Origin of the sequence: Burkholderia sp. COPS, from assembly GCF_019425585.1 — a bacterium.
In the GTDB taxonomy this organism is placed as follows: domain Bacteria; phylum Pseudomonadota; class Gammaproteobacteria; order Burkholderiales; family Burkholderiaceae; genus Burkholderia; species Burkholderia cepacia.
In genome coordinates this window covers 55,677-111,133 of the sequence record NZ_WIXR01000004.1, presented here as the reverse complement: position 1 = coordinate 111,133, position 55,457 = coordinate 55,677, and the positions used below count along the sequence as shown (strand labels likewise).

At 67.0% G+C, this 55,457-nt stretch carries 55 protein-coding genes and 2 pseudogenes (2 of these 57 cut by a window edge); 31 read left to right on the top strand and 26 right to left on the bottom strand.

What is annotated here, in order from left to right:
• Both FOZ70_RS03240 and FOZ70_RS03235 read right to left on the bottom strand, forming a co-directional pair.
• Window positions 1-537, bottom strand: the 5' portion of a protein-coding gene (locus FOZ70_RS03240; protein WP_219704960.1) for a ClcB-like voltage-gated chloride channel protein. It extends 1,197 nt beyond the left edge of the window; 537 of the gene's 1,734 nt are visible here — the first part of the coding sequence; its start codon is at window positions 535-537; its stop codon lies beyond the left edge, outside the window.
• Window positions 538-640: 103 nt separating this feature from the next.
• Window positions 641-1,708: a YeiH family protein gene (locus FOZ70_RS03235; RefSeq protein ID WP_048022797.1), complete on the bottom strand. Its 1,068-nt coding sequence runs from the start codon at window positions 1,706-1,708 to the stop codon at window positions 641-643.
• Between the two features lie 112 nt (window positions 1,709-1,820).
• Between FOZ70_RS03235 and FOZ70_RS03230 the strand changes: the two genes are divergently transcribed.
• From FOZ70_RS03230 to FOZ70_RS03195, 8 genes are all read left to right on the top strand, one after another.
• Window positions 1,821-2,714 carry a LysR family transcriptional regulator gene (locus FOZ70_RS03230; RefSeq protein WP_021160912.1) on the top strand — a complete coding sequence of 298 codons (894 nt, stop codon included), beginning with the start codon at window positions 1,821-1,823 and terminating at the stop codon, window positions 2,712-2,714.
• Window positions 2,715-2,887: 173 nt separating this feature from the next.
• A complete protein-coding gene (locus FOZ70_RS03225; protein ID WP_219704939.1) occupies window positions 2,888-3,652 on the top strand; it encodes a sugar phosphate isomerase/epimerase in 765 nt (254 codons plus the stop codon).
• Between the two features lie 28 nt (window positions 3,653-3,680).
• Window positions 3,681-4,673, top strand: coding sequence for a sugar kinase (locus FOZ70_RS03220; RefSeq protein ID WP_059488420.1), 993 nt, complete (start codon window positions 3,681-3,683; stop codon window positions 4,671-4,673).
• A 347-nt stretch (window positions 4,674-5,020) separates the two neighbouring features.
• The gene (locus FOZ70_RS03215; RefSeq protein ID WP_021160915.1) at window positions 5,021-6,301 is read left to right on the top strand and encodes an MFS transporter; all 1,281 of its coding nucleotides are present in this window, start codon (window positions 5,021-5,023) and stop codon (window positions 6,299-6,301) included.
• A gap of 5 nt (window positions 6,302-6,306) precedes the next feature.
• The gene (locus FOZ70_RS03210) at window positions 6,307-7,272 is read left to right on the top strand and encodes an NAD(P)-dependent oxidoreductase (protein ID WP_111999319.1); all 966 of its coding nucleotides are present in this window, start codon (window positions 6,307-6,309) and stop codon (window positions 7,270-7,272) included.
• Window positions 7,273-7,745: 473 nt separating this feature from the next.
• Window positions 7,746-8,789, top strand: coding sequence for a LacI family DNA-binding transcriptional regulator (locus FOZ70_RS03205; protein ID WP_219704938.1), 1,044 nt, complete (start codon window positions 7,746-7,748; stop codon window positions 8,787-8,789).
• Between the two features lie 54 nt (window positions 8,790-8,843).
• Window positions 8,844-9,632: a YhfC family glutamic-type intramembrane protease gene (locus FOZ70_RS03200; RefSeq protein ID WP_219704937.1), complete on the top strand. Its 789-nt coding sequence runs from the start codon at window positions 8,844-8,846 to the stop codon at window positions 9,630-9,632.
• A 13-nt stretch (window positions 9,633-9,645) separates the two neighbouring features.
• Complete coding sequence (locus tag FOZ70_RS03195) at window positions 9,646-10,008, top strand: DUF3022 domain-containing protein (protein WP_048022794.1); 363 nt, start codon at window positions 9,646-9,648, stop codon at window positions 10,006-10,008.
• 33 nt (window positions 10,009-10,041) lie between these two features.
• On the opposite strand, the gene FOZ70_RS03190 is transcribed toward FOZ70_RS03195, so the two are convergent.
• Both FOZ70_RS03190 and FOZ70_RS03185 read right to left on the bottom strand, forming a co-directional pair.
• A complete protein-coding gene (locus tag FOZ70_RS03190; RefSeq protein ID WP_021160921.1) occupies window positions 10,042-10,473 on the bottom strand; it encodes a PGDYG domain-containing protein in 432 nt (143 codons plus the stop codon).
• A gap of 142 nt (window positions 10,474-10,615) precedes the next feature.
• Entirely contained in the window at window positions 10,616-11,167 is a 552-nt protein-coding gene (locus FOZ70_RS03185; protein ID WP_021160922.1) for a Spy/CpxP family protein refolding chaperone, read from the bottom strand.
• A gap of 255 nt (window positions 11,168-11,422) precedes the next feature.
• On the opposite strand from FOZ70_RS03185, the gene FOZ70_RS03180 reads away from it, so the two are divergent.
• The gene (locus tag FOZ70_RS03180) at window positions 11,423-11,887 is read left to right on the top strand and encodes an Lrp/AsnC family transcriptional regulator (protein ID WP_006481526.1); all 465 of its coding nucleotides are present in this window, start codon (window positions 11,423-11,425) and stop codon (window positions 11,885-11,887) included.
• 308 nt (window positions 11,888-12,195) lie between these two features.
• On the opposite strand, the pseudogene FOZ70_RS37935 reads toward FOZ70_RS03180, so the two are convergent.
• Window positions 12,196-12,469: pseudogene (locus FOZ70_RS37935) on the bottom strand (hypothetical protein); the annotation flags it as partial.
• 202 nt (window positions 12,470-12,671) lie between these two features.
• On the opposite strand from FOZ70_RS37935, the gene FOZ70_RS03170 reads away from it, so the two are divergent.
• Window positions 12,672-13,772, top strand: a complete 1,101-nt coding sequence (locus tag FOZ70_RS03170; protein ID WP_021160924.1) for a saccharopine dehydrogenase C-terminal domain-containing protein — start codon at window positions 12,672-12,674, stop codon at window positions 13,770-13,772.
• 96 nt (window positions 13,773-13,868) lie between these two features.
• On the opposite strand, the gene FOZ70_RS03165 is transcribed toward FOZ70_RS03170, so the two are convergent.
• The gene (locus tag FOZ70_RS03165) at window positions 13,869-14,486 is read right to left on the bottom strand and encodes an ATP-binding protein (RefSeq protein WP_219704936.1); all 618 of its coding nucleotides are present in this window, start codon (window positions 14,484-14,486) and stop codon (window positions 13,869-13,871) included.
• Window positions 14,483-14,629: a cytochrome bd-I oxidase subunit CydX gene (gene cydX / locus FOZ70_RS03160; protein ID WP_048022786.1), complete on the bottom strand. Its 147-nt coding sequence runs from the start codon at window positions 14,627-14,629 to the stop codon at window positions 14,483-14,485. The genes FOZ70_RS03165 and cydX overlap by 4 nt, the downstream gene beginning before the upstream one ends.
• 155 nt (window positions 14,630-14,784) lie before the next feature.
• Between cydX and corA the strand changes: the two genes are divergently transcribed.
• Complete coding sequence (gene corA, locus FOZ70_RS03155; protein WP_021160927.1) at window positions 14,785-15,762, top strand: magnesium/cobalt transporter CorA; 978 nt, start codon at window positions 14,785-14,787, stop codon at window positions 15,760-15,762.
• A gap of 13 nt (window positions 15,763-15,775) precedes the next feature.
• Here corA and FOZ70_RS03150 read toward each other — a convergent pair whose 3' ends face one another.
• Both FOZ70_RS03150 and FOZ70_RS03145 read right to left on the bottom strand, forming a co-directional pair.
• The gene (locus FOZ70_RS03150; RefSeq protein WP_021160928.1) at window positions 15,776-16,063 is read right to left on the bottom strand and encodes a YciI-like protein; all 288 of its coding nucleotides are present in this window, start codon (window positions 16,061-16,063) and stop codon (window positions 15,776-15,778) included.
• Window positions 16,064-16,383: 320 nt separating this feature from the next.
• A complete protein-coding gene (locus FOZ70_RS03145; RefSeq protein WP_155629111.1) occupies window positions 16,384-16,872 on the bottom strand; it encodes an adenosine-specific kinase in 489 nt (162 codons plus the stop codon).
• A gap of 138 nt (window positions 16,873-17,010) precedes the next feature.
• On the opposite strand from FOZ70_RS03145, the gene FOZ70_RS03140 reads away from it, so the two are divergent.
• On the top strand, window positions 17,011-18,009 hold the full coding sequence (locus tag FOZ70_RS03140) for a cysteine synthase A (protein ID WP_219704935.1): 999 nt from the start codon (window positions 17,011-17,013) through the stop codon (window positions 18,007-18,009).
• A 100-nt stretch (window positions 18,010-18,109) separates the two neighbouring features.
• Complete coding sequence (locus FOZ70_RS03135; protein ID WP_027787328.1) at window positions 18,110-18,595, top strand: YbaK/EbsC family protein; 486 nt, start codon at window positions 18,110-18,112, stop codon at window positions 18,593-18,595.
• Between the two features lie 595 nt (window positions 18,596-19,190).
• Here FOZ70_RS03135 and FOZ70_RS03130 read toward each other — a convergent pair.
• The gene (locus FOZ70_RS03130) at window positions 19,191-19,433 is read right to left on the bottom strand and encodes a hypothetical protein (RefSeq protein ID WP_219704934.1); all 243 of its coding nucleotides are present in this window, start codon (window positions 19,431-19,433) and stop codon (window positions 19,191-19,193) included.
• Between FOZ70_RS03130 and FOZ70_RS03125 the strand changes: the two genes are divergently transcribed.
• The 15 genes from FOZ70_RS03125 to FOZ70_RS03055 all read left to right on the top strand — a co-directional run bounded on the left by FOZ70_RS03125 (window position 19,432) and on the right by FOZ70_RS03055 (window position 40,241).
• Window positions 19,432-20,130, top strand: a complete 699-nt coding sequence (locus FOZ70_RS03125; RefSeq protein WP_124588560.1) for an energy transducer TonB — start codon at window positions 19,432-19,434, stop codon at window positions 20,128-20,130. The two genes, FOZ70_RS03130 and FOZ70_RS03125, sit on opposite strands and share 2 nt — an antisense overlap.
• 86 nt (window positions 20,131-20,216) lie before the next feature.
• Window positions 20,217-21,131, top strand: coding sequence for a MotA/TolQ/ExbB proton channel family protein (locus FOZ70_RS03120; protein WP_021160934.1), 915 nt, complete (start codon window positions 20,217-20,219; stop codon window positions 21,129-21,131).
• Window positions 21,132-21,151: 20 nt separating this feature from the next.
• On the top strand, window positions 21,152-21,574 hold the full coding sequence (locus tag FOZ70_RS03115) for a biopolymer transporter ExbD (RefSeq protein ID WP_219704933.1): 423 nt from the start codon (window positions 21,152-21,154) through the stop codon (window positions 21,572-21,574).
• A gap of 323 nt (window positions 21,575-21,897) precedes the next feature.
• A complete protein-coding gene (locus FOZ70_RS03110) occupies window positions 21,898-22,329 on the top strand; it encodes a biopolymer transporter ExbD (RefSeq protein WP_048022780.1) in 432 nt (143 codons plus the stop codon).
• A 16-nt stretch (window positions 22,330-22,345) separates the two neighbouring features.
• Window positions 22,346-23,536 (top strand): tetratricopeptide repeat protein, encoded by a 1,191-nt coding sequence (locus tag FOZ70_RS03105; protein WP_219704932.1) that lies wholly within the window; start codon window positions 22,346-22,348, stop codon window positions 23,534-23,536.
• A 316-nt stretch (window positions 23,537-23,852) separates the two neighbouring features.
• A complete protein-coding gene (locus tag FOZ70_RS03100; protein WP_042975880.1) occupies window positions 23,853-24,428 on the top strand; it encodes a cupin domain-containing protein in 576 nt (191 codons plus the stop codon).
• Window positions 24,429-24,744: 316 nt separating this feature from the next.
• Window positions 24,745-27,540, top strand: a complete 2,796-nt coding sequence (locus tag FOZ70_RS03095) for a TonB-dependent receptor (protein WP_060056568.1) — start codon at window positions 24,745-24,747, stop codon at window positions 27,538-27,540.
• A 239-nt stretch (window positions 27,541-27,779) separates the two neighbouring features.
• Window positions 27,780-29,702 (top strand): extracellular solute-binding protein, encoded by a 1,923-nt coding sequence (locus tag FOZ70_RS03090; RefSeq protein WP_219704931.1) that lies wholly within the window; start codon window positions 27,780-27,782, stop codon window positions 29,700-29,702.
• A 12-nt stretch (window positions 29,703-29,714) separates the two neighbouring features.
• A complete protein-coding gene (locus tag FOZ70_RS03085; protein ID WP_059495886.1) occupies window positions 29,715-30,767 on the top strand; it encodes an ABC transporter permease subunit in 1,053 nt (350 codons plus the stop codon).
• Window positions 30,721-31,833 (top strand): ABC transporter permease, encoded by a 1,113-nt coding sequence (locus FOZ70_RS03080; RefSeq protein ID WP_175851306.1) that lies wholly within the window; start codon window positions 30,721-30,723, stop codon window positions 31,831-31,833. Before FOZ70_RS03085 ends, FOZ70_RS03080 begins: the two co-directional genes overlap by 47 nt.
• Window positions 31,833-33,482, top strand: a complete 1,650-nt coding sequence (locus FOZ70_RS03075) for a dipeptide ABC transporter ATP-binding protein (protein ID WP_124624505.1) — start codon at window positions 31,833-31,835, stop codon at window positions 33,480-33,482. The genes FOZ70_RS03080 and FOZ70_RS03075 overlap by 1 nt, the downstream gene beginning before the upstream one ends.
• Window positions 33,475-34,926, top strand: a complete 1,452-nt coding sequence (locus tag FOZ70_RS03070; protein ID WP_219704930.1) for a TldD/PmbA family protein — start codon at window positions 33,475-33,477, stop codon at window positions 34,924-34,926. Before FOZ70_RS03075 ends, FOZ70_RS03070 begins: the two co-directional genes overlap by 8 nt.
• Window positions 34,926-36,287 (top strand): metallopeptidase TldD-related protein, encoded by a 1,362-nt coding sequence (locus FOZ70_RS03065; RefSeq protein ID WP_219704929.1) that lies wholly within the window; start codon window positions 34,926-34,928, stop codon window positions 36,285-36,287. The genes FOZ70_RS03070 and FOZ70_RS03065 overlap by 1 nt, the downstream gene beginning before the upstream one ends.
• A gap of 21 nt (window positions 36,288-36,308) precedes the next feature.
• Window positions 36,309-39,470, top strand: a complete 3,162-nt coding sequence (locus tag FOZ70_RS03060) for a multidrug efflux RND transporter permease subunit (protein WP_219704928.1) — start codon at window positions 36,309-36,311, stop codon at window positions 39,468-39,470.
• Window positions 39,471-39,593: 123 nt separating this feature from the next.
• Window positions 39,594-40,241, top strand: a complete 648-nt coding sequence (locus FOZ70_RS03055) for a glutathione S-transferase family protein (RefSeq protein WP_219704927.1) — start codon at window positions 39,594-39,596, stop codon at window positions 40,239-40,241.
• A 108-nt stretch (window positions 40,242-40,349) separates the two neighbouring features.
• On the opposite strand, the gene FOZ70_RS03050 is transcribed toward FOZ70_RS03055, so the two are convergent.
• The 14 genes from FOZ70_RS03050 to FOZ70_RS02985 all read right to left on the bottom strand — a co-directional run bounded on the left by FOZ70_RS03050 (window position 40,350) and on the right by FOZ70_RS02985 (window position 51,327).
• Window positions 40,350-41,258, bottom strand: coding sequence for a PHB depolymerase family esterase (locus tag FOZ70_RS03050; protein ID WP_346656382.1), 909 nt, complete (start codon window positions 41,256-41,258; stop codon window positions 40,350-40,352).
• A 206-nt stretch (window positions 41,259-41,464) separates the two neighbouring features.
• On the bottom strand, window positions 41,465-41,719 hold the full coding sequence (locus tag FOZ70_RS03045; RefSeq protein WP_124923572.1) for a GlsB/YeaQ/YmgE family stress response membrane protein: 255 nt from the start codon (window positions 41,717-41,719) through the stop codon (window positions 41,465-41,467).
• A gap of 231 nt (window positions 41,720-41,950) precedes the next feature.
• Window positions 41,951-42,262, bottom strand: coding sequence for a hypothetical protein (locus FOZ70_RS03040; protein WP_048022765.1), 312 nt, complete (start codon window positions 42,260-42,262; stop codon window positions 41,951-41,953).
• Window positions 42,262-42,633 (bottom strand): hypothetical protein, encoded by a 372-nt coding sequence (locus FOZ70_RS03035; protein ID WP_048022763.1) that lies wholly within the window; start codon window positions 42,631-42,633, stop codon window positions 42,262-42,264. Before FOZ70_RS03035 ends, FOZ70_RS03040 begins: the two co-directional genes overlap by 1 nt.
• 52 nt (window positions 42,634-42,685) lie before the next feature.
• Window positions 42,686-42,934: a CsbD family protein gene (locus FOZ70_RS03030; protein WP_021160952.1), complete on the bottom strand. Its 249-nt coding sequence runs from the start codon at window positions 42,932-42,934 to the stop codon at window positions 42,686-42,688.
• A 360-nt stretch (window positions 42,935-43,294) separates the two neighbouring features.
• A complete protein-coding gene (locus FOZ70_RS03025) occupies window positions 43,295-43,828 on the bottom strand; it encodes a chalcone isomerase family protein (RefSeq protein ID WP_219704923.1) in 534 nt (177 codons plus the stop codon).
• 1 nt (window position 43,829) lies between these two features.
• Entirely contained in the window at window positions 43,830-45,047 is a 1,218-nt protein-coding gene (locus tag FOZ70_RS03020; RefSeq protein ID WP_219704922.1) for a cyclopropane-fatty-acyl-phospholipid synthase family protein, read from the bottom strand.
• A complete protein-coding gene (locus FOZ70_RS03015; protein WP_219704921.1) occupies window positions 45,044-45,898 on the bottom strand; it encodes a DUF1365 domain-containing protein in 855 nt (284 codons plus the stop codon). The genes FOZ70_RS03020 and FOZ70_RS03015 overlap by 4 nt, the downstream gene beginning before the upstream one ends.
• Complete coding sequence (locus tag FOZ70_RS03010) at window positions 45,895-47,202, bottom strand: FAD-dependent oxidoreductase (protein ID WP_219704919.1); 1,308 nt, start codon at window positions 47,200-47,202, stop codon at window positions 45,895-45,897. The genes FOZ70_RS03015 and FOZ70_RS03010 overlap by 4 nt, the downstream gene beginning before the upstream one ends.
• Before the next feature lie 91 nt (window positions 47,203-47,293).
• The gene (locus FOZ70_RS03005) at window positions 47,294-47,905 is read right to left on the bottom strand and encodes a lipocalin family protein (RefSeq protein WP_059495909.1); all 612 of its coding nucleotides are present in this window, start codon (window positions 47,903-47,905) and stop codon (window positions 47,294-47,296) included.
• 8 nt (window positions 47,906-47,913) lie between these two features.
• On the bottom strand, window positions 47,914-49,014 hold the full coding sequence (locus FOZ70_RS03000) for a class I SAM-dependent methyltransferase (RefSeq protein WP_060155124.1): 1,101 nt from the start codon (window positions 49,012-49,014) through the stop codon (window positions 47,914-47,916).
• Window positions 49,011-49,844 carry a DUF1295 domain-containing protein gene (locus FOZ70_RS02995; protein ID WP_104767911.1) on the bottom strand — a complete coding sequence of 278 codons (834 nt, stop codon included), beginning with the start codon at window positions 49,842-49,844 and terminating at the stop codon, window positions 49,011-49,013. The genes FOZ70_RS03000 and FOZ70_RS02995 overlap by 4 nt, the downstream gene beginning before the upstream one ends.
• A 155-nt stretch (window positions 49,845-49,999) precedes the next feature.
• Complete coding sequence (locus FOZ70_RS02990; RefSeq protein WP_048022756.1) at window positions 50,000-50,734, bottom strand: anti-sigma factor; 735 nt, start codon at window positions 50,732-50,734, stop codon at window positions 50,000-50,002.
• Window positions 50,731-51,327: a sigma-70 family RNA polymerase sigma factor gene (locus tag FOZ70_RS02985; RefSeq protein WP_042975896.1), complete on the bottom strand. Its 597-nt coding sequence runs from the start codon at window positions 51,325-51,327 to the stop codon at window positions 50,731-50,733. The genes FOZ70_RS02990 and FOZ70_RS02985 overlap by 4 nt, the downstream gene beginning before the upstream one ends.
• A 283-nt stretch (window positions 51,328-51,610) precedes the next feature.
• Between FOZ70_RS02985 and FOZ70_RS02980 the strand changes: the two genes are divergently transcribed.
• Window positions 51,611-52,138 (top strand): lipocalin family protein, encoded by a 528-nt coding sequence (locus FOZ70_RS02980; protein WP_165581777.1) that lies wholly within the window; start codon window positions 51,611-51,613, stop codon window positions 52,136-52,138.
• Between the two features lie 169 nt (window positions 52,139-52,307).
• Here the strand turns inward: FOZ70_RS02980 and FOZ70_RS02975 are convergent, their stop codons facing one another.
• Both FOZ70_RS02975 and FOZ70_RS02970 read right to left on the bottom strand, forming a co-directional pair.
• On the bottom strand, window positions 52,308-52,967 hold the full coding sequence (locus FOZ70_RS02975; RefSeq protein ID WP_021160963.1) for a carbonic anhydrase: 660 nt from the start codon (window positions 52,965-52,967) through the stop codon (window positions 52,308-52,310).
• Window positions 52,968-53,187: 220 nt separating this feature from the next.
• Window positions 53,188-53,658, bottom strand: a pseudogene (locus FOZ70_RS02970) (tyrosine-type recombinase/integrase); the annotation flags it as partial.
• Between the two features lie 118 nt (window positions 53,659-53,776).
• On the opposite strand from FOZ70_RS02970, the gene FOZ70_RS02965 reads away from it, so the two are divergent.
• Window positions 53,777-54,154 carry a hypothetical protein gene (locus FOZ70_RS02965; RefSeq protein WP_244113270.1) on the top strand — a complete coding sequence of 126 codons (378 nt, stop codon included), beginning with the start codon at window positions 53,777-53,779 and terminating at the stop codon, window positions 54,152-54,154.
• A gap of 809 nt (window positions 54,155-54,963) precedes the next feature.
• Window positions 54,964-55,457 carry the 5' portion of a hypothetical protein gene (locus FOZ70_RS02960; protein ID WP_124467374.1) on the top strand. Its footprint extends 169 nt past the window's final position, so the window shows 494 of its 663 coding nt (coding positions 1-494); it begins with the start codon at window positions 54,964-54,966; its stop codon lies beyond the right edge, outside the window.

Below are 55,457 nucleotides of genomic sequence, written 5' to 3'. Positions count from 1 at the left end.
GTAGGCGGACGTGATGCCGGCGGCGGCCCCGCAGGCGACCAGCAGGCGCAGGCGCGGCGGGTCGAAATGCACGAAGCGGCCGACGAGCGACGCGGCGAGCGCCGCGAGCTGCACCATCGGGCCTTCGCGGCCGATCGAGCCGCCGGTGCCGATCGTCAGCAGCGACGACACGCTGCGCCACAGGCTCTGCCGTACCGGCACGACGCCGTTGCCGAGCGCGACCGATTCCATGTAGTCGGTATTGCCCGTCTTCTTGTCGCCGCGCGTCGCGAGCAGCAGCACGCAGCCGGCGAGGAAGCCGCCCGCGGCCGGCATCCAGAACCGCACGTACCACGGCAGGCGTTTCGCCATCTGCACGAAGCTGCCGCTTTGCCCGGAGATCAGGTGCTGCATCAGGTCGATGCCTTCGCGGAACGCCATCGTGGCAAAGGCGCCGCCGACGCCGACGATGGCCGACCAGATCAGCATCGTATGGGCGTCCGACAGGCGGAACAGCTTTTGGGCGCGAGTGCGCAGCTTCAGCAGGAACGAGAGCACGGCTGAAAGAGGGCGAAGGAAAACGACGCGAAGCATAGCACTGCGCCGCGCCCGCGGGACCATCCCGGCGGGCGCGGCGCGCGACGTGTCACGGGCGGGCAACTCAGCCAAGCCAGTGCTGCACGGCCCACGTGATCCCGTAGCCGCCGGCGATCAGCCACACGTACAGGATCAGGCCGGTCATCAGCGCGCGCGGGCCGGCGGCGCGGATCTGCGCGACGCGGGTTTCGATGCCGAGCGCGGTCATGGCCATCGTCAGCGCGAAGGTGTCGAGCACGTTCAGCGTGTGCGTGACGTCCGTCGGCAGCACGTTCAGCGAATTGACGATCACGAAGCCGAGGAAACCGAGCGCGAACCAGGGTACCGCCACCTTGCGCTTGCCTTGCGCGCCGCCGGCCGTTGCGCGGGCCGAGCGGGCGAGCCACCAGCCGAGCACCAGCAGCACCGGCACCAGCAGCATCACGCGCGTCATCTTGACGATCGTCGCGATGTGCGCGACCTGCGGGCTGATGTCGCTCGCCGCGCCGACCACCTGCGCGACCTCGTGGATCGTGCCGCCGAAGAACAGGCCCAGGCCGGCCGGGTCGAGGTTCAGCAGACCGGCGTGATAGGCGATCGGGTACAGGAACATCGACAGCGTGCCGAACAGCACGACGCTGCCCACGGCCATCGCGCTCTGGTGCGGCTTCGACTGCAGCGTCGACTCGAACGCGAGTACGGCGGCCGCGCCGCAGATCGCGCTGCCGGCGGCGGTCAGCAGCGCGGAATCGCGGTCGAGCTTCATCAGCTTCATGCCCGCCCAGGTGCCGATCGCGAGCGTGCTGACGACGACGAGGACCGACACCGTCAGGCCCGGCAGCCCGACCTGCGCGATTTCCTGCAGGCTCACGCGCAACCCGAAGAACGCGACCGCGATGCGCAGCAGCTTGCGCGCGGAGAAATTGACGCCGGCCGCCCAGCTGGCCGGCATGCCGTCGCGCAGCGCGTTGCCGTACAGCGCACCGGCGACGATGCCGACGATCAGCGGCGACAGGCCGAGCCCCGCGATCGCGGGAAGCTGGGACAGGCTCGTGACGGCGGCGGCGAACAGCGCGACGAACAGCACGCCGTTCAACTGGCCGCGCATCGACGGCGCGGCATGGTTGAGATGGGGAGTCGGGGCAGTGGACATGGAAGCACCGTGATGGAGCGTGTTGCGATGGTGTAATCCTAATTTCGTTATATCGATATGAAAAATTGTGATTTGTGACGTAAACTATCCGGAAAGCCGATAATTTGTCCCCATGACCCCGGATCAACTGATAACGTTCGCCGCCGTCGCCGAACACCTGAACATCAGCCACGCCGCCGTGGCGCTGCATCTGTCGCAGCCGGCCGTGTCGGGCCAGTTGCGGCTGCTGCAGGACGAATTCGGCGAGCCGCTGTACCAGCGCGAAGGGCGCGGCATCCGCCTGACGCCGGTCGGCGAACAGCTCGCGCAGTACGCGAAGGCGCAACGCGACACATTCGCGCAGGCGCGCGCGTTTCGCGACGCGGTGCGCGGCCTGGAAGCCGGCACGCTGCGCATCGGCGCGAGCACGACACCCGCGAGCTACCTGTTGCCTTACCTGATCGCGGCGTTCCAGCCGCGCGCCCCGCGCGTGGCGATCCACACGATGAGCGGCAATACGGCCGACGTGGTCGCGGCGCTGCCGTCGCTCGACATCGCGATGATCGAAGGGCCGCCCGGCGAGGCGCTGCCGCCGGGCACCGCGGTGCACGCGTGGCGCGAGGACGAGATCGTCGCGATCGTGCCGACCGGGCATCCGCTGGCCGCGCCCGAATACGCGCCGGGCGTCACGCTCGACGCGCTGGCGGCCCATCCGCTCGTCCTGCGCGAGGCGGGCTCCGCCGTGCGGCAACTCGTCGAGCGCGCGTTCGCGCAAGGCGCGGCGCCGATGCGGGTCGCATTCGAGATCGCGGGTGTCGAGGCCGTGAAGGAAGCCGTGCGTGCCGGGATGGGCGTCGGGTTCGTGTCCGCGATGTCGCTGCGTCACGACGATGCCGCGCTCGTCCTGCGCTCGCTCGCGCCCGCGCCGCTCACGCGTCATTTCTCCATCCTCGTGCCGCACGGCGGCGCGCCGTCCCGGGTCGCCGCACAATTCCTCGACATGAGCCTCGCGCACGATATCGCCTGAACCTCGCCCGAACGGCCGAAGCCGGCCCGGGCATGCATGATGCGTGCCGTCGGACCGTGCGTCCGCGCGATGCCCCAACTTAGGGATTTCCTCTATGGCGTGGGTTCGAGGCGAAGCGCACCATCCGTCTCAAGCAGATGGAACCGGTTCCATTCCGGGGAAAAGAGGGCTAAATGATAGACATCGTGATCGTGGCGAGCGCATTCGGGATGGACCGCGTGCGTCAGGAGGGCCACGGCGCATTCGTCGCGACCGCGGCGGCATCGGGTGCGACCGGTTTCGAGGTGCGGCGCGAACTGTTCGCGTCGGAAGCGGACGTCGCACCCGGCGCGCTCGCCGCGCTGGGTGCGCTACTGGCCGGCCACGGGCTGTGGTCGGTCTATTCGACGCCGGCCAACCTGTACACGGAAACGGGCGCGCTCGATGCGGACGCATTGCGCGGCGCGCTCGCGGAAGCCGACGCGCTCGGCGCGCGCTTCGTGAAATTCCAGCTCGGCGGCTTCGCCGGCGACGCGCACGCGGCCGACATCGTCGCGCTGTCGCGCGGCGCGAAGGCCCGCGTGGTGGTCGAGAACGGCCAGCTTCCGGTCGGCGGCGCGCTCGCGCAGTTCCGCGGGCTGTTCGATGCATTGGCCGCCGCGGGCATGCCCGATGCGCTCGGGATGACGTTCGACATCGGCAACTGGCAGTGGCCCGGCGAGGCGCCGCTTGATTGCGCGCAAGTGCTCGCATCCCATGTGGAATACATTCACTGCAAGGCCGTCGAGGGCGAGGGCGCGCGCCGTTTCGCCGCCGCGCCGGCGCCGAACGACCCGCTCGTGACCGGCGTGCTCGCGGTGCTGCCGCAGCAGGCGCCGCGCGGCATCGAGTTTCCGTTCGACGCGACCGACCTGGCGGGCGATGCGTGCCGGCGTGTCGCGTGGCTCGCAACCGCGTGACGGCGGAAGGATCCTGGAGAGTTCATTCATGAAAGCACCACTCGATGTCGTGACCTACGGCGAAGCGATGGCGATGTTCGTCGCGACCGAGCCCGGTCATCTCGCGCATGCGGCGCAATTCGCGAAGCGGATCGCGGGCGCCGACCTGAACGTCGCGATCGGCCTGTCGCGGCTCGGCTTCCGGGTCGGCTGGATGAGCCGCGTCGGCCGCGATTCGTTCGGCGGCTACGTGCTCGACACGCTGGCGCGCGAGGGCATCGACGCATCGTGCGTGACCGTCGATCCGCGCTACCCGACCGGCTTTCAGCTCAAGTCGCGCAACGACGACGGCAGCGACCCGACTGTCGAGTATTTCCGCAAGGGCTCGGCCGCGAGCCACCTGTCGTGCGACGACTACGTGGCCGACTACGTGCTCGGCGCGCGCCACCTGCACCTGACGGGCGTCGCGCCGGCGATCTCCGCGACGTCGTGCGAGCTCGCGTTCAAGCTGGCGCGCGAAATGCGCGCGGCCGGCAAGACGATCTCGTTCGACCCGAACCTGCGCCCGACGCTGTGGCCGTCCGCCGACGTGATGGCGAAGACGCTGAATGCACTCGCGTCGCTCGCCGACTGGGTGCTGCCGGGCATCGCCGAGGGGCGGCAACTGACCGGGCACGACACGCCGGCCGATATCGCGGGCTTCTATCTCGCGCAAGGCGCGCGCGGTGTGGTGATCAAGCTCGGTGCCGAAGGTGCGTATTACCGGACGGCTGACGGCCGTGACGGAACGGTGGCGGGCGAGCGTGTGCGGAACGTCGTCGACACGGTCGGCGCCGGTGACGGCTTCGCGGTCGGCGTGGTCAGCGCGCTGCTGGAAGGGAAGACGATCGAACAGGCCGTGGCGCGCGGCAACCGCATCGGTGCGCTCGCGATCCAGGTGATCGGCGACTCGGAAGGGCTGCCGACCCGTGCCGCGCTCGATCGATTCGAAAACGTCACCAATCACGCCGATCGCTTAGAGGAAACCTTCACCGCGCAATGAGAGGCCGGACACGGCACAATCCGCGGACTCATTTAGTCGTGCATGTATGGGATCGGAGTAAGCGTTAAAGCACTAACTCTGGTCGACCGCGAAGCATGGGATCGGAGTAAGGGCTGAAGCGCGAACTCTGATCGATCGCGAAGCATGGGATCGGAGTAAGCGCTAAGGCGCTAACTCCGATCGACCGCGAAGCATGGGATCAGAGTAAGCGCTAAAGCACTAACTCTGATCGACCGCGAAGCATGGGATCGGAGTAAGCGCTAAAGCGCTAACTCCGATCGACCGCGAAGCATGGGACCAGAGTAAGTGCTAAAGCACTAACTCTGGTCGACACAGGAGACATTCTGATGGCCAATACACTCGCTGCCCGCCGCTGGTGGACGATCATGCCGATCGTCTTCATCACCTACAGCCTCGCCTACCTCGACCGCGCGAACTACGGGTTCGCCGCCGCAGCCGGCATCAACCAGGACCTCGGGATCAGCAAAGGCCTGTCGTCGCTGATCGGCGCGCTGTTCTTCCTCGGCTACTTCTTCTTCCAGATCCCCGGCGCAATCTATGCGGAACGCCGCAGCGTGAAGAAGCTCGTGTTCGTCAGCCTCATCCTGTGGGGCGCCTGCGCGGCGCTCACGGGCGTCGTCAGCAACATCCCGTCGCTGATGGCGATCCGCTTCGTGCTCGGCGTCGTCGAGGCGGCCGTGATGCCGGCGATGCTGATCTACATCAGCAACTGGTTCACGAAGAACGAACGCTCGCGCGCGAACACGTTCCTGATCCTCGGTAACCCGGTCACCGTGCTGTGGATGTCGATCGTCTCGGGTTATCTCGTGCACGAATTCGGCTGGCGCCACATGTTCATCGCCGAAGGCGTGCCGGCCGTCCTCTGGGCCGTGTGCTGGTGGTTCCTCGTGCAGGACAAGCCGGCCGATTCGCCGTGGCTCAACGCACAGGAAAAACGCGACCTCGACGCCGCGCTCGCGGCCGAGCAGGCGGCCATCAAGCCCGTGCGCAACTATGGCGAGGCATTCCGCTCGCCGGCCGTGATCAAGCTGTGCGCACAGTACTTCTGCTGGAGCATCGGCGTGTACGGCTTCGTGCTGTGGCTGCCGTCGATCGTCAAGAACGGCTCCGACCTCGGGATGGTCGCGACCGGCTGGCTGTCCGCGCTGCCGTACCTCGCCGCGACGATCGCGATGCTCGCCGCGTCGTGGGCGTCCGACAAGGTCGGTTCGCGCCGTGGCTTCGTATGGCCGTTCCTGCTGATCGGCGCGGCCGCGTTCGCCGCATCGTACGCACTCGGCTCGTCGCATTTCTGGATCTCGTATGCGCTGCTGGTCGTGGCGGGCGCCGCCATGTACGCGCCGTACGGCCCGTTCTTCGCGATCGTGCCGGAACTGCTGCCGAAGAACGTCGCCGGCGGCGCGATGGCGCTGATCAACAGCATGGGCGCGCTCGGCTCGTTCGTCGGCTCGTACTTCGTCGGCTACCTGAACGGTGCGACCGGCTCGCCCGTCGCGTCGTACGCGTTCATGAGCGCCGCGCTCGTCGCCGCGGTGATCCTCACGCTGTCCGTCAAACCCCAGGCGCCCGATACGCATCCGCTCGCGGCGCCGCTGCAAGGAAAATGAATCAGATGAAGCCCCGTATCGTCGCGTACAAGCCGCTGCCCGATGACGTCCTCGCGTACCTGCGCGAGCATGCGGACGTCGTGCAGGCCGGCGGTGCCGCAGCCCTCGCCGATGCGCTCGGCGACGCGGACGGCGCGATCGGCGCGAGCCTGAAGGTCACGCCGGACATGCTCGACCGCGCACCGCGGCTGAAGGCGTGGTCGACGATCTCGGTCGGCTACGACAACTTCGACGTCGCGGATCTCACGCGGCGCGGGATCGTGCTCGCGCATACGCCGGACGTGCTGACCGAATCGACCGCCGATACGGTGTTCTCGCTGATCCTCGCGTCCGCGCGACGCGTGGTCGAGCTGGCCGAGTGGGTGAAGGCAGGCCACTGGCATCGCAGCATCGGCCCCGACCTGTACGGCACCGACGTGCAGGGCAAGACGCTCGGCATCGTCGGGCTCGGGCGGATCGGCGGCGCGGTCGCGCGCCGCGCGGCGCTCGGCTTCCGGATGCAGGTGCTGTACGCGAACCGTTCCGCGCACGCGGAAGCCGAAACGCAGTACGGCGCACGGCGCGTGACGCTCGACGAACTGCTCGCACAAGCGGATTTCGTGTGCCTGCAGGTGCCGCTGTCGCCCGAAACGCACCACCTGATCGGCGCGGCCGAATTCGCGAAGATGAAGCGCGGCGCGATCCTGATCAACGCATCGCGCGGGCCGGTGGTCGACGAAGCCGCGCTGATCGATGCACTGCGCGCGGGTACGATCCGCGGCGCGGGGCTCGACGTGTTCGAGAAGGAACCGCTGGCCGCGGATTCGCCGCTGCTGCAGATGAAGAATGTCGTCGCGCTGCCGCATATCGGCTCGGCGACGCACGAGACGCGCCACGCGATGGCGCGCTGCGCCGCGGAAAACCTGGTCGGCGCGCTGGCCGGCACGCTGCGCACGAATCTCGTCAATCCGGATGCGCTCGCGCGCGCCTGAGCCGCGGCGGGTAACGGGCCACCACGAGCAGGTGCCCGCCCGGCGGGCGGGCGCCTTCGTTAGAGTCGATGGTCTTGGTGCCGGAGGGCTGGCTGCGTTATGATCCCCGCGCGTCGTATCGACGGCACGGCAGCGCTGCCGGCGGCGTCCAGCGACGGGTATCCGCTCCAGGTCCGGTGCGGCCGGCTGCTTGTGAACGTGACCGGGGCGGGTGCCGACGCGCCGGCGCGGATCGACCGCGAAGCGTGGGATCCGTGTAAGCGGTGAAGGGCGGACGCGGATCGACCGCGAAGCGCGGGATCCGTGTAAGCGGTGAAGGGCGGACGCGGATCGACCGCGAAGCATGGGATCCGCGTAAGCGCTGAAGCGCTAACGCGGATCGACAGGAGATTCCACCGGGTGGCTTACGTTTCCAACAACAAAGATCCGTCTGCTCACGAAGCGGCGCGGATCGAACGTCGCGAGGCACGACAGTGACCGATTCGCAACCAACCACAACGCGTCCGGCGACGATCAGCGATGTCGCGCGCGAAGCCGGCACCGGCAAAACCAGCGTGTCGCGCTACCTGAACGGCGAGACGCACGTGCTGTCCACCGATCTGCGCCAGCGGATCGAAGCGGCAATCGCGCGGCTCAACTACCGGCCGAACCAGATGGCGCGCGGGCTCAAGCGCGGCCGCAACCGGCTGCTCGGCATGCTCGCAGCCGACCTGACCAATCCCTATACCGTCGAAGTGCTGCAAGGCGTCGAGGCTGCCTGCCAGGCGCTCGGTTACATGCCGCTGATCTGTCACGCGGCGAACGAAGTCGAGATGGAACGCCGCTTCCTGCAGCTGCTCACGACCTACCGCGTCGAAGGGCTGATCGTCAACGCGCTCGGCGCCGATGAGGACGTGCTGCGCCCGCTGCGCGGGGCCGGTATCCCGGCGGTGCTCGTCGACCGGACCGTCGAGGGCTTCGAGGCCGACCTGATCGGCCTCGACAACGGCGACGCGATCGAGACGGCACTCGCGCACCTGGTCGAACACGGTTTCGACGCGATCCATTTCGTCGTGCAGCCGTTCGAGCGTGTCAGCTCGCGGCGCCTGCGCGAGGCCGCATTCCGCGCGGCACTCGGCGCGCGCGGGCTGACGGTGCCGTCGACCGTCGTGCTCGACCTGAACGAGCCCGATGCGACCGCGACGGCGCTCGCCGACATCGATGCCCGCATCGACGACGCGGCACGGCGCGGCGTGCGCGCGGCGCTGTTCGCCGCGAACGCGCCGGTCGCGCTTGCAATCGCGCGCCACCTGCGCGCGCGTTTCGGCGCCGCGTGGCAACAGAAGGCGACGCTGCTGTCGATCGACGATCCGGAATGGGCCGAGCTGATCGGTATCACGACGATCCGGCAGCCGACCTACGAAATCGGCTACAAGGCCGTCGAATTCGTGCACGAGCGGATCGACGGCGCAGCGGGCGACGTACGCGTCTCGCTGTTGCCCGGCGAGCTGGTTGTGCGCGCGTCGACCGCAAGCTGAGTATCATTCGGGGCACGCAGCGCGTCAGGTGCGCTGCCCCGAACAAGGAAATACATGACTGTCGCCCCCGTCACGCTGGCGGTGCTGATCGCCGCCACGCTGATCATCGCGCTCCTGCCGCTCGTCCTCTTCCGTATCCTGCGCAAGCCGCTTGCGCTGAACCGCCGCGACACGATTGTCGGCGTGGCCGTCTTCACGCTGTTCGCGATGATCCTCGAGCGCGCATTCCACGGGCTCGTGCTGAGCCGGACGCCGCCCGACGGCTGGCTCACGCAGCCGCTCGCGTTCGTCGCGTACAGCGCGCTTGCGACCGCCGTGTTCGAGGAAGCCGGTCGTTATCTCGGGATGCGTTTCCTGAACCGCCGCTACGGCGCGTCGGCCGGCGACAGCCGCGGAATCGGCTACGGGATCGGCCACGGCGGCGCCGAAGCGTGGTTCGTCGGCGTACTCGTGTGGGGCCAGTGGTCGTATCTCGCGTGGCTCGCGAGCCGCGGCCAGCTGGAGACCCAGCTCGCCGACCTGCCGGGCGATACCGTCGTGCGGCTGCACGTGATGCTCGCGACGCTGTCGGCACAGTCGATCCTGCTGTTGCTGCTCGAACGCTGCGCGGCGTTCGTGCTGCAGCTTGCGCTGTCGGTGCTGGTCTGGCGCGGCGTGCGCGCCGGCCGCGCGGGCGTGTTGCCGCTCGCGATCGTGCTGCATGCGCTGGCAGCCGCGCCGGCGCTGCTGTATCAGGTGCGCGTGCTGCCGGCCGGCTGGGTCGAGGGCGCGTATTTCGTGCTGGCCGCGCTTCTGGTCGTCGTGCTGGTGAAGACCTGCCGGCCGTCGCAATCGGCAGCCTGACGGGAGAGACGGGATGGACGACTATCTGATCGAATGCCAGAGCGCGGAATTCGACGCGCTCGCACGCGTGATCTGCGATCTCTTTCCGGAGCAGACGCGGTTCGCCGAAAGCAGCGACGCGCGCGGGCGGTTCCTGTCGGTGCACTGGCTCGCGATGCGTTTCGGCGCGACGCCGAAGCGGATGACGCTCGATATCCGCATCGTGCCGGCGGCATTCGCGCGCTATCTGGCGCTCAAGCCGATGCAGCGCGCGCGCAGCCATGCGGTGCTGCATGCGTATACGGAAGCGATGCTCGGGTCGCTCGAGGAGCGCCACGCGGCCGGCGAGGCCGTCGAGCGGGACGCCGAACTCGAGCTCGATGAAGACTTTGCATGATCGTTCGCGCCGGCGCGATGCCGGCGCGCCGCGTCACGCGTCGCGGTAGACCTGCGCGAAGCGCTGCGCCTGCACGACACCGTAGTCGCCGGGCGCGTATTGCATCACCCAGTCGCCTGCGACGCCGCGCAGCGTGTCGCCGTTTTCCGAGCGGGCGATCGTGAACGGCTCGTCCATCCGGCGGGCGAGCACGACGGCCGGCCGGTTCCGGTAGGCACCCGGCGCGCCGTGTGCGAGTGCCGGATCGGCGGGCAGGTATTTGGCGTCGAAGCGCGCGCGCGACACGACCCAGCGGTCGCCGGTGGAGCCCGTGATCAGCGCGTCGCCCGCCACATAGCGGTTCGGGCCTTCGAGGCTCATCAGTTCGCCGTCGGCGTCCGCGAAGGAAACGGCGACGGTTTCGTCCTTGACGACGCGACGGGCCTGCGGATCGGTACGCAGGTCGATGTGCTTGAGTTCGAGCATGGCGGGGAAGTGCGGGAAAAGCCGGGAGCTTATCCCGAATCCGGCGCGCCGTGTGACGCGCCGGTCGCCTGTAGCGGTGCCGTTCGGCCCGGACGGGCCGTATACGGTGCCGGCGGTGCCGGCGGCGCCGGCAGGGCGGGCGTCAGGGCTGCGCGGGGGCGCTGGCGGCCGGCGCGGCCGCCGCCTTGCCTTCCTTGCCCTTCGTCTTGCCCTTGCCACGATGCTCGCCGCCGTGGTGCAGCCAGCTGCGGAACGTCGTGTCGGCCAGTGCCTTCTGGTCGGCCGGGAAACTCTCGTAGAGAGGTGCGAAGGCGTCGGCGAGCTTCTTCGCGCCGTCCGCGTTCGCCTGCGACAGTTCCGCATACTGCTTCATGTCGTCGAGTGCGGAGACGTCGTGCCTGGCCATCCGTTCACGATAGAGACGGCCCATCGTGTCGCCGTTGCCGCGCATCGTGTCGGCGAACGTCTTCCACTGCGGCTCCTGCGCCGACGTGATCTTCAGCTGGTCGTGCAGGTACTTGATGCGTTGCTCGACGCGGGCTTCATGGCGCGCCTCGCGCTGCTCGGCGCTCGGGGCCGAAGCCGCGGCCGCGGCCGTCGTGGCCTGAGCGGGCGCTTGCGGCTGCGCCGGGGTTTGCGCGAACGCGCTGGCTGCAACGGCGAGCGTAGCGAGGGTGAGCGAAATTTTCTTCATGGTTGGCTCTCCGGGGTGGTGTCTGGCGAGCGGGCGCGGCGGCAATTGCCGCAAGCGCGCATCTCGCGTCGCCTGCTATTAGTAGCACGTTGAGTGCGGCGCAGCAGTGAATGCGACACTTGCTTACATCCGATACGAATCGAAATTGAAAGGTTCGAATCGGTTCCGGGCGATGCCGTTTGGGCAGGCCGGCGTTCGGCGCTATCATCGCGTCACCTTCCACTTTGCCGGCGCGTCGTGCCCCGGCCCAGCCTCATGCGTCCACCCCGTCTCGACCAACTCGACGATCTCGACCGGCAACTCGTCGCGCTGCTGCAGGCCGATGCGCGCGCCAGCGTCGCGGATCTCGCGCGCCAGCTCGACGTCGCGCGCACGACGGTCGTCGCACGCATCGCGCGGCTCGAACGGACCAACGTGATCGCCGGCTACAGCGTCCGGCTCGGGCAGGACGTACTCGACGCGAGCATTTACGCGTATGTCGGCATCATCCTCACGCCGAAGTTCGGCAAGGACGTGTTGCGCAAGCTCGACCGGATGCCCGAGGTGCAACTGCTGTGCGCGGTGAGCGGCGAGTACGACTACGTCGCATGGCTGCGCGCCGATTCTCCCGAACGGCTCAACGACCTGCTCGACCAGATCGGCACGCTCGAAGGCGTCGAGCGCACGACGACGTCGATCATCCTGTCGCGCAAGATCGATCGCGGGACGATCGGCGGCTGACGTTCAGGCGCGGCGTTCATTGCGCCGCGCTTGTTGTGCTGCCGTCTCGGCCCGACTGCCGGGCTGCGTCGTGCCAGGCGCCCCGCAAGCGGAATCCGCACCGGGATGTGCCCACCCGCACGACTGCGCTTCGTTTGCATGGGCGAACGTGATGTCGACGCTCAGCTGGTTCGCGACGGGCAGCACGATCGCGGTCGGGAACGGCGGGATCGTCCATGCCGCTGCGAAACCGGGCACCGCATCGTTGCGCGCTTGCGAGAGCAGATCGCCGACCGGCGCGACGACCAACACGGCGCGCTCGCTCGGAAGCTGACGTTCATTCCGACGATGAGCAGGTCGGTGATCCCGCGTACCGACGATGTTGACCAGCACCACCGTTGCCTGGCAGATCCACGGCACATCGCAGTGCGTACGCAACTGCATCCACGGCGCCATCGCGAGCCGCGACGCCATCGCGATGCGCGTCACGATCCGGCCGAGCCCCACGTTGACTGCGAGAAAGTCCGCGCCGGTTTCGCCGACCGTGGTCGACATGATCTTGCCGATCCGGAGCGACAGCGCGAAGTCGGGCACCTTGTTCAGCCAGTGCGGCGTGCGTTCGGCAGGCCCGTAGCGGGTGAAAAACCTGCATTTCGACGTTTCGACGAAATACGCCGTCGTAACGTCGAAATTATCGGTCGTTTCGCATCATTCTTCGTCTTGGAACTGATTTTGCGCGTCCCTAAACTGTGTTCATGGCTCAACGCCGTCCACTACATCAAACCCATCATCAGGAGATAAGCGCATGAAAATCGCCATCGTCGGCGCAGGTCTGATCGGCCACACCATTGCTCACATGCTGCGTGAAACGGGCGACTACGAAGTCGTCGCGTTCGACCGCGATGCGGATGCGCTCGCGAAGCTGTCGCGCGAAGGCATCGCGACGCAACGGGTCGATTCGGCCGACGCCAACGCGATTCGCGAAGCAGTGAAGGGTTTCGATGCGCTCGTCAATGCGCTGCCTTATTACCTCGCTGTCAACGTTGCCGCCGCCGCGAAGGCTGCCGGCGTTCACTACTTCGACCTGACCGAAGACGTGCGCGCGACCCACGCGATCCGCGAGCTGGCCGAAGGCTCCGACCGTGCGTTCATGCCGCAGTGCGGCCTCGCACCGGGCTTCATCGGTCTCGCCGCGCATGAACTGGTGAACGGCTTCACCGAAGTGCGCGACGTGAAGATGCGCGTCGGCGCGTTGCCCGAGTATCCGACCAACGCGCTGAAGTACAACCTGACGTGGAGCGTCGACGGCCTCATCAACGAATACTGCCAGCCGTGCGAAGCGATCCGCGACGGCCGCAAGCAGTGGGTGCAGCCGCTCGAAGGCCTCGAGCACTTCTCGCTGGACGGTACCGAATACGAAGCGTTCAACACGTCGGGCGGCCTCGGCACGCTGTGCGAAACGCTGTCGGGCAAGGTCGAGACGCTCGACTACAAGTCGGTGCGCTACCCGGGCCATCGCGATCTCGTGCAGTTCCTGCTCGAGGACCTGCGCCTGTCGACCGATCGCGACACGCTGAAGTCGATCATGCGCCGCGCGGTGCCGTCGACGAAGCAGGACGTCGTGCTGGTGTTCATCACCGTGACGGGCGTGAAGGACGGCCAGCTGGTGCAGGACGTGTTCACGCGCAAGATCTTCGCGAAGGACGTGTGCGGGATGCACATGAGCGCGATCCAGATCACGACGGCCGGCGCGATGTGCGCGGTGCTGGATCTGTTCCGCGAGAAGAAGCTGCCGCAAAGCGGTTTCATCCCGCAGGAAAAGGTGTCGCTGAAGGCGTTCCTGTCGAACCGCTTCGGCAAGCTGTACGAAGGCGGCACGATGGAGCGCGTGCACGCGGTGGCCTGACCGTCCGCCAGCCTCAGGCACGAGGGCCGTACGACGCCGGGAGCGCAGCAGCGCTTCCGGCGTTGTTTTTTTTGCGGGAACGAAAAGGAGGGGCGATCAGGCCGGCAGCGGCGGGACGATCGTCGCCGCGGGCGGGGGCGGCGCGATGCGGTACAGCAGCGTATCGATGTCGGCGTCGGAGGGCGCGGTGTTGTCGAACATCACGATGCCGTCGCATTCGTGGCCGGTCGGCACGAAGCGGCGCTGCCGGTATTCGTCCCAGTGCGCGAGCTTGTAGGCATCGTTCGGGTTGCCGCGTGCGACGATCCGCTGGTGCGCGACGTCTTCCGACGTGTAGACCCAGACGACCGTCAGCGTGACGTCGGGGGCGATGCCGAGCCATGCGCGGTCGAGAATGCGGCGATCGCGCACTTCGCGCGACAGCGGGCCGACGACGAGCACGCCGATGCCCAGCGCGAGGTTTTCACGGGCCGTGTCGAGCAGGCCCTGGTATTCGGGATCGCGCAGGTGCTTCAGGTAGAGCGGGCTGTCGCGGTCGTTCGGATCCTCGGTGAGCGCACCCATCGCGGCCGAGCTGTAGCGGCCGTACAGCGTGTCCTTGTCGAGCAGGCAGAAGGCCTCGCCGGTCGCGCGCATCAGCGGCCCGATGAGCCGCTTCGCGAGCGTGGTCTTGCCGGTGCCGGCGTGACCGCAGAAGAACACCAGGTGCGTCACGAAACCTTGCCTCCCGGCCGCGGGCTCGGCGTACCGTTGCGCTTGTCGCCGCGCGAGAACACTTCCGCCTCCAGCCACATCGCGTTGATGATGCCGAAGCCGAGCGCCACGCCGATGCCGAGTATCCACGAGAAATACCACATGGGTCTGTCTCCTTGACGGTTGGGCCGCAGTGTCCTGGTGCGCGTGCTGCGGCGCACGCAGCCCGATCATGACCAATATCGTCGTGCCGCGCAAGCCGGGCCGCCCGCGCAGCAAACCGGTAAACTGATGCGCAAACCGCAACATCAGAGGCACCATGCTGATCAACTGTGCTGCATACCAGGACGGCCGCAAGCTGGCCGACATCGATATCGACGCCATCAGCGACTACGTGTCGAAGCCCGAATGCTTCGTGTGGGTCGCGCTGAAGGATCCGACGCCCGAGGAAATCGACCTGATGGGCGAGGAGTTCGGGCTGCACGAGCTCGCACTCGAGGATGCCCGCAAGGGGCACCAGCGGCCGAAGATCGAGGAGTACGGCGATTCGCTGTTCGCGGTGCTGCATACGGTCGAGCTCGATGGCGACGGCGAATTCAAGGTGGGCGAGCTGAACGTGTTCGTCGGCCCGAACTACGTGCTGTCGATCCGCAACCACACCGAGCAGGACTTCCGCGACGTGCGCAAGCGCTGCGAGCACGAGCCGCATCTGCTGCGGGAAGGCTCGGCGTTCGTGTTCTACGCGCTGATGGACCAGGTCGTCGACCGCTATTTCCCGATCCTCGAAACGCTCGGCACCGAGCTCGAGGAACTCGAGGATCGGATCTTCGCGAAGGCGACGCCCGCGTCGTCGCGCGCGATCATCGAGGATCTCTATTCGCTGAAGCGCCGGCTCGTGATGCTGTACCAGCACACGGCGCCGCTGATCGAGCCGCTCGCGAAACTCACCGGCGGACGCGTGCCGCAGGTCTGCAGCGGGATGGCGGCTTATTTCCGCGACGTGTACGACCATCTGCAGCGGATCGTGAAGACGATCGAAGGGCGCCGCGAGATGGTCGTCACGGCGATCCAGGTCAACCTCGGGATGATCTCGCTGGCCGAGAACGAAGTGACGAAGCGGCTCGGTTCGTTCGCCGCGCTGTTCGCGATACCGACGATGATCGCCGGCATCTACGGGATGAACTTCGCGAACATGCCCGAACTGCACCTGAAATACGGTTTCTACGGCTGCATCGCGGTGATGGTCGTCGCCGACTTCGCGCTGTGGTGGCGATTCAAGCGGGCAGGGTGGCTGTAGTCCCGCGTTGCACCTAGCGCGGCGCGTGCTTGCCGATCACGACGCGCCACGGACGCACACGCCACGATTTCACGAGGCCGTTCTGCACATACGGATCGGCGCGCGCGAACGACTCGGCCGCCTCCGGCGAATCGCCCTCGAACACGAGCACGGCCTGGTCGGCCGGGTCCGACAGCGCGCCGGCGAGCACGAGTTCGCCGCGCTCGGTCGCGGCCTGTGCAAGCGCGAGATGTTCGGCGCGGAACGGTTCGCGCCGCGACAGGTAATCGTCGACGAGTTCGTAGATCAGCTGGTAATGCATGCGTGGCTCCGGGAAGGGACGGCGGCGCGGTCGTCGTGTCGGCACGGCTGCCGGTCAGTCTGTTGCGGCCAGTATAGGACAGCCGGATGGCCGGCGCGTCGCCACCGGGAGCGTAATCACGCTCCCGGAATTGCAACTAACGGTCAGCCAACTCCGCGACCTGAAATCCTGACCGCGGCCGCACCTTTGATCTCGCCGCTTTTTCTTCTTGTTTCACAGGGGCGGGAGACGCGGTTCGCATCGCCGACGCGGTCACGTCGGCAGGGCAGGCCCTGGCGGAAGCTCGATGTATGCGCCGCGGCCGCTCCGGCGGCCCGCACCTACGCCTTGTATCCGATCGTGCGCAGCAGATCCTTGCGCCATCGCACGTCGTCGTCGTTCTCGACGCCGAGCGGCGGAAAGCCGTCGACGACACCGGCGATCCCGCGTCCCTGCGTGCTTTCCGCGACGATCACGTCGGTCGGGTTCGCGGTCGCGCAGTAGATCCGGCAGACCTCCGGCACGGCCTTGATCGCATTGAGCACGTTGACCGGATAGAAACCGTCGCCGAGGAACACGATGAACGCGTGACCGGCGCCGATCGCAAGGGCGTTGCGGCACGCGAGCTCGACGAGTTCCGCATCGGTGCCGGAGCGGCGCACGAGACGCTTGCCCGATGCCTCGCAGAATGCGAGCCCGAAACGAATGCCCGGCACGGTGCCGACCAGCGTCTCGTGGATGTCCTCGACGGACTTGATGAAATGCGACTGGCCGAGGATGAAATTCACGGCCTCGGGTTTGTCGACGGTGACGGTTTCGAATTGCAGCATGGCGGACCTCGTCTGGCGATGCGGCGCGCGCGCCGCAATGGGCTCTCCAAGCTTAGTACGCGGCGGCTGGCGTCGAAAGCGACGCGTCCTATCCTTGGTTGTGTAGGGCGCGCGAGCGCGAATGCAACGGAGGGCAACATGGACGTGCGACACGGCTTCGTCGACTGCGTGGGACGCACGCCGTTGATCCGGCTGGCGAAGCTCAGCGCGGAAACGGGCTGCGAAATCCTGGGCAAGGCGGAATTCATGAATCCGGGCGGTTCGGTGAAGGACCGCGCGGCGCTCTACATCGTCCGCGATGCCGAGCAGCGCGGCGCGCTGAAGCCGGGCGGCACCGTCGTCGAGGGCACGGCGGGCAACACGGGCATCGGTCTTGCGCACATCTGCGCGGCGCGCGGTTATCGCTGCGTGATCGTGATTCCCGACACGCAATCGCCGGACAAGATGGCGATCCTGCGCACGCTCGGCGCCGACGTGCGCCCGGTGCCGGCGGCGCCGTATCGCGACCCGAACAACTATCAGAAGATTGCCGGGCGACTCGCGGACGAACTCGACAACGCGGTATGGGCCAACCAGTTCGACAACGTCGTCAACCGGCAGGCGCACTACGAGACGACCGGACCGGAAATCTGGCGCGATACGGCGGGCACGGTCGATGCGTTCGTCTGCGCAACCGGCACGGGCGGCACGCTGGCGGGCGTGAGCCGCTACCTGAAGGAGCAGGATCCGGAGGTCCGGATCGTGCTGGCCGATCCGCACGGCAGCGGGCTCTACGGTTACGTGAAAACGGGCGACCTCGGTGCCGAAGGCAGTTCGATCACCGAAGGCATCGGCTCGACGCGGGTCACCGCGAATCTGGCCGGTGCACCGATCGACGACGCCGTGAGGATCGACGATTCGCAGTGCGTGACGATGGTCTACCGGCTGCTGCGCGAAGAAGGGTTGTACGTCGGCGGATCGAGCGGAATCAACGTCGCGGCGGCGGTCTGGCTGGCCCGCAGGATGGGCCCGGGGCATACGATCGTGACTTTGCTGTGCGATCGCGGCGACATCTATCGTGCGCGGCTCTTCAACCGCGAATGGTTGCGCGAAAAAGGGTTGGAACCGGGGTTGGAACCGGAACGGGAGCCCGAATGAGCTAGGGGTGAGGCAGCGTTTCCATTGGCTCGAATGCGACCTATGCTGAACAAATCCGGAGCGAACGCCGTTCGCCCGATTCGCCCAGACGAGGTGTGCCATGCCAGTATCAGCCACCCTGCAGGATTGCCTGCGCCAGAAGTCATCGCGGTATGAAGTGGTGTACCACCCCTATAGCCATACGAGCATGGAGACGGCCGCCGCCGCGCATATCCCCGGCGATCGCCTCGCGAAAACCGTGCTCCTCGAAGACGACGAAGGCTACGTCGCAGCCGTATTGCCGACCACGCATGCCGTGCGCCTGTCGGATCTCTGGGTGAAGACGGGACGCCATCTCGTGCTCGCCCGCGAGGTCGAACTGCGCGAACTGTTCAAGGATTGCGACATGGGTGCGCTGCCGCCGGTCTGCATGGCGTACGGCATGAAGACGTTTCTCGAGGAACGTCTTGCACAGCAGCCGGAAGTCTATTTCGAGGCCGGCGACCACGAAGCGCTGATCCACATGATGCAGGATGAATTCCTGACGCTGATGGAGACGGCCGAGCGTGCGCATTTCTCGCACAAGATGCAGGGCATGCAGTCCTGACGCGTGCGGTGAACGGGCAATTGTCGGTGCGAGTGTGACAGGGGTGCGGGTCCTGTCAGTGGGCAGGTCGCCGGATAGTTAATTCGATGTGCGAAGTGTTTGGTCATGTGTTTTAGTCCGGCGACCAATCATGAATTTATGTCGCATTCCGGATTAACTGTTTTGGGTACCTCGGGTACGGCATCGCTGGTACGCCGTCCTTGAGGAAACGATCCCGGCCAGTTCGAGGCGGTCGACCGGCATGTCCGTCGACATGCGGGCGATGACGAGGCGGGGGATGCATCCTCGAGATAATTGTTCGAATGCCCTTTTTTGGTGCGGTGCAGGAGATATGCCGATATTTATGTTGAAGCGGATCAATATCCGTTTTTGCATATACCCATACAATTCAATTACCAATTGAATAATAAAAGTTGTATTTGTGCTTACCGGAATATTATTTGAATATCCCTTCCAAACTTTGTATTCGGGTATCAAATAAAGTTTGACGGCAAAATTTTTTCCTTGCTATCTTCTGCACCCAAGTGAACGGCGCCAATGACATCACCGTGTAACGAACGGCGAATCGTCATACGAAACACGCGGTGCCGCCCGCTCAGCTGACAATTGCCTGAACGTGCAGGCGCGTGGTTTTCCGGTGCAAACACCGGGCCGCGCCGGCCGGAACGATTCCTTGAAAAAGAATGTATTGGAATTCGAATGCAATTCTTTCAATTCGGATTGCAAATTGAATTTGAAATGAAATGTTCGGGTGGATGCGGTGGCGATGCCGACCTGGTTTCGCCGCCGGCAGCAATCCGAAACTGGGCGAATAGCTTGGGGGATGGATGGTGGGCATGAAAGTCGAAGAAGGTCTGGTTACGTCGAACAGCGGACTGGCTACGCTGGGCCGTCCGCGAGAGTTCGGCAAGAAGCAACAGAATCCGGTACGCCGGTTCGGCGGCATCGGAATCGTCCTGGTGCTGCATGCAGTGCTGATCTACGCGCTGATCAACGGCCTGGCGACGAAAGTCGTGCAGGTGATCCAGCACCCGATCGAAACCCGCATCATCGAGCCGGTCAAGCCGCCGCCGCCACCGCCGATGCCCGTGGTCAAGCTCCCGCCGCCGAAGTTTGCGCCGCCGCCGCCGCCGTTCGTCCCGCCGCCGGAAGTGCCGGTGCAGGCGCCGCCGCAGGCGACGATCACGCACCAGTCGGCCCCGGTACCCTCCACGCCGGCCGTGCAGGCACCGGTCGTGGCGCCCCCGGCGCCGGCCAAGCCCGTCAGCCATGACGTGGGTGTCGTCTGCCCGAATTCGGATGCGCTTCGCGCGTCGATCCAGTATCCGAAGGAAGCGCAGGAAAACAACATCACGGGTGACGTGACGATCGAATTCGTCGTGGATGCGGAAGGGAACATCACGAACGAGCGCGTGGCGCAGTCGGCCGATCCGGTCCTCGATCGCGCTGCCTACAACACCGTAAAACGATTCAAGTGCGTCGCGCAGGGCCAGTCGGTGCGGGTCCAGGTGCCGTTCTCGTTCAATCTGAATTGATGCAGTGGGCGGCCCGGCGCGAACCGGGCCGGGAAAAACCATCACGAACTGATGTATTAAGTTCACCGAAATAACTGGAGTGGGGTATGACGAAGCGTTCACTGGCCGCGTTGGCGGCAAGCATCCTGATGTCCGTCGTCGCAGTCGACGGATTCGTTGCGCCGCAGCTCGCCCATGCGCAGGCAAGCGGCGCGGCCGGCACGGCGGCACAGGCGGCGCCGTCTGCCGCACCGGCCACGGCTCCGGCCGCCGCCGAACCGGCTCCGCCGCCCGCGCCGGCCACGACGGAAGCGGTCGAGAACCCGTACGGGCTCGGAGCGTTGTGGAAGAACGGCGACTTCGTCGCCCGTTTCGTGCTGATCCTGCTGGTGATCATGTCGATGGGGAGCTGGTACATCATGATCACGAAGTTCCTGGAGCAGTTGCGCGCCAATCGCCGCGCGAAACTGGCAGATGCGCAGCTCTGGTCCGCACCGTCGCTGGCCGAGGGCGCCAGGCTCCTCGACGAGGCGTCGCCGTTCCGGTTCATCGCCGAAACGGCGATCGAGGCCGGCGAGCACCATGAAGATGCGCTGCTGGAAGCCGTGGACCGCAACACGTGGATCGACGTGTCGGTCGAGCGCTCGATCACGAACGTGTCGAACCGGATGCAGGACGGGCTCGCATTCCTGGCCACGGTGGGCTCCACGGCGCCGTTCGTCGGGCTGTTCGGCACGGTCTGGGGGATTTATCACGCGCTGACCGCGATCGGCATCGCCGGCCAGGCGTCGATCGACAAGGTCGCGGGCCCGGTGGGCGAGGCGCTCATCATGACCGCGATCGGCCTCGCCGTCGCGGTGCCCGCGGTGCTCGGCTACAACTTCCTGGTCCGGCGCAACAAGTCGGTGATGGAGCGGGTTCGCAACTTCGGCGCGCAACTGCATACGGTGCTGCTGGCCGGCAATCGGCGCCCGGTACGCGCGGCGTCCTCGTCGCCGGCCGCGGCGTCGCTTGCGAACTGACCGCCTGACGGAGACGCGCGATGGCCATGAACGTCGGGCAGGACGACAGCGACGAGGTGATCGCCAACATCAACACGACGCCGCTCGTCGACGTGATGCTGGTGTTGCTGATCATTTTCCTGATCACGATCCCGGTCGTGACGCACACGATCCAGCTTCAGTTGCCCAAGGAAACGGTGCAACCGCTGCAGACGACGCCGAAGAGCATCGAGATCGCGGTGAACCGCGATGGCGACTTCTTCTGGGGCGAACAACTCGTGGATGCGCAGACACTGCTCGCGAAGCTGAAGGACGTATCGCAGCAGCAGCCGCAGCCGAGCGTCCACGTGCGGGGCGACCAGAACACGCGTTACGAGTTCATCGGCCGGGTGGTCACGATGTGCGAGCGCGCGGGGATCGCGAAACTGTCGTTCATTACGGAGCCGCCCGCACGCGACGGCTAGCCGTGGGCGGGAACCTTGGTGAGAGGGCGGGTTGGCGGCTGGGGTTGATTCACTGACGCCGGTGGGCCTTGGGGCATGGGGTCGGCGTAGGTGCTGAAGCATTAATGCTGATCGACCGCGAAGCATGGGATCAGCGTAAGTGCTGAAGCATTAACGCTGATCGACCGCGAAGCATGGGACCAGCGTAAGTGCTGAAGCACTAACGCTGATCGACCACGAAGCATGGGACCAGCGTAAGCGCTGAAGCACGAACGCTGATCGACCGCGAAGCATGGGATCAGCGTAAGTGCTGAAGCACTTACGCTGGTCGACAGGAGTCGACGATGGGAATGAATGTGCCTTCGGGCGGAAGCAATGCCGAACCGGAAGTGATGGTCGATATCAACACCACGCCGCTGATCGACGTGATGCTGGTGTTGCTGATCATGCTGATCATCACGATCCCGATTCAGATGCATTCGGTGAAGATGGACCTGCCGGTGGGTAACCCGCCGCCGCCGGCCACGCCGCCGGAAATCGTGCAGATCGACATCGACTTCGACGGCACGACGACGTGGAACGGCGCACCGGTGCCGGACCGCACGGCGCTCGAGGCGAAACTGACCCAGGTGGCGGCGGAACCCGTGCAGGCGGAAATCCACCTGCGCCCCAACAAGCTGGTGCCGTACAAGGACGTGGCCGCCGTGCTCGCGTCCGCGCAACGCGTGGGCGCGACCAAGATCGGCCTGATCGGTAACGAACAGTTCATGCAATGACGCCACGGACGAGCCGATGAACCAGCGACGATGGAAACGGATGATGGCGGTGGCGGCGCTCGGCGCGGCAGGCTTGCTCGGACGCCCGGCATTGCCGGCGGACGCGCTGCGGCCGGACGTGGCCAAACCGTTGGCGGCCGCACAGGACCTGTACCGGGCGCACAAGTATCGCGATGCACTGGGCAAGATCGCCCAGGCAGCGGCCGTGCCGAACCGCACGTCGTACGAAACCTACATGGTGGAGGAAATGCGCGGCGCGGCCGCGATGGCGGCCGGCGACCCGGGCACGGCCGCGCAGGCCTACGAGGCCGTGCTGAACTCGGGGCGGCTGTCGGGCGAGGACGAGCAGCGGACCACGGCGGCGCTGGCCGGCATCTACTTCCAGCAGAAGAACTACCCGCTGGCGATCCGGATCGCCCAGCGCTACCTGAAGGCCGGCGGATCCGATCCGGAAATGCGCACGCTGCTCACGCAGTCGTACTACCTGTCAAACGATTGCACACCGCTCGTGAGCCAGTTGAAGGCGAGCACCGACGCGCAGGCGAACGGCGGACACGCGCCGGATGAAGGGCAGTTGCAGATGCTTGCGAGCTGCGCGCGGAAAGTGAAGGACGGCAACGCATATCGCGGTGCGCTCGGGCTGCTGGTGGCTTACCACCCGAGCCCCGCGTACTGGGACGAAATGGTCACGGCGATTCGCGGCAACCCGGGGTATCTGCCGTCGCTCGATCTCGACATCTACCGGTTGCGCCGGGCCACGGGCTCGCTCGCGACAGCCGATGCGTACATGGAGATGACGCAGCTTGCGCTGGTGGCAGGGTTGCCCGCCGAAGGCAAGCAGGTGATCGACCAGGGGTTCGCGTCCGGCGTACTCGGCAAGGACGCGCAGGCGGATCGCGAGAAACGGCTGCAGGCGCTCGCGGCAAAGCGCGCGCAGTCGGGCGGGGACGCCGCGACACCGGCTGCGCCGATCGACGCGGGCATGAACCTCGTCTTCGCGGGCAAGGCGCAGCAGGGGCTGCCGATGATGGAGCAGGCGATCGCGAAGGGCGGTCTCGAGCATCCGGACGCGGCGCGACTGCGGCTCGGCGAGGCGTATTACGTGGCCGGTCAGAAGGCGCGGGCGGTCCAGGTGCTGCGCACGGTCAAGGGCACCGACGGTTCCGCCGACCTCGCACGGCTCTGGACGGCGGTGGCATCCCGCTAACGCAACGCACGGGCACGACGGCTCGCAGCGCGGGAGCGGGCGTGGTCGGTGAGCGGAAATCGGTGCGCCGCTGCAATGGCACCGACGCATGAAGGGCAGGTCAGCCGAGGGAAAAGGGGCAGCCTTGTTGATTAGTAAACCGAATGAAATGTGCCGGATCGGCGCGACTGCGCGATGCGGGTGCCGTGCCGCACCACGCGCGGCTTGCGCGCCGCGACAGCGTGCAGCCGGGTATCGCGCCGGGCCGGTAGCGTCACGGCATCGGTCGAAGCTTGACGACATCAAACCGATTTCGACTGCGAGGGACCGTCTTCCCATGGTTGTGCCCCCTGATGAGTCGGTGCTCGTCGCCGTGTCGCTAGGCAACAAGATCCGGGCGCTGCGCCAGCGCCTGAAACTCACACTCGACGAAACGTCGACGATCGCCGGCATTTCGAAGCCGTTCCTGTCGCAGGTCGAGCGTGGGCGGGCGACGCCGTCGATCACGTCGCTGGTCCGGATCGCAAAGGCGCTGGGCGTGACGATGCAGTACTTCATCGACACGCCGACGGAGGCACGCTCGGTATGCCGCGGCGATGCGCTGCAGTATTTCCAGTTCACGAACTCGGCCAGCCGGTTCGCCAGGCTGACGAATCTGGTGGACGGCCGCAAGCTCGACGCGATCCTCGTCAGGATGCCGGCGGGGCAGTTGTCGTCCGAGATGACGACGCACGCGGGCGAGGAATTCGTCTACGTGTTGCGCGGGCAGGTGGCGCTGACGCTCGAGGATTGCACGTTCACGCTGAACGAGGGCGATACCGCGCATTACGAGTCGACGATGCCGCATGCGTGGCGCAACACGGCCGACGAAGAGGCGGTGATCGTCTGGGTCGGCACGCCCAGGCTGTTCTAGCAAGGGCGGCCGGCGCGGCGGGCCGTCAGGAAGGAGAGGTACCCGATCGGCAGCGGATGCCGGTCGGATCGGCAGGAAGCAGGTAATGCGCTCAATGTAGGTGTTTAGTATGGCGAATCAAAATAGAAAACGACGGTGATGCTGAATGGCGCGGGTGCCCCGAAGCCGAGCCGTTCGAGTCGTGGCGGTAGAAAGCGTGGCATTCGAAGGCGTGGCAATCGCGGGTTCCGGTACACGGGCACCCAGGACGCGCAAGGAATTCACAAGGTTCCGGCGCGCAGCAGGTGGGGTCTTACTACGAGCGAGAGGGAACAAGATGAAGCAGAGAGTTTTGGCGTTGGCCATCAAGAGGATAGTCTGGGCGGAGCTGGCGCTGACGGCGGCATTGGCGCCGCCGGCGTTTGCCCAGAGCCAGCCGGCGCCGGGCGCCGTCGCGATCGCGGATGCGGTCGCGAACGGCGCGCCCGTGACCGTTGCACAGGCGGGCGGCACGCCCGACGCCGCTGCCACGGGCGCTGCGGCGCCCGACGCGGCAGCGGGTGCGGCAACCGAGGCCGCGCCTGCCGCACCCGGTGCGAACGGGCAGGGCAAGGTCGCGCAGATCAAGCGCTTCGAAGTGACGGGGTCGCTGATCCGGCAGGCCGACAAGACCGGTTTCCAGCAGGTGCAGACGATCACGCCGAAGGAAATCCAGGCCAGCGGCGCGGTGACCGTCACCGACTTCCTGCGCGATGCGGCGGCCAACTCGGCGAACAGCTGGGGTGAAGGGCAATCGGGCAACTTCGCGGCCGGCGCGGCCGGTATCGCGCTGCGCGGCCTGTCCGAGAAGTATACGCTCGTGATGGTCGACGGCCAGCGCGTCGCACCTTACGCATTCTTCTCGAACAGCGTCGACTCGTTCTTCGACCTCAACACGATCCCGCTCAACGATATCGAGCGGATCGAAATCGTGAAGACGGGCGCCGTGTCGCAGTACGGTTCGGACGCGATCGGCGGGGTCGTCAACATCATCACGAAACACAATTTCCGCGGCCTGCAGCTCGACGGCAGCCTCGGCAGCGCGATCAATGCCGGCAACGGCGACGGCACGACGAAGTTCGGCGTGCTCGGCGGCTTCGGCGACCTGAACGCCGACCGCTTCAACGTGACGGCCGCGCTCAGCTACTACAAGTCGAACGGCTTCACGCTGGCCGATCGCGACTCGACGCGCAACCAGGACTTCACGGGCAAGCCGGGCGGCTTCTCGCTGCTCGCGCCGTCGTACTGGAACATGCCCGGCGGCGTCGCGCAGGCGCTGAGCGGGGGCTGCCCGTTCGGCGGCTCGGTGCATCCGGCCGCATCGAATTCGCTGTCGTCCGGCTCACCGGGCACCGTCTGCGCGTACAACACGGCCGAAAGCACGTCGATCCTGCCGATGACCGAGCGCCTGAACGCGAAGCTCCATGGTGACTTCAAGATCGACGACAAGACGACCGCGTTCGCGGATTTCCTCGAGAGCTACAACACGACCACGACCAACGACGGCCTGTGGAACAACGTGATCGGCAACCCGCAGAACCCGGCGCTCGTCTGGAATCCGCAGACGAAGCTGCTGTCGCCGTTCAACTACACGGTACCGGTCAGCAACCCGTACAACACGACGGGCGCGGCCACGCCGCTCACCTACGCGTTTCCGAACACGGTCGCGCAGAAGACCTGGGCGAACTACTGGCGTGCGGCCGCCGGCATCAAGGGGTCGTTCACGCTGCCGTACGGCGACTGGGACTGGGCAACGTCGGTCAGCCACTCGCAGAGCACGGTGTCGAACGTGTTCACGAACCAGCTGAACGTCAACGCGCTGAACAACATCTACCAGAACGGCACGCTGAATTTTGCGAACCCGGCGGCAACGCCGAACGCGTTCAACGGGCTGTTCCAGGAAGCGAACAACCTCGGCATCTCGAAGCTCGACACGATCGACGCGACGCTGTCGACGCCGAACCTGTTCCATCTGCCGGCCGGCGACGTCGGGATCGGTTTCGGCGCGCAGTTCACGCACCAGAGCGAAGTGCTGACGCCGGGCTCCGAATACCTGAGCGGGGCAGTCGTTACCCCGGACCTCGAGACGGTGAACGGCCAGCGCAACGTCGCGGCCGTCTATTACCAGATCAACGTGCCGATCCTCGAGAACCTGACGTTCAGCCAGGCCGGCCGCTACGACCACTACACGGACGTGGGCGGTGCCTTCTCGCCGCGCTTCGCGTTGCGCTACCAGCCGATCAAGGCCCTCACGCTGTATACGTCGTACAACCGCGGCTTCCGCGCGCCGACCTTCGTCGAGGACAGCAAGTCGCAGACGCTCGGCATCCAGGTCGATCCGGCCACCGGCCAGAACTACACGTCGATCACCGTCGGCAACCCGAACCTCGCGCCGGAACGCACGCGCAACTTCAATATCGGCTTCCAGGTATCGCCGAGCCGCTACACGGATCTCGGCTTCGACTGGTACAAGATCCGCATCGACAACGTGATCGGCCAGGGCGCGCCGTCACAGGTCGTGACCGATCCGACGACGGGTCAGCTGCTGTACAAGATGATTCCGTACCAGAACCTCGGTTACCTCGACACGAACGGCTTCGAAGGCACGTTCCGCCAGGGCCTGCCGCTCAAGGGCTGGGGCACGGTCACGCTGTCGGGCGACTGGGCGTACATCAACAGCTACAAGATCGGCTTCCCGGGCGGTACGCCGGTCAACGGCGCGGGTAACAACTTCACGATCACGCAGCCGTTCGGCGGCAGTTTCCCGCGCTGGCGCGGCAACACGACGCTGGACTGGAACTACCGGAAGTTCGATGCGGCGCTGACGTGGCAGTTCACGGGCCCGTACGCGCAGAACCTGCTGCCGGCGCCCGCGCCGTCGAAGGTCGGCTCGTACAGCCAGTTCAACCTGATGATGACGTACACGGGCTTCAAGAACTGGACGATCTACGGCGGCATCAACAACCTCTTCAACCGCACGCCGCCGTACGACCCGATCTTCGCGAACGGCACGCTGGACCAGAGCGGGTACGACACGTCGGTGTATTCGTACATCGGCCGGTTCGCGCAGGTGGGCGCGACGTACAAGTTCTGACGGCGATCGTTATGCGCTGACAGGCTTTGGACAGGCCGCTCCACGTCCACTACCCCCTTTTCGGGGCGGCCTTTTTTCGCCTGGCGCCACGACGTCCCGCAACCGGGCCGCGCGGCGGCGCAGTTGATCCGATCGTGTACAGCACGAACCACACGCGGGACGCGGCCGGCATGCGGCGTCCGGCACAGGCATCGACCGTGCGCAGGCAGCGCGCCCGCACGCTTCCGGACAGACCGACCATGAGACTGTTGAATGGGCGACGGGCACGCGTGCCGCGCCACTCGCACCTGACGCGCCTGCATGCGCGGACACGTGCTGCCACACGCGCCGCGCTGCTTGCGTGCGCCGCGTGGCTCGTGTCGGGTGGCGTCATGCCGCAGGCCGCGCTCGCCGTGCCGGCAATCTCGCAATACGACCATCCGAAGTATCCGCCGGGCTTCACACATTTCGACTACGCGAATCCGGACGCGCCGGACAGCGGCACGCTCGATTTCGAAAACTACGACGAAGCGCAAAGCTACGACTCGCTGAACCCGTTCCTCGTGCGCGGCTCGCCTGCGCCGGACATCAAGAACCTGATGTTCGACACGCTGATGCAGCGCAGCTGGGACGAGCTCGCATCCGAATACGCGCTGATCGCCGACGACGTCGAGGTCGCGCCCGACGGGCTGTCGGCGACGTTCCATATCGATCCGGCCGCGCGCTTCTCGAACGGCGACCCGATCACCGCGGCCGACGTCAGGTATTCGTTCGATACGCTGACGAGCCCGCAGGCCTCGCCGCTGTACAACGCGCAGTTCTCGATCATCAGGCGTGCGGTGGTCGTCGACGGCCACACGGTGCGCTTCGAGTTCAAGCACGCGGAGCGCGACGCCGCGCTGATCGCGGGCGACCTGCCGGTGTTCTCGCCGAAGTGGGGCATGCGTGCGGACGGCACGCGGCCGCCGTTCGACCAGATCGCGACGGTGCCGCCGATCGCGAGCGGCCCGTACCTGATCGAGCAGCGCAAGAACGACAAGCAGATCGTCTATGTGCGCAACCCGCACTACTGGGCGGCGAACCTGCCGTCGCGACGCGGCATGTTCCGCTTCGCGCGCGTGTCGTTCAAGCTGTACCTGGATCAGTACACGGCGCTCGAGGCATTCAAGGCCGGCGACATCGACGCGCGCATGGAATACAGCGCGACGCAGTGGGCGCGCAAGTACGTCGGCAAGAACTTCCGCAACGGCATGCTCAAGCGCGGCGAGTTTCCTGACGGCCCCGCGCAGATGCAGGGCTTCCTGATGAACATGCGCAAGCCGATGTTCCAGGACGTGCGGGTGCGGCACGCGCTCGCGCTGGCGTTCGACTTCGACTGGATGAGCCGGATGATGTTCTACGGGCAGTATCGCCGTACCAACAGCTTCTGGGAGGCGAGCCCGTTCGCGGCAACCGGCATGCCGAGCGAGAAGGAGTGCGCGTTGCTCGAACCGTTCCGCTCGACGCTGCCCCCGGAGGTGTTCGGCCCGATGGTTCGGCAGCCGTCGACGCTGCCGCCCGGCTCGTTGCGCGAGAACCTGAAGCAGGCGCGCGACCTGCTCGCGCAGGCCGGCTGGTTTTACCGCGACGGCGCGCTGCGCGACGCGAACGGCACGCCGATGACGATCGAGATCATCGACGACCAGCCCGGCATGGACCGCCTGATCCTGCCGTACACGCAGGCGCTCGCGATGCTCGGCATCCACGCGTACCTGCGCGAGATCGACAGCGCGGTCTACCTGAAGCGGCTCGACAACTTCGAGTACGACATGACGACGTACATCTACCTTCCCGTGACGATCCCGGGTGCGGAGCTGACGCGCCGCTTCGGCAGCGCGGCCGCGTCGCAGCCGGGCTCCGAGAACTATCCGGGCGTGAAGTCGAAGGCCGTCGATGCGCTGATCCGCGCGGCGCTCGCCGCCGACACGCTCGACGATCTCGAGACGGCCACGCACGCGCTCGACCGCGTGCTGATCAACCTGTATGCGCTGATTCCGCAGTACTACCTGCCGAATGCGCGGATCGCGTACAAGGCGACGCTCGGCCACCCGGCGATCGTGCCGGACTCCTATCAGTATGAAGACTGGATCATCGACTACTGGTACGTGAAGCATCCGGCGGCGAAACCCGCGCCGGCAGCCTGACGGGGAACGACGATGCTGGCATACATACTCAGGCGGTTGCTGCTGATGGTCCCGACGCTGATCGGGGTGGTGACGATCACGTTCGCGGTCACGCAGTTCGTGCCGGGCGGCCCGGTCGAACAGGTGCTCGCGCAGCTGCGCCACGGCAGTGCGCGCGGCGGGGAGGCGGGCGGCGCAGGCGGCGGCTACCACGGCAGCCAGGGCGTCGACCCGCAGCAGATCGAACAGATCCGCAAGCAGTTCGGCTTCGACAGGCCGCCGCTCGAACGCTACGTGCTGATGCTGAAGAGTTATGCGACGTTCGACCTCGGGCAGTCCTATTTCGCGCATCGCAGCGTGTGGGCCGTCATTCGCTCGAAGCTGCCGGTGTCGATCACGCTCGGGATGTGGACGGTGATCCTCACGTACCTGGTGTCGGTGCCGCTCGGCATTGCGAAGGCGGTGCGCAACGGGTCGCGGTTCGATACCGTGACGAGCGTGCTGGTGCTGGCCGGCTACGCGGTGCCGGGCTTCGTGCTCGGCGTGCTGCTGCTGATGCTGTTCGGCGGCGGCACGTTCTGGCAGGTGTTCCCGATGCGCGGGCTCACGTCCGACAACTTCGACGACCTGACGCTGATCGGAAAGGCGCTCGACTATCTGTGGCACATCGTGATGCCGGTGACGGCGTCGGTCGTCGGCAACTTCGCGATCGTCACGATCCTCACCAAGAACACGTTCCTCGAGGAGATCGGCCGGCAATACGTGCTGACCGCACGCGCGAAGGGCGCGCCCGAGCGCGACGTGCTGTGGAAGCACGTGCTGCGCAACGCGGCGATCCCGCTGCTCACCGGGCTGCCGGCCGCGTTCGTCGGCGCCTTCCTGAACGGCAACCTGCTGATCGAGACGCTGTTCTCGCTCGACGGCATGGGGCAACTGTCGTACGACTCGGTGATCCGCCGCGACTATCCGGTCGTGCTCGGCTCGCTGTTCCTGTTCACGCTGATCGGCCTGCTGACCAAACTCATCGCGGATATCTGCTATGTCCTCGTCGACCCCCGTATCCAGTTCAACCGCCTGGACCACTGACCGGGCATGCGCCGCGTGCGCGGCCTCGCCGTCGCCGTGGCGGCGCACGTGGTCGCGTTTTCGCGCACAGCCGCTCGGCTACTGGAGCCTCGTGATCTTCGCGGTGCTGTTCGTGCTCAGCCTGGGCGCGAACCTGCTGTCGAACGACCGGCCGCTGATCGTGCGCTACGACGGGCACTATTACTTCCCGATCGTGAAGGACTATCCGGAGACCGCGTTCGGCGGCGATTTTCCCGCGATGACGAACTATCTCGACCCGTACATCCGCACGAAACTCGAGTCGCACGGCAATTTCGCGCTTTATCCGCCGAACCGCTATCGCTACGACACGATCGACTATTTCGCGTCGCGGCCGTATCCGGCGCCGCCGTCGGCCAGCAACTGGCTCGGCACCGACCAGTTCGGGCGCGACGTGCTCGCGCGGCTGCTGTACGGGTTCCGGCTGTCGGTGCTGATGGCGTTCGCGCTGACGGTATCGGGCGTGCTGGTCGGCGTGCTCACCGGCGCGCTGCAAGGCTTCTACGGCGGCCGTACCGACCTGGTCGGCCAGCGCCTGATCGAGATCTGGAGCGCGCTGCCCGACCTGTACCTGCTGATCATCTTCGCGTCGATCTTCACACCGTCGCTGTGGCTGCTGTTCGTGCTGCTGTCGATGTTCGGCTGGCTCGTGCTGTCCGACTACGTGCGCGCCGAATTCCTGCGCAACCGCGCGCTCGACTACGTGAAAGCGGCACGCACGATGGGGCTCACGAACGCGCAGATCATCTGGCGCCACGTGCTGCCGAACAGCCTGACGCCGGTGATCACGTTCCTGCCGTTCCGGATGAGCGCGGCGATCCTGTCGCTGACGAGCCTCGACTTCCTCGGGCTCGGCGTGCCGCCGCCGACGCCGAGCCTCGGCGAACTGCTGCAGGAGGGGAAGAACAACCTGGACGCGTGGTGGATCTCGATCGCGGCGTTCGCGGCGCTGGTGGTGACGCTGCTGCTGCTCACCTTCATGGGCGATGCGCTGCGCAACGCGCTCGACACGCGCACGCGCGGCTCGGCATTCGGCGGAGGGCGATGATGACGAGACCGTTGCTGCAGATCGACGGGTTTTCCGCGCATTTCGGCGCGAACGCGGCCGTCCAGGACCTGAACCTGTCGATCGGCCGCGGCGAGCGCGTGGCGCTCGTCGGCGAGTCGGGGTCGGGCAAGAGCGTGACCGCGCTGTCGATCCTGCGGCTCGCGCAGCAGGCGACGCTGTCGGGGCGGATGCTGTTCGACGGCGAGGACCTGCTCGCGAAGACCGAGCAGCAGATGCGCGGGATCCGCGGCGCCGATATCGCGATGGTGTTCCAGGAGCCGATGACGGCGCTCAATCCGCTGTATACGATCGGCAAGCAGATCGCCGAGAGCCTGCGGCTGCACGAGGGGCTGCGCCCGGGTGAAGCGCGCGAGCGCGGGATCGCGCTGCTGCGCCGCACCGGGATTCCCGAGCCGGAGCGGCGTATCGACAGTTTTCCGCACCAGCTGTCGGGCGGGCAGCGGCAACGCGCGATGATCGCGATGGCGCTGGCGTGCCGGCCGCGGCTGCTGCTCGCGGACGAGCCGACCACCGCGCTCGACGTGACGGTGCGCCAGCAGATCGTCGAGCTGCTGATCGAGCTGCAGGAGCGGGAGGCCGCCGAGCGCGGGATGGCCGTGCTGCTGATCACGCACGACCTGAACCTCGTGCGGCGCTTCGCGCAGCGTGTGGCCGTGATGGAGAAGGGCGTGCTGGTGGAGACCGGCACGACCGCCGGGCTGTTCGCGGCGCCGCAGCATCCGTACACACGCCGGCTGCTCGACAGCGCGCCGCAACGGGCGGTCGAGCCGGTCGCCGCCGGCGCGCAGACGATCCTCGACGTGCGGCAACTCGCCGTCGACTACCGCATCGCGGCAAAGGGCTGGCGCTCGGTGCTCGGCAAGACGACGTTCCGCGCCGTGCACGACGTGCAGTTGAGCCTGAAGCGCGGCGAAACGCTCGGGATCGTCGGCGAGTCGGGTTCGGGGAAATCGACGCTCGCGTCGGCGGTGCTCGGCTTGCAGCGGCCGGCGTCGGGCGGGATCGAGATCGACGGCATGCCGCTCGCGTCGCTGCGCACGACGCAGGGCCGGCGCACGCTGTACGGGCGCATGCAGGTGGTGTTCCAGGATCCGTTCGGCTCGCTGTCGCCGCGCATGACGGTCGAGCAGATCGTCGGCGAAGGGCTGGGCGTGCACCGGCCACAGGTAACCGGCGACGCACGGCGGGCGCGGATCGCCGCGCTGCTGCAGGAGGTCGGGCTGCCGGCCGAGGCGATGCTGCGTTATCCGCACGAGTTTTCCGGCGGGCAGCGGCAGCGGATCGCGATCGCGCGGGCGCTGGCGGTGGAGCCGGAACTGCTGGTGCTCGACGAGCCGACCAGCGCGCTCGACGTGTCGATCCAGAAGCAGGTGCTGAATCTGCTGACGAATCTGCAAAAGAAGTACAAACTCAGCTACCTGTTCATCACGCACGATCTGGCGGTGATGCGCGCGATGGCCCACCGGGTCATCGTGATGAAGGCGGGGCGCGTGGTCGAGGAGGGCGAGACGCTCGACGTGCTGCACGCGCCATCCCATCCGTATACACGGGCGCTGCTCGCGTCGTCCATGCCGGCGCCGACGCCGGCGCGCGGCCCGGAGCAGAGGCAAGAGAGAACCGATGATTGACGAGAACCGGGCGCCGGGCGCCCGAGCCGTACAGGCGGCGCAGGCGCTGCGCAGCGACGCCGATTTCTGGTCGCTGCGTATCGTCGACGAGACGATCGACGAACATGCGGTGCGCAACGACGTCGCGCAGCCGTTCTCGCGCACGCGCGAGCGCGGCGCGATGCTGATGGCGCGGGCCGGCACGGGCGCGGGTTATGCGGCGACGCCCGACCTGTCCCCGGCCGGGCTGCAGGCGGCGCTCGACATCGCGACCGCGCGGGCACGGGCCAGCGCGCCGTGGGCGCTGGTCGATCATCGCCAGGCCGCGCGCCCGCAGACGAGCGGCACGTATGCGTCGCCCGATGTCGACGCGGCGCTGCCGTCGCGCGCGGAATGGATCGACCGTCTCGCGCACGAATGCGCGGCGGCGAACCTCGGCGCGCGCATCGTCGAGCGCGCGGCGAGCGTGATGATCGTCGACACCGAGCAGTGTTACCTGACGAGCGACGGCGTCCGGATCGACCAGCGGTTCCGCTTCCTGATGCCCGAGCTGCACGCCGTCGCCCACGGCGACGGCGACACGCAGACGCGCTCGCTCGGTCAATCGGGCACGCTGGCGCAGGGCGGCATCGACGTGCTGGCGCGCTACGGCTTCGACGGCGCCGGCGCGCGCGTCGCCGACGAGGCGCTGCAGCTGCTCGCCGCGCCGAACTGCCCGACCGGCCGGCGCGACCTGTTGCTGATGCCCGACCAGATGATGCTGCAGATCCACGAATCGATCGGCCATCCGCTTGAACTCGACCGGATCCTCGGCGACGAGCGCAACTTCGCCGGATCGAGCTTCGTCAGGCCGGAGATGGTCGGCCACTACCAGTACGGCTCGCCGCTGCTGAACGTCACGTTCGATCCCGAGCCGGCCGCCGAAGCCGCGTCCTACGCATTCGACGACGACGGCACGCCGGCGCGCAAGCAGTACCTGATCCGCAACGGCGTGCTCGAACGGCTGCTCGGCGGGGCGCTGTCGCAGCAGCGTGCGGGCCTGCCGGGTGTCGCCAATTCGCGCGCGTCGAGCTGGAACCGCGCGCCGATCGACCGGATGGCGAACCTGAACGTCGAACCCGGCGACCAGTCGCTCGATGCGCTGGTCGCGGGCACCGAGCACGGGATCCTGATGCGCACCAACACGTCCTGGTCGATCGACGACCACCGCAATAAATTCCAGTTCGGTTGCGAATTCGGGCAACTGATCGAGAACGGCCGGCTCACGCAGGTCGTCAAGCGCCCGAACTACCGCGGCATCTCCGCGCAGTTCTGGCGCAGCCTGCGCGCGGTAGGCGACGCGGGCACGTTCGGCATCTACGGCACGCCTTATTGCGGGAAGGGCGAGCCCGCGCAGATCATCCGGGTTGGCCATGCCGCGCCGGCCTGCGTGTTTGCCGATGTCGACGTATTCGGAGGCGCGTGATGACGGGATTCGATCCGATGGCACGCCGCGCCGGCATCGACTGGCATGCGCATTTCACCCGGCTCGCCGACGAGGCGCAACGGCTGAAGGCGCCGGCCGAAACCGTCCTGCTCGGTTTCTCGAGCGAAACGTCCGACTTCGTCCGCTTCAACGGCGGCAGGATTCGCCAGACCGGGCGCGTCACGCAGGGGCGATTGTCCGTGCGGCTCGTCGACGGGGCGCGGCAAGCGCACTCGGCGCTGACCGTCTGCGGCGATCCGGCGGCCGACCTGCCCGAACTGGCCGCCGCGCTGGCCGTGCTGCGCGACGGCCTGCGCGATGCGCCGGACGATCCGCACCTGCTGTTCGATACCTCGTCGTGGCTGCAGGAAACCCACCGCACCGGGCGCCTGCCGGATGCGGACGGGCTCGCGCGCGTCGTGGCCGAATGCGCGCGCGGTTTCGATTTCGTCGGCTTCTACGCGGGCGGCACGCTGGCGCGCGGCTTCGCGTCGTCGACCGGCAGCCGCGGCTGGTACGAGGTCGAGAACTTCAACTTCAGCTGGTCGCTGTACGACCCGAGCGGACGGGCGATCAAGACCGCCTACGCAGGCGACGACTGGAGCGATGCGGCGTTCGCCGCCCGCGTCGAGGCGGCCGCCGCGCGGCTGCCCGTGCTCGGCCGCACGCCGAAGGCGCTTGCGCCCGGACGCTACCGCGCGTATTTCGCGCCGGACGCCGTTCACGAGATGACGAGCCTGCTCGGCTGGAGCGGCTTTTCGGCGCGTGCGCTGGCGAGCGCCCGCAGCCCGCTGCATCGCCTGTACGCCGGCGAGGTCGCGCTCGATCCGCGCGTGTCGATCACCGAGGATTTCTCGCTGGGCATCGCGCCGGCGTTCAACGCGGACGGCTACCGGCGCGACAGCGTGCCGCTCGTCGTCGGCGGGCGCGGGGAAGGGCAGCTCGTGAGCGCACGCACCGCGCGCGAGCACGGGCGTGTGCCGAACGGGGCGGACAACGGCGAATCGCCGCAGTCGCTGACGATCGCGGGCGGCACGCTCGCGGATGCCGACGTGCTGGCCGCGCTCGACACGGGGCTCTACGTCGGCAACCTCTGGTACCTGAACTTCTCGGACCCGATTGCCTGCCGGATGACGGGGATGACGCGCTTCGCGACGTTCTGGGTCGAAGGCGGGCGCATCGTCGCGCCGGTCGACGCGATGCGGTTCGACGACAGTTTCTACCGGCTGTTCGGATCGGAGCTCGAGCAGCTCGGCGCGACGCCCGCGCTGCTCGCGAACGACGACACGTACGGCGAGCGCGCCACCGGAGGCGCGCAGCTGCCGGGGCTGCTCGCGCGCGCGTTCGAACTCACGCTGTAGCGCGGCTGCCGGTACTCGCCGATGCCGTCATTCTTCATCGACCGTCCCGTCTTTGCGTGGATCGTCGCGCTCGCGATCGTCGTCGCGGGCGTGCTGGCCATTCCGCAATTGCCGATCGCGCAGTATCCGCGCCTGGCGCCGCCGCGGGTCGTGGTCACCGCCTCTTATCCGGGCGCGTCGACCGAGACGGTCGATGCCGACGTCGGCAGCGTCATCGAGGAAAGCCTCGACGGCGCCGACGGGCTGCTGTACTACGAGACGAGCAGCGACGGCCACGGCAACCTCGAGATCGACGTGACGTTCTCGCCCGGCACCGATCCGGACATCGCGCTCGTCGACGTCAACAACCGGTTGAAGCAGGTCGAGCCGCGGCTGCCGCAGCAGGTCGTCCAGCAGGGGATCGGCGTGTTCAAGGCGGCGAACACGTTCCTGATGCTCGTCACGCTGACGTCGACCGACGGCACGCGCGATTCCGCGCAGCTCGGCGATTACCTGAACCGCTACGTGCTGCGTGAGCTGAAGCGCGCGCCGGGTGTCGGGGCGGCCGAGCTGTGGGATGCCGACGAGGCGCTGCGGGTCTGGCTCGATCCCGTGAAGTTGCGCGAATACGATCTCGGCGCCGACGACGTGATCGCGGCGATCAGCGCGCAGAACGCGACGGTCACGGCCGGCGCGATCGGCGACGCGCCGTTCGTGCACGGCCAGCAGCTGACCGCGACGGTCGTGGTCAAGGGGCAGCTTGCGTCGCCCGAGGAGTTCGGCCGGATCGTGCTGAAGTCGAAGCAGGACGGTTCGGCGGTGCGCGTCGCCGACGTCGCGCGCGTCGAGATCGGCCGCGACGACTATTCGTTTTATTCGCGGCTGAATGGCCGGCCGGCCGCGACGGTCGGCATCCAGCTCGGCCCGCGCGGCAACGCGCTCGAAACGTCGAATGCGATCCGCGCACGGCTCGCCGAGCTGTCGCGGACGCTGCCGCCGGGCATCGCGGTCGAGATTCCCTTCGACGGCGCCCATTTCGTCAAGATCGCGATCCACGAAGTCGTGCTGACGCTCGTCGAGGCCGTCGTGCTGGTGTTCTGCGTGATGTGGCTGTTCCTGCGCGACCTGCGCTACACGCTGGTGCCGACCGTCGTGATTCCGATCACGCTGATGGGCGCGTTCGTCGCGATGTGGGCGTTCGGGTTGTCGATCAACGTGTTCACGATGTTCGGCCTCGTGCTGGCGATCGGCATCCTGGTCGACGATGCGATCGTCGTCGTCGAGAGCGTGCATCGCGTGATGGAAGAGGGCGTATCGCCGCGCGACGCCACACGCCGCGCCATGAAGCGGATCGGCGGGGCGATCGTCGGCGTGACTGCCGTGCTGACCGCCGTATTCGTGCCGATGGCGTTTTTCCCGGGCAGTGTCGGCGGCATCTACCGGCAGTTCGCGGTGGCGATGATCGCGTCGATGCTGGTGTCGTCGTTCATGGCGCTGTCGCTCACGCCCGCGCTGTGCGCGAACCTGCTGAAGCCGGTCGCGCGACACGGCGGCGGAACCGGCCGGGCGACGCGACGCGGCATCGGCGCGCGTCTGGCCGACCGGTTCGGTGCGGCCTTCGCGCGCGCCGAATCCGGCTATCGCCGCGTCGCGGTGTTTGCCGTGCGCCGCACCGGGATGGTCGTGGCCGTCTATGCGGCACTCGTGCTCGCATGCGGGCTGCTGTACTGGATGATGCCGGGCGGCTTCCTGCCCACCGAGGATCAGGGGCAACTGCAGGTGATGATCCAGTTGCCGGCGGGCGCCACGCAGGCGCGCACGCTCGCGGTCGTCGAGCGTGTCGAGGCGATCCTGCGCGCGGAGCCGGCGATAGCGAACGTGACGAGCGTGATCGGCTGGAGTTTCGCGGGCAGCGGGCAGAACGTCGGGATGGCGTTCGTGGAACTGAAGGACTGGGCGCAACGCGACGTCGACGCGATGGCGTTGCGCGACCGGCTCAACGCGCGTTTCGGCGCGATCCTCGACGGCGACGTCGAGGCGGCGCTGCCGCCTTCGGTGCGCGGCATCGGGCATTCCGACGGATTCACGTTCCGGCTCGAGGATCGCGGCGGGGGCGGGCTCGACGCGCTGAAGGCGGCCCGCGCGCAGCTTGCCGAGCGTGCGAAGGCGGATCCGCTGCTCTCGGCCGTGCATTTCGAAGACCTGCCGGACGCACCGCGTATCGAGCTCGACGTCGATCGCGCGAAGGCGTATGCGCTCGGCGTGCCGTTCGAGCGGATCGCCGGGCTCCTGGGCGGCACGTTCGGTTCGAACTACATCAACGACTTTCCGGCGTCGGGCCGGATGCGGCGGGTGATCATCGAGGCCGACCCGGTTGCGCGCGCGACCGACGCGCAACTGATGGCGCTGACCGTCCCAAACCGCACCGGCGACATGGTGCCGCTTTCGGCGCTTGCCGCGCCGCACTGGACGATCGGCCCGGTGATGCTGAACCGGTACAACGGTTATCCGTCGCTCGACATCAGCGGCCGGGCGGCGACCGGCACGAGTTCGGGCGCGGCGATGGTGGAGATGGAGCGGCTGGCCGGTGCGCTGCCGGCCGGGATCGGGTTCGACTGGGTCGATGCGGCGCGCGAGGAGCAGGTCGCCGCCCGGCAGACGCCGCTGCTCGTCGGGTTGTCGGTGCTCGCGGTCTTCATGGCGCTGGCCGCGCTGTACGAAAGCTGGACGATTCCGCTGTCGGTGCTGACGATCGTGCCGCTCGGCATGATCGGCGCGATCGCGGCGGCACTCGTGCGCGGCATGCCGAACGACGTGTACTTCAAGGTCGGGATGATCACCGTGGTCGGGCTGGCGGCGAAGAACGCGATCCTGATCGTGCAGTACGCGCGCGATCTGGCCGGTCATGGCGTGCCGCTGCGGCAGGCGGTGGTCGATGCGGCCGCTGCGCGATTCCGGCCGATCGTGATGACGTCGATGGCGTTCCTGCTCGGTGTCGTGCCGCTCGTGCTGGCGACGGGCGCCGGGGCGGAAAGCCGGCGATCGATCGGTACGGGCGCGTTCGGGGGTGTGCTGGCGGCAACGGTGTTCGGGCTCGTGTTCGCGCCGGTGGCGTTTCGTGTCGTGGCGTCGGCCGGGCGACGCGGCCGGCGTGCGGCGGTGGCGACGCGCGACGATCGTCAGGCTGAGGCGGTGGGGGAGTGACGACGTGCCACGCAGTGCCGGCAGGTGTTTTTCGTGCGTTGCGTTGATTGAATGCGATCGTCGTGCGGACGTCTCGCAGACGGCGCGATGCTCAATTCGAATTTCAGGGGACGGATTCAAACGATGTCCTACGTTCTGTATTACTCGCCCGGTGCGGCCAGCATGGCCGTGCACTGGATGCTGATCGAACTCGGTGTGCCGTTCGAAACGCGTCTCGTCGATATCGATGCGGGTGCGCAGCATACGCCCGAGTACCTGCGGATGAATCCGGCCGGCAGGGTGCCGACGCTGGTCGTCGACGGCATACCGCGGACCGAATCGGCCGCCTTGCTGATGCTGCTTGCCGAACGCCATCCGCAGCCGTCGCTGGCTCCCCATCCGGGCGCGCCCGAACGTCCCGAGTGGTTCGAGATGATGGTCTGTCTGGCCAATTCGGTATTGCCTGCGATGCGAAACTGGTTCTATGCGGAGACGGATGGCGATCCGCGATGCGCCGAGATGGTGAAGGCGTTTTCGCGGGGGCAAATCGAGGAATCGATGGCGCATCTCGACAATCTGTTGTCCGACGGTCGTTCGTACCTGATCAACAATCGGTTGAGTACGGCGGACTTCCTTGCGTTGATGCTCATGCGCTGGACGCGCAACATGCCGCGCCCGGCAACGACATGGCCGCATCTTGCGAGGTACATACAGCACCTTCGCGGGATGCCGACGTTTGTCGAGTTGAATGCGCGGGAAGGGTTGACTGAGTGGATGAATCCGGTTTCTTGAGTGTTCTTGAAAAGTGACGCAGCAGTCGATTGGGGGGCTGCTCGTCTGTTTGAGCAATACCCGCGGTCCTGCCTCGAACGACGTGAGACCGGCGGCGAATATCCGGCGTCAGGTGCCCGCGCTCGTCGGAGCGTCGCGGCGGCGGTATCTGAAAAACGACCACAACATCGCGGTCGCGTCCGGGCCCTCCGCCGCGTGAAACGGCACGCGAGCGTCGCCGCCGCTCCACGCGTGACCGAGCCTGCGTACGATGCAGACACGCACGACGCAGCGGCCGCTGCGCCGATGGTCGATCACCAGCCGGTCGCCTCGATCCGACACGGTGCGCGTACCGCTGATGGGTTCACCCTCCGCGTCGATGAAACGATTGACACGCAACCACTGGCGCGCGGCCTGTTCCGCGTTGATTTTCGCAACGACGCCGTCCCGTTCGCCATGCACGATCAGCGCCGGCATGCCGGGGTAGTCCCGCACGCAGACGGCCGCATCGATGAGTTGCACCGGGTCGCTGCGGCTGCCGTACTGCATCACCTTCAATGCGTCGAGCGACGAGCGGGCAGCCGCCGAAACGGCGCCCGAATGAAGCGCTACGGCCGCAAATAGCGTCGGGGCGTGCAGCGCGAGTTGCGCGGCAAGCCCGGCGCCGGCGGACATGCCCGCGACGTAGACGCGGGCGGGATCGAACGCGTGCTGCCGGACGATCGCCCGGATCAGCGACGCGATCGCATCCGCGTCGGAGCCGGCGGTCGGCTCGGGCGGGTCGAACCAGTTCCAGCAGCGATGGGGGTGCCTGCTTTTCGATTGTTCGGGCAAGAGCACGGAGAAGCCGAAACGATCGGCGGCACGATCGATCCGCGTGCCGAGCGCGAACGACTCGGCCGTCTGCTTGCAGCCGTGAAGCATGACGACGAGCGGGCCATGGCGCGGCGCGTTTCGCGGACGATACAGCGAGTAGGTGACGTGATTGACGAAACGGCCGGGCGCCGGCAGCGACGAGAAGAACGAGCGGGCCCACACGCCGTCGGTGGACAGCGCGGGCTTGCGGGAAGCGGGCTTCGTTCGCGGGGCCGCTGTGCGCCGCGTCGCCGTTCTCTTGGGCAGCGAAGCGAACGGATTCAATCTCAGCCAATGACTCACCGGTTTTCGCGGCATGATCGGTAAGCGGCATGCGGGGTCGCATGCCGGATGGTGACGAAGAACACGCGGTCGGCCGTCAGACCCCGTCAGACCGCGCGATTGAACAGACGGATCACGAACAGCAGGATCACGGCGCCGATGACGGCGATGACGATCGAGCCGAGAATGCCGCTTAAGCCGATGCCGAGCAACCCGGCGAGCCAGCCGCCGATCACCGCGCCGACGATGCCGACCACGATGTCGATCAGCAAGCCGAAGCCTCCGCCCTTGACGAGTACGCCCGCGAGCCATCCTGCGACTGCGCCGATGATTAGCCATACGATCAAACCATGTACATCCATGATGTTTCCCCTCTCCTTTGGATCGATGGCAGATTCGTGAAACGGGATCTGCCCGACCGTCCGCGCAACGGGACAGAACGCGAAACGGAATTGCTCGTTTTTGCACTACCCTGAAGCCGCCCAGCCCGATTGAAGTGGTCCGAAGAAATCGGACCGGTCAGCCGGCCGGGCCTCTCGTGGAAGCGGCCGCTCCGGCACTCGCCCGGACGTTTCGCGCGGGTCTGCGCCGGTTTACTTCTCCACCATGTCCCGCGTCATTCGCCCGATCAACGCGACCAGCCCGGCGCGAACGGCCGTCGTCACGATGCGCCGCGGCCCAAGGATCACGAAACCGGCCAGCGCCACCGCGACGGCCGCGACGGCCGAGCCGCCGAGGGTCGGCAGCTTCATCGCCGGATAGTCCGCGATGTCGCCGGAACGCGCTCGCCGGGCCGTTTCGACGACGTGGTTCGACGCGGACAGTTCGGCCCGGGTCGCCGCCATGCGGGCCAGCAGGACACGCCGCCTCGATTCCGGCGAACCATCGGAGATTCGTCGTTTCATCACAGGCTCTCTCTGGCGGTCTGGATGTCGCGCTGCAATTCCTCGGTCAGGACGGAAAACGTGCCGTGTTTGTCACGCATGCGCACCGCCGCAAAGGAGGCGATCGACACGCACACCCAGAACCCGGCGACGACCCATGACGTCTCGATCAAATACGGCGTTCGTGCGGCGCTGACGATCGCCGCCACGCACACGAAAGCCAGTCCGAACGTCACGCTCAGGCCGAGCAACGCATACAGCATCAGATCGCGCAGGAAGTACTTCCTGGCGAGGTCGAATTCGATTGCCGCGAGACCCGCGTAGTCGGCCAGACGCGCGACCGAGAATTGCGCGACATCCTGCCATTTCCTGATTCTCGAAAGCAAAACCATGACATGCTCCGATGATGACCTCAACGCATGCCGTCGGGCTCGTGACAGCCGATCAGCGCTTCGACCACATTGCGCCGATGATGAAACTCACCGCTGCGACGGTCGCCAGCGTCGCAATCGGATTGCTTGCGGCAACGTCGCGCACCTGCTCGAGCGCCTCGCCATAGGTTTGCTGAACCGCGCCGGCCACCTGGCGCGCTTTTCCGTCGAATTGCATGTCGGCACTTCCCGTGGCGTCACCCACCGCCTCCTGCGCTTTGCCCGCCAGCTTCTGCACCGTGCCTTCCGTCTTTTCGAACATGATCGACCTCGTCGTTCAATCGGGTTGCGTGACCATTGGGACAATGCTGGATCACATTCGTGACGCCATTCGATATCCCGGGGCTCAGTGTAGAGGGGGCGCAGCGTGCAGGGCATGTTCAAATGCACTGGGCGGCGTAGTGCATTTGAGGGGGCGCGCGGGTGCGCAGCAGGTGTGCGCCCGCGAGCAGCCCCGCACGGAACGTGCCAATCCAGCGTTGCCGGTGCGCGGTGCTCGGGACGCAGACGAGCCAGCCGGCCCGCGACAGCATGAGACAGGCGGCGGTTTCGGCGATGGCGGAATGGCTCCGGGGCCGATCCGTGAGATGCGCGACGGTGGCGATCGTTGCGCGTTCCGCCGTCAACGTGCGGTGTCGCCGAGCAACTGGCGGCGCAACGATTGTGCACGGGTGCGCGGATCGAGCCAGATGTCGAAGAAGGCGCGCGCGAAGACCGGATCGGGGATGTCGGCCGTGAGGCGGCCGTTCGTGTAGAAGCGCGCACCCTGATCGGGCAGGTAGACGCCGCAGAGTACGTCGCCGCGCACGACGTCGGTAAATGCCCGTGCGATGTCGGCGCGCCACGCGTCGCGGGTCGCCGCGGGCAGCGGTGCGCGCGCGAGGCGCTCGATTTCGGCCATGCCGGTGGCGACGAGCCGCGCGCCGCTCACGTCGTGGCGATACGTGAGCGAAAGTGCGAACGGCGTGTCGAATCCCGCGGGCGGGTGGGGCGCCCACAGCTGCGCGTCGTACAGACAGACGCCGAATACGCAGAATTGGCCGGCCCCGATCATCCGTGCCGACGCGACCTCGTCAACGCAACGCGCGCCGGCCTCCGGCGCCGCGGAAAGCACCGCCGCCAGCGCGAGGATCGCAGCCCGGTGTCTCGCGTTCATGTCAGCGTGCCGACGACACGACGAAATGCATCACGTCGGTGCGCCGCTCGGCGAACCCCGCCTCGCAATAGGCGAGGTAAAGCCGCCACGTTCGGATGAAGGTCTCGTCGAACCCCAGTGCACGCACGGCGTCGACGTGATCCTCGAATGCCTCCCGCCAGGCGCGCAACGTGCGTGCGTAGTCGAGTCCGAACGCGAGCACCGGCTCCGCGGCGAGACCCGCGCGGCCGGCCGCGTCGACGAAGCGCTCGGCGCTCGGCAGCATGCCGCCCGGAAAGATGAACTCGCGAATGAAGTCGCTCGAAGCCCGGTAGGCCTCGAACTGCGGCTCGGCGATCGTGATCGACTGGATCAGCGCCCGCGCGCCTGCCTTCAGATGCTCCCCGAGCGTGTCGAAATACACCGGCCAGAACGCTTCGCCCACGGCCTCGAACATCTCGATCGACACGATCGCGTCGTACTGTCCGTCGATGTCGCGGTAGTCGCGCAACTCGACCGTCGCGCGATCGGACAGCCCCGCACGCGCGATGCGCTCGACCGCCAGCGCGTATTGCGCCTGCGAGATCGTCAGCGCACGCACGCGGATGCCCTGGCGTGCGGCGTACATCGCGAAGCCGCCCCAGCCGCAGCCGATCTCGAGCACGTGCATGCCGGCGCGCAGCCCGAGCGATGCGACGATGCGTTGATATTTCGCCGCCTGCGCATCGGCGAGCGAGCGCCGCTCGTCGCCGTCGAAGCAGGCGCTCGAATACGTCCACGTGTCATCGAGCCACAACCCGTAGAAGCGGTTGCCGAGATCGTAATGCGCGTGGATGTTGCGGCGGCTGCCGGCGCGTGTATTCATCCGCAGCCGGTGGCGTAGCGCATACCAGAGGCGGGCGACGCGCCCGCCCGTCAGCGTCTGCGCGATCGCCGGCTCGTTGCGGATCGCCAGACGCAGCAGCGCGACGAGGTCGGGGGTGTCGACCTGGCGTGCGCGATACGCTTCCGCGAACCCGATGTCGCCCGCGCGCAGGATCGCGCGGCACGCCCGCCAGTCGCGGATCTGCAGCGTCGCGGCCGGCTGGCAGTGCGGATCGCCGAACACGTATTGCGCGCCTTCGGGCGTCACGAGTATCACGTGGCCGTGCCGCAGCCGCCGCAGCAGCGCGACGAACAACCGCGAAGAAAGCGGCAGCGCGGGTTGCGATGCATTCGATAACAGGCGCAGCAGGGTCATGGGCGGACCTCGTGGTCGGACACCGCAGGGCGGCAGGGCGGCGACACCCGTGCCGACGGAGGCGGCGGTGCATCGGCGCAGGACGGCCGGGCAGGGGGCGTCCTGCCGTGGAACGGCACGCGCTTGAGCCAGAGCCGCAGCGCCTGCCAATGGATCCGGACGATCACACCGATCGCGTTGAACGGCTGCCGCGCGAGCGCGCGCCACGCCCGCGCGGCGCTCAGCGGGCCGGCCTGCATGACGAGCGCCGTCCGCAGCAGCAGGCCGTCATCGTCGCGGTAGTCGATGGCGACCCGCAGGTGGTCGCCGCGCTGGCGCACGCGAAACGCGTATGTCCCGACGACGTCGCAAAACGGCGATACGTGAAACGTCTTGCGGCAGACGAGGACGGTGTCGTCCCCGATCGGCACGTGCCGCCTCGCGCTCAGCAAGTAGCCGTGGTGCGCGCCGAACGTATTGCGCACATCGGCGTACAGCGCGCGAAGGCGACCCGCGCGGTCGTAGCAGTACCAGAAGCTCACGGGGTTGAACGCATGGCCGAAGAGGCGCGGGATCGTCTGCAGCCAGATCGGGCCGTCGGCCGGAATGCCGGCTTCGGCGAGGCGGGCGCGCAGCCACGGCGCAAGCGGCTGGCCGTCACGCGGCCCGTAGTCGCGCGACGCGAGTCCGAACGGCCGCCAGCGATCGACGCCGAACCAGTTGCCGTCGATCTCGTGAAGTCGCTCGATATCGCAGCAGATCTGGAACAGCGGATACGTGAACGCATGGTGCACGGGCCGCAGCCGCTCGTGCATCACGTGCCCGACGAGCAGCCGCGCGGCGCTGCCGTCGCTCGCGAACGGCGCGTTCATGACGTGGCCCAGGCCGGCTTTACGCCGAAGTCGCCGGCCACGCGCAAGGCGGATTTCAGGCCGTCTTCATGAAAGCCGTAGCCCGTCCACGCACCCGCGAACCACGTGCGGCGCTGCCCCTGCAGCGCGGGCAGGCGTTGCTGCGCATCGACGGCGGCGAGATCGAGCAGCGGATGCTCGTAGTCGTAGCGGCCGAGCTGCGTGCCGGGCGCGGGCGCGTCGACGGGATTCAGCGTGACGACGACCGGAGTGCGGAAAGGCAGCGGCTGCAGCTGGTTGATCAGGTAGCTGACACACACGGGCGATACGCCGCCGGCGGCCGGCGCCGCACGGCGGCTCAGGTAGTTCCACGCCGACCAGACGCGCCGCCGGCGCGGTAGCAACGCCGTATCGGTATGCAGCACCGCGACGTTGCGCTGGTAGCGCACGGCGCCCAGCACGCGGCGCTCGGCGTCGCTGGTGTCCGCGAGCAGCCGCAGGCTCGTCGGCGCGTGGCACGCGAGCACGATGGCGTCGAACCGCTCATGGCCGGCCGCGTCGGTCGCCACCGTGACGCCGTGATCGTCGCGCCGAATCGTGCGGACCGGCGTGTTCACGCGTACGTCGTCGAGCGTCGCGGCGATGCGCTCGACGTACTGCCGCGCGCCGCCGGCGATCGTGCGCCAGGGCGGTCGGTCGTTGACCTGCAGCAGCGCGTGGTTCAGGCAGAAGCGCAGGAACGTCGCCGCCGGAAACCGCAGGATGTCGTCGGCCGCGCTCGACCAGATCGCGGCCGCCATCGGCAGCAAGTAGTGCTCCTGGAACGAGGTGCCGTAGCCGCCCGCGGCGAGCAGCTCGCCGACCGACAGACGCTGGCGGTGTGCCGTTTCGAGGTGATGCTGCGCGGACGCGTTGAAGCGCAGGATGTCGCGCAGCATGCCGAGGAACGACGGCGAGAACAGGTTGCGGCGTTGCGCGAATACCGTGTTGAGATTGCTGCCGGCCCATTCGAGCCGGCCGCCGTCGATCGAAACCGAGAACGACATGTCGCTCGGATGCGCGGCCACGCCGAGTTCGGCGAGCAGCGCGATCAGGTTCGGATAGGTCCGGTCGTTGAACACGAGGAACCCGGTATCGACCGGGTGGCGCGCGCCGTCGAGTTCGACATCGACGGTGTGCGTGTGGCCGCCGAGGTAGCCGGCCGCCTCGAACAGCGTCACGCGGTGACGACGGGCCAGCAGGTAGGCGCTCGCCAGGCCGGCGATGCCGGCGCCGACGACGGCGATCCGCCGCCCGGGCGGCAAGGCAGTGAGGGGCTGGTGCATCGCGAAGGGTCTCCGTCAGGCGGGTCGGCGGTCTCGGGAACGGTTTTTCAAGATACGGAGCAAAGCGGTCGGCGGATGCGCCGGGCCCGCTTCAGTCGCGCTCGCCGGGCGAGGCGAAGCCCGGTTGACCGATCTGTCCGGGTGTTTGCGGCACGCGCCTGAAGCGCGACGTGTCGTAGCCCATCGCATCGAGCCGCGCGAGCAGCGAGCGATACGTCGCGTCGTCCATCGTCGGCTCGCGCGAGAAGATCCATCCGAGCGTCTTGCCCGGGTAGCCGAGGATCGTGTAGCGGTAGTCGGGATCGACATAGAGCGTCAACTGCGTGACGTATACCGGCCAGAACAGCCGCACGCGCCATTCGCCGCCCCCGCTGCCGGGCTTTGCCGTATCGACGAAGCGATAGCGTTTCTCGGGTCGGTCGAAGCCGCCCTTGCGGCCGACGAACACGTCGTCGATCCGGCCGTCCTCGCGCAGCGTCCACTCGGCGCGGCTGCCCACGTAGTTGCGTTCCGCGAAATACGGGATGTTCGCGATCACGTACCAGCGGCCCATGTAGCGCGGCAGGTCGACGGCCACGCTCGACAGGGGCACGGCTGCGCGCGGATTGGTGTTCGGCGCGTTGCCCGAGCAGCCCGCGGCGATGGCGAGCGCAAGACCGGCCGCGAGCATGGCGGCGAAACGGCGGACGATTGGGTACGGCATGACACGTCTCACGCGCGTACGGGCCGCTTGTCGAACAGGTAGTGCGCGATGCCCCATTCCTGGCCGCCGGCATAACCGAACAGTTCGGCGACGGCCATGTAGAACATTCGCCAGCGCTGGAACCAGATCCGCGCGTCGGCGCCGTAGACCGTTTCGAAAATCGGCATGATCCGGCCGCGCGCGGCATCGAGCGAAGCGAGCCAGTGGTTGGCCGTGCGGGCGTAGGCGGTGCCGTCGATCCACCATTGGCGGTCGAGGCGGACGTCGTCCTGGAACCGCAGCAGCAGATGGGCCGACGGCATCGTGCCGCCGGTGAAGAAATGACGCGACATCCAGTCGGTGTCGTCGCGCACCGCGAAATGATAGGCGAGCAGCTTGTGCGCGAAGACGTGCACGAACAACTTGCCGTCGTCGTGCATCCAGCGTGCGATTTTCGCCAGCAGTTGCCCGTAGTTCTTCATGTGCTCGAACATCTCGATCGACAGCACGCGGTCGAAACCCGCTTCGCCGGGCGCGAAATCGAAGTCCACCACGTTGCCCGTGACGATCCGCAGATTGGTCAGCCCGCGCCGGGCCGCGCATTGCTCGATGAAGTTCCGCTGACCGTGAGCATTCGACAGCCCGACGATCCGCGCGTGCGGATAGCGCTCGGCGAGCCACAGCGACAGCGATCCCCAGCCGCAGCCGAGATCCAGGATGCGCTGGCCGTCCGCGAGGCCGGCCCGCTCCGCGTAAAGCGACAGCATGGCGTCCTCGGCTTGCGCGAGCGTTTCGTTGCCGTGCGGGTAATAGCCGCACGAGTATTTCAGCCGGGGGCCGAGATGGGCTTCAAAGAACGCGCCGGGCACTTCGTAATGCTGCGTGTTGGCCGCATGCGTGTCGATCGCGATGGGGCTCGCGTTCAGTTCGTGCACCAGCCGGTCGAAGGCGGCCGTGCGTCGCTCGCCGTCGAACAGATGTTCGTCGCGCAGGCGCTGCCGCAGCAGCGTGCGCATGCCGGCGCGGATCAGCGGATCCGGCAGCCAGCCGCGTTCGCAGCAGCGAATCAGCCAGGTGTCGCCGGGGGCAGGCATCCGGGCGGGCGACGGTTGCGAGGCGGTGGCGGTCATGAGCGCGTACTCCTGTCTTCTGGATGGTCGGGGCGGGCAACGGGCGGTGGTGCGGCCGGCCTGGGCGGCCACGGAACGAGGGCGCTGGTCGTGAGCATGTATTCCCGGTAGCCCGGCCGCGTTCGCACGAGATGCGCCTCGAGTAGCGGCAGGCCGGAGACCCTGAGCAGCAGCCACGCCATCAGGAACGGCGGCATCAGCGTGAGCCAGCCCCACGGCATGCCGATCGCGAGCGCCGCGTATGCGCACCAGTGCAGGCATTCGAAGAAGTAGTTGGGGTGCCGCGAATAGCGCCACCAGCCCACTCGACAGACGCGGTCGCGGTGCCCGGGGGCGGCGAGGAAGCGCTTGAGCTGCCGGTCGGCGGCGGCCTCTCCGGCCACGGCGACGAGCCAGATCGAGACGGCCGCGACGGCTGCGGACCGGGACGGCGCGGCCGGACTGTATGCCGGCACGAAGAACGCGACCGACAGCAACATCGAGATCAGCGCCTGCAACTGGAACAGCCAGAACATGTTGCGCGGCGCGGCGTCGCCCCATTGCAGGCGGAACTGCCGATAGCGCCGGTCCTCGGGCTGCCGGCGGTTGCGACGCCACAGGTGCCGCGCGAGCCGCAGCCCCCAGATGCCGCCGCCTGTCGCGACGAGTGCGCGGTTCAATGCCGGGCCGGTGCCGAGCCCCGCGACGAACACGGCCATGCCGCCGAGCGTCACTGCCCAGACCGGGTCGATCATCCCGGCATTCCGGGATCGCAACTGGCTGATCCACACCGCCGTGAACGACAGAAACAGTCCGACGAAAGCGAGGAGGGCAACGGCGACGGCATGCATGCGGGCGGCTCCGGGGACGCGATATCCGTCATATACGGAGCCGAAGGCCAAACGGATGAATCGGGATGCGCCGCGACCTGCGCGCGGGCGACAGGGGCACGCACCGCGCTCACCCTCGACGGACGGTTGTCCGCCGCAGGTTGGCGCGGCGCCTGTTATGCCGCGTGCATTGCCCCGGTGGCGAGCACCGGACCCGTGGGTTGACCGCTCGGCGAGCCGCCGCGCGGCTCGATCGACACGGCGAGCACCGCCCGTGCGCTGAACTGCGCGACGATCGCGGGCGGCAGCGTCATCGACGCGGGTGCGTCCGGCGTGAATACGCCGAGCGAGATCGGCTTCGCATTCGGCGGAATAAGCCAGAGCTCGGCCGAGCGATTCGCGGCGATCGTCGGCTTGTCCGCCGGCACCACGACCATCCGGGCGCGGCGCAGGTCGACGGTGGCGGTCCAGTGTGCGACGCCGTCCGACCGTGCGATCGTGGCCACCATGTAGCTGCCCTCGACAGCTGCCACGCGCGGTGGCGCTTCGCTCACCAGGATCAGGTTGAACGCGAGCAGTCCGAGCGCGGCCAAGCTCGCGCCAAGGCCGACCCAGCGCCACAGTCGCAGGCTGTTCCACCATCCGCCCGATGGCGTGGCGCCGCGAGCGGCCGGCGGAACGAGGAAGCCGAGGTCACGCTGGATTCTCGTCCAGACCCGGCCGGGCGGGGCGACGCGTGCGATGTCTTCCGCGAGCGGTGCGAAGCGGCGCTGCCAGCGCTCGAGCGTCGCCTGCAACAGCGGATCGCGTGCGGCGGACTCCTCGAGTGCGTGCCGCGCATCGGCGTCGAGCACGCCGAGCGCGTATTCCGCGCAGCGCAATTCGGGATCGTGATCGGCTGGCGTATTCATTGCTCGAGACATACCTTCAGCTGCATCAGGCTGCGCCGGATCCAGCTTTTCATGGTTCCGAGAGGCACACGCAGTCGCGCTGCGAGTTCGCTATAAGTCGCGCCGCTGAAAAAAGCCTCGCGTATTGCGCGGCCCTGATCCGGATCGAGCCGCTCGAGGCACCGTTCGAGGCGTTGGCGCTCCTGGCTTGCTTCCGCGAGCGCGGCGGGCGTCGGATCCTCGTCGGGGAGATCCAGCACCTGCTCTTCGTCGAGTTGCGCCTCGCGATGCTGCCGTAACCGGTCGATCGTCCTGTTGCGCGCCAGCGTGGTCAGCCACGTCATCGCACCGCCGCGTGCCGGGTCGAATGCGTCAGCGCGTCGCCACACGGCCGTGTAGACATCCTGGAGCAGATCCTCGGCTTCCCCGCGATCGTGAACCATGCGCAGGATGATGCCGAACACCCGCGACGAGGTCAGCCGGTACAGCTCGGCGAAAGCCGCCTGGTCGCCGCTCGCGACCTGCGACATGACCTGATTCAGGTGCTCGCGACGCACGGCATCCGCGTCGGTTGACGGGGCGAAGCGCTCGGCACCATCCGGCGTGTCGTTCATGCTGAAGAAATGGCGAGGATCGCCATGGCGTGAATGTCGAGCGAAATATAGCACTGCCGGATGCACTTGATCGAGCAATCGCCGGCGGACCCGCTGAATGTCGTGCATGGTGGCGAACCGTATGAAGACGTTGCAGCGAGATACGAACGAATCGCCCGCCGGGATGCAACCGGCCGCCGTCACTGCGGCGGGGTGGTTGCGTGCACAATGGCGTGATTTCCTGGCCGGGAGGGAGTCAATGAAGCGATCTGTCCTTTGTACGTCGTCCGTGAGGACCACTTCCATGGCGCTGGCTGGAGCGGCGCTGTTGCTCGCGGGATGCGCGGGCCTGGCGGGAGGCGAGAGCGGCAACGCCCAGGTGCCGCAGCCGGCCAAGGCGGTCGATCTTGATCGCTATGTGGGTAGATGGTATGAGTTCGCGCGCTATGAAAACCGCTTCGAGCGCGGTTGCGACGGCGTGACGGCCGATTATGCGAAGCGGGAAGACGGCCTCGTCGACGTGCGCAATACGTGTCGCGAAGGCGGGCCGGGCGGCCGCGCACGAAGCTCGGACGGACGGGCGAAGATCGTGGCGAACAGCGGCGACGCGAAACTGAAAGTGTCGTTCTTCGGGCCGTTCTTTTTCGGCAACTACTGGATACTCGATCACGCCGACGACTACTCGTGGTCGATCGTCGGCGAGCCGTCAGGGCGATTCCTGTGGATCCTGACGCGCGTCGCCAGGCCGTCGACCGAGCAAGCCGACGCGCTTGTCGAGCGCGTGCGGACGCTCGGCTACGACACGATGATGCTGCGGCGCACTGCGCATTAGCCCGACTGCATGGGCAGCCATGCATCCGCGGCCGCGTCACGCTCGGGAGAACGTCGGGCACCGCGTGCGTTGTTGTCGGTGACGATCGTGAAGGAGAGGAGCGGGGCCCGGTCTGTTCGGGAGCGGGGGCGTGTTCGCCCCCGACTCTGGGCGCGAGCTGTCGGGGAGACTAGACCTGCCCGCGATCGCGCGAGCTCACGGCGACTACCGTAGGCGACTCGGCGAGCGAGACAAAGCTTCGGGTGACGCCGTCCAGCGCATCTATGTTGCCTGTCTCGATGTCGTAAACCCAGCCGTGCAGATTCATGCGCCCCTGTTCGAGGGCGAGCGCCACGGACGGGTGAGTGCGCAGATTGGCGAGTTGCGCGATCACGTTTTCGCGCACGAGCCCGTCGAGCTTCGCGCGAGGCGTGTCGTATTCATGCGCGGCGTTGATGACTTTAGCGGCGTCGGCATGACGCAGCCAGTTCGCGACCGCCGGCAGATGATCGAGGCAGGTGCAGCGTGAAATCGCGCCCATCGCACCGCAATCGGAGTGACCGCAGATCACGATATCGCGAACGCCGAGGACGGCGACCGCGTATTCGACGGTGGCGGACACGCCGCCGGGCTCGGGGCCGTAGGACGGCACGATGTTGCCTGCATTGCGGATCACGAACAGTTCGCCCGGCTCGCGCTGCGTGAGCAATTCGGGCACGACGCGACTGTCCGAGCACGTGACAAACAGTGCCTTGGGGTTCTGTGATGTGGCGAGCTGCTTGAAGAGCCCAGCCCGTTGCGGATAGATGTCGCGCTGGAAACGAAGAAAACCGTCGATGACGTCACGCATGTTTGCTCCCGGGGTACAGATTCGATATACCGGCGTAGCAAAGACGGGTACGCTCGCGCGGCGGGCAATATTATGCCGGCATCAGATGAGCGAGGGAACGGCGTGGTACTTGAGGGTCGGCCGGGACTCGTGAAATTTTCGCAAAAAGCATCTCAACTTGATGATTTAACAGGGAAATTCTGAATCGTTGTCCGTCTGCTGACGTCCATCTGACGACAGACTATCCTTCCTTGCGGACCCCGAACGCATGATCAAACTGCCGAGCCCGCTGCACGTCGTCGCTGTGCAGATAGGTCGACGTCGTCGAGATCGACGCGTGGCGCAGGTTGTCGCGCACCATGATCAGCTCAGCGCCGCGCCCGAGCGCGTGCGATGCGTGGGTGTGCCGCATCCAGTGTGGGCTCGCGCGCCGCAGCTTCTCAGCGGTCGCCGGTCGTTCGCTCTGGATCTCGTCGGCTGCCAGCACGAAGAACCGGCGCAGCACGCGCCAGAGCCGTCTGGGTTCGATGCCCGCGCTCTCCGCCTCGAGACTCGCGACGAGCGGCGTCGCCGGGTTCCAGCGTGTCGGCGTGACCGGCAGCCCGCGCTGCACGAGATGCTGATCCAGCGCGGTCCGAGCGAGCGACGGCAGTGCCACCTTGCCGCCCTTGCCGAGCACGTGCAGCCAGTGATCGCCGTGCTCGTCCCGCCGACCGCAGCGGAGCTGGTCGGCCTACGTATGCGTCATCGCCGCACCCAGGCGGCCGTCGCCGAGCGGTCGGGCGTTCCCCCCCCGGCAGGTGCAGCGCTGGGAGGCCGGCGAAGGCACGATGCCGGTCGCGTCCTGGCAACTGCTGTGCCGTGAGTGGGGGACGCGCTTCCGGGAAGATTTCGCGACGGCGCCGGGCCCGATGACCCGCGGCTGGGACACGCTGCGCGATACCGCACGCGACACCATCGAGCGCGGCGACGTCGTGCACTTGCAGGCGATCGCCGGGCCGCTGATCGTGGCGACCGTGTGTGCCGATCGCGTCCACGACGGCCTGGTCGACGAGCACGCGTATGGCGCGATCGTGACGGGGCTGGGCGCCGCGTATCCCGCTGGTGAGCCCGCAAGCTTTACTCTCGGCGAGCGCGTGAGCTTCGCGCGGGACAACGTGATCCACCTCGAGCAGTGCGCAGTGCGCACCGCGCGCGGGCGTGGTTGACCGGAGCGTGAAATCGTGCACAAAACCCAGAGCTACACGCAGCTGACGACCTACACCAAGCAGACGATGCGGAAGCATTTGCGAAGACGATGCTCGATGCGGCCTAAAGAATGAGGCGCGCGAAAACCGTCGCCGAATTTCACGAACCTGATTCCCGATAAGGAAAACGATGACGAAATCGGATGACGAACAACGGATCCTCGAGCAGCAGGTTCGCGAGTGGACCACGGAACTGAAGCGATCCGTACCCGCCGGCGCTGTTCTCGGTGTCGGACGTGGAAACGGGACGAAGCATCGGAAGGATCATGGAAGGGTCGATCGACGCGCGCGCACCGTGGCGATTGAGAAGGTCGACCGAGCCACACCTGAGCAATGGGAGGCGTTTTGCTCTGCAGAGCGATCGGCGAATCCATGCGGGCGTCTGCGTGCTGCAGGTGCTTGATCCATGTCGAACCACCTCGGCAGGAGGCGCTGCCCCAGCGCACTTCCGTCCGAATTGGATTCACTAGGCCGCGTGCGGTTGAACGGCCCGCCGATATCCATATATCAAATTAATATATTTAATTGATCTATTATTTACACGAACCGCAACAATCGACCCACCGCAATGGCTCGCCCCCTGAATTTCCGGAGAAAATCAATGGAAATTGTAAGCTTCGCGTTCTCGCGCCGGCCATGAGGGCACCGTAACAAAGCTTGACGATCTGATTCGCGCAGTCCGTCTAGAATGGCTTTGCTAAATCTGCATATGGTCTAATAGCCGAATCTCGAACGTTTTGGAAAGCGCCGGGAAACTTGCGTTCGACACCATGAGGACGCTGGATTACGAGCACCCGGTTTATGTCCTGATGACGCCTGCACCGATGGATGTCCTGTCCGTATTGGGCGATCGGTCGGATTTTGGTCCAGCGGTTGGCTGTTTCCTGTCGCCATTCGATGCGCTATTGGAAATGGTGTTCCTGCTGCGACACGATGCAAAGGCAGTCGAAGGCGTCTTGCTGTCGAGTCACCTGCCACGGCGCGTCCTCTATTCAGGCAGGTTGCGACAGCGGCCGCTAACCGTGCATCTCGCGTGGCTTGCCCACGAGAACCGGCTCATCGTGCATCACGATGGCCATCTCTTCAGGGTTGCTCGAGACCAGGCTGCACGATGGCGCCAGCACCATACGGCGGTGGCAATTGAAGCAGCGACGTGGTCGACGCTCGATCGACTGCACCAGTCCGCAGGCCTCTTTGCCTGGCAAGAGACGTTGCAGATCGCACGACGATGGCTGGCGTCGCCGGCCGTTGAGGAGGCGTCGCT

Excerpts from the sequence above, each read along its gene's own strand:
- FOZ70_RS03235 (WP_048022797.1), bottom strand. The coding sequence starts at position 1,708 with ATGTCCACTGCCCCGACTCCCCATCTCAACCATGCCGCGCCGTCGATG.
- FOZ70_RS03230 (WP_021160912.1), top strand. The coding sequence starts at position 1,821 with ATGACCCCGGATCAACTGATAACGTTCGCCGCCGTCGCCGAACACCTG.
- FOZ70_RS03225 (WP_219704939.1), top strand. The coding sequence starts at position 2,888 with ATGATAGACATCGTGATCGTGGCGAGCGCATTCGGGATGGACCGCGTG.
- FOZ70_RS03220 (WP_059488420.1), top strand. The coding sequence starts at position 3,681 with ATGAAAGCACCACTCGATGTCGTGACCTACGGCGAAGCGATGGCGATG.
- FOZ70_RS03215 (WP_021160915.1), top strand. The coding sequence starts at position 5,021 with ATGGCCAATACACTCGCTGCCCGCCGCTGGTGGACGATCATGCCGATC.
- FOZ70_RS03210 (WP_111999319.1), top strand. The coding sequence starts at position 6,307 with ATGAAGCCCCGTATCGTCGCGTACAAGCCGCTGCCCGATGACGTCCTC.
- FOZ70_RS03200 (WP_219704937.1), top strand. The coding sequence starts at position 8,844 with ATGACTGTCGCCCCCGTCACGCTGGCGGTGCTGATCGCCGCCACGCTG.
- FOZ70_RS03195 (WP_048022794.1), top strand. The coding sequence starts at position 9,646 with ATGGACGACTATCTGATCGAATGCCAGAGCGCGGAATTCGACGCGCTC.
- FOZ70_RS03190 (WP_021160921.1), bottom strand. The coding sequence starts at position 10,473 with ATGCTCGAACTCAAGCACATCGACCTGCGTACCGATCCGCAGGCCCGT.
- FOZ70_RS03185 (WP_021160922.1), bottom strand. The coding sequence starts at position 11,167 with ATGAAGAAAATTTCGCTCACCCTCGCTACGCTCGCCGTTGCAGCCAGC.
- FOZ70_RS03180 (WP_006481526.1), top strand. The coding sequence starts at position 11,423 with ATGCGTCCACCCCGTCTCGACCAACTCGACGATCTCGACCGGCAACTC.
- FOZ70_RS03170 (WP_021160924.1), top strand. The coding sequence starts at position 12,672 with ATGAAAATCGCCATCGTCGGCGCAGGTCTGATCGGCCACACCATTGCT.
- cydX (WP_048022786.1), bottom strand. The coding sequence starts at position 14,629 with ATGTGGTATTTCTCGTGGATACTCGGCATCGGCGTGGCGCTCGGCTTC.
- corA (WP_021160927.1), top strand. The coding sequence starts at position 14,785 with ATGCTGATCAACTGTGCTGCATACCAGGACGGCCGCAAGCTGGCCGAC.
- FOZ70_RS03150 (WP_021160928.1), bottom strand. The coding sequence starts at position 16,063 with ATGCATTACCAGCTGATCTACGAACTCGTCGACGATTACCTGTCGCGG.
- FOZ70_RS03145 (WP_155629111.1), bottom strand. The coding sequence starts at position 16,872 with ATGCTGCAATTCGAAACCGTCACCGTCGACAAACCCGAGGCCGTGAAT.
- FOZ70_RS03140 (WP_219704935.1), top strand. The coding sequence starts at position 17,011 with ATGGACGTGCGACACGGCTTCGTCGACTGCGTGGGACGCACGCCGTTG.
- FOZ70_RS03135 (WP_027787328.1), top strand. The coding sequence starts at position 18,110 with ATGCCAGTATCAGCCACCCTGCAGGATTGCCTGCGCCAGAAGTCATCG.
- FOZ70_RS03125 (WP_124588560.1), top strand. The coding sequence starts at position 19,432 with ATGAAAGTCGAAGAAGGTCTGGTTACGTCGAACAGCGGACTGGCTACG.
- FOZ70_RS03130 (WP_219704934.1), bottom strand. The coding sequence starts at position 19,433 with ATGCCCACCATCCATCCCCCAAGCTATTCGCCCAGTTTCGGATTGCTG.
- FOZ70_RS03120 (WP_021160934.1), top strand. The coding sequence starts at position 20,217 with ATGACGAAGCGTTCACTGGCCGCGTTGGCGGCAAGCATCCTGATGTCC.
- FOZ70_RS03115 (WP_219704933.1), top strand. The coding sequence starts at position 21,152 with ATGGCCATGAACGTCGGGCAGGACGACAGCGACGAGGTGATCGCCAAC.
- FOZ70_RS03110 (WP_048022780.1), top strand. The coding sequence starts at position 21,898 with ATGGGAATGAATGTGCCTTCGGGCGGAAGCAATGCCGAACCGGAAGTG.
- FOZ70_RS03105 (WP_219704932.1), top strand. The coding sequence starts at position 22,346 with ATGAACCAGCGACGATGGAAACGGATGATGGCGGTGGCGGCGCTCGGC.
- FOZ70_RS03100 (WP_042975880.1), top strand. The coding sequence starts at position 23,853 with ATGGTTGTGCCCCCTGATGAGTCGGTGCTCGTCGCCGTGTCGCTAGGC.
- FOZ70_RS03095 (WP_060056568.1), top strand. The coding sequence starts at position 24,745 with ATGAAGCAGAGAGTTTTGGCGTTGGCCATCAAGAGGATAGTCTGGGCG.
- FOZ70_RS03090 (WP_219704931.1), top strand. The coding sequence starts at position 27,780 with ATGAGACTGTTGAATGGGCGACGGGCACGCGTGCCGCGCCACTCGCAC.
- FOZ70_RS03085 (WP_059495886.1), top strand. The coding sequence starts at position 29,715 with ATGCTGGCATACATACTCAGGCGGTTGCTGCTGATGGTCCCGACGCTG.
- FOZ70_RS03080 (WP_175851306.1), top strand. The coding sequence starts at position 30,721 with ATGTCCTCGTCGACCCCCGTATCCAGTTCAACCGCCTGGACCACTGAC.
- FOZ70_RS03075 (WP_124624505.1), top strand. The coding sequence starts at position 31,833 with ATGACGAGACCGTTGCTGCAGATCGACGGGTTTTCCGCGCATTTCGGC.
- FOZ70_RS03070 (WP_219704930.1), top strand. The coding sequence starts at position 33,475 with ATGATTGACGAGAACCGGGCGCCGGGCGCCCGAGCCGTACAGGCGGCG.
- FOZ70_RS03065 (WP_219704929.1), top strand. The coding sequence starts at position 34,926 with ATGACGGGATTCGATCCGATGGCACGCCGCGCCGGCATCGACTGGCAT.
- FOZ70_RS03060 (WP_219704928.1), top strand. The coding sequence starts at position 36,309 with ATGCCGTCATTCTTCATCGACCGTCCCGTCTTTGCGTGGATCGTCGCG.
- FOZ70_RS03055 (WP_219704927.1), top strand. The coding sequence starts at position 39,594 with ATGTCCTACGTTCTGTATTACTCGCCCGGTGCGGCCAGCATGGCCGTG.
- FOZ70_RS03045 (WP_124923572.1), bottom strand. The coding sequence starts at position 41,719 with ATGGATGTACATGGTTTGATCGTATGGCTAATCATCGGCGCAGTCGCA.
- FOZ70_RS03040 (WP_048022765.1), bottom strand. The coding sequence starts at position 42,262 with ATGAAACGACGAATCTCCGATGGTTCGCCGGAATCGAGGCGGCGTGTC.
- FOZ70_RS03035 (WP_048022763.1), bottom strand. The coding sequence starts at position 42,633 with ATGGTTTTGCTTTCGAGAATCAGGAAATGGCAGGATGTCGCGCAATTC.
- FOZ70_RS03030 (WP_021160952.1), bottom strand. The coding sequence starts at position 42,934 with ATGTTCGAAAAGACGGAAGGCACGGTGCAGAAGCTGGCGGGCAAAGCG.
- FOZ70_RS03025 (WP_219704923.1), bottom strand. The coding sequence starts at position 43,828 with ATGAACGCGAGACACCGGGCTGCGATCCTCGCGCTGGCGGCGGTGCTT.
- FOZ70_RS03020 (WP_219704922.1), bottom strand. The coding sequence starts at position 45,047 with ATGACCCTGCTGCGCCTGTTATCGAATGCATCGCAACCCGCGCTGCCG.
- FOZ70_RS03015 (WP_219704921.1), bottom strand. The coding sequence starts at position 45,898 with ATGAACGCGCCGTTCGCGAGCGACGGCAGCGCCGCGCGGCTGCTCGTC.
- FOZ70_RS03010 (WP_219704919.1), bottom strand. The coding sequence starts at position 47,202 with ATGCACCAGCCCCTCACTGCCTTGCCGCCCGGGCGGCGGATCGCCGTC.
- FOZ70_RS03005 (WP_059495909.1), bottom strand. The coding sequence starts at position 47,905 with ATGCCGTACCCAATCGTCCGCCGTTTCGCCGCCATGCTCGCGGCCGGT.
- FOZ70_RS03000 (WP_060155124.1), bottom strand. The coding sequence starts at position 49,014 with ATGACCGCCACCGCCTCGCAACCGTCGCCCGCCCGGATGCCTGCCCCC.
- FOZ70_RS02995 (WP_104767911.1), bottom strand. The coding sequence starts at position 49,844 with ATGCATGCCGTCGCCGTTGCCCTCCTCGCTTTCGTCGGACTGTTTCTG.
- FOZ70_RS02990 (WP_048022756.1), bottom strand. The coding sequence starts at position 50,734 with ATGAATACGCCAGCCGATCACGATCCCGAATTGCGCTGCGCGGAATAC.
- FOZ70_RS02985 (WP_042975896.1), bottom strand. The coding sequence starts at position 51,327 with ATGAACGACACGCCGGATGGTGCCGAGCGCTTCGCCCCGTCAACCGAC.
- FOZ70_RS02980 (WP_165581777.1), top strand. The coding sequence starts at position 51,611 with ATGGCGCTGGCTGGAGCGGCGCTGTTGCTCGCGGGATGCGCGGGCCTG.
- FOZ70_RS02975 (WP_021160963.1), bottom strand. The coding sequence starts at position 52,967 with ATGCGTGACGTCATCGACGGTTTTCTTCGTTTCCAGCGCGACATCTAT.
- FOZ70_RS02965 (WP_244113270.1), top strand. The coding sequence starts at position 53,777 with ATGCCGGTCGCGTCCTGGCAACTGCTGTGCCGTGAGTGGGGGACGCGC.